Annotated in this window: 51 protein-coding genes and 1 riboswitch (1 of these 52 running past the window's edge); of the genes, 25 read left to right on the top strand and 26 right to left on the bottom strand. The window is 57.6% G+C overall.

The features are described from left to right. Positions 1-353, bottom strand: the 5' portion of a protein-coding gene (gene cpxR, locus MKZ79_RS20325; protein ID WP_336144437.1) for an envelope stress response regulator transcription factor CpxR. The gene continues 346 nt to the left of window position 1, outside the view; only the first 353 of its 699 coding nucleotides appear in the window; the start codon lies at positions 351-353; the stop codon falls past the left edge of the window. A gap of 152 nt (positions 354-505) precedes the next feature. Between cpxR and cpxP the strand changes: the two genes are divergently transcribed. From cpxP to MKZ79_RS20300, 5 genes are all read left to right on the top strand, one after another. After that, positions 506-1,015 (top strand): cell-envelope stress modulator CpxP, encoded by a 510-nt coding sequence (gene cpxP / locus MKZ79_RS20320; protein ID WP_336144436.1) that lies wholly within the window; start codon positions 506-508, stop codon positions 1,013-1,015. A 349-nt stretch (positions 1,016-1,364) separates the two neighbouring features. Then, positions 1,365-2,261: a CDF family cation-efflux transporter FieF gene (gene fieF / locus MKZ79_RS20315; RefSeq protein ID WP_336144435.1), complete on the top strand. Its 897-nt coding sequence runs from the start codon at positions 1,365-1,367 to the stop codon at positions 2,259-2,261. A gap of 202 nt (positions 2,262-2,463) precedes the next feature. Beyond that, positions 2,464-3,426 carry a 6-phosphofructokinase gene (pfkA, locus tag MKZ79_RS20310; protein WP_336144434.1) on the top strand — a complete coding sequence of 321 codons (963 nt, stop codon included), beginning with the start codon at positions 2,464-2,466 and terminating at the stop codon, positions 3,424-3,426. Between the two features lie 153 nt (positions 3,427-3,579). Beyond that, positions 3,580-4,572, top strand: coding sequence for a sulfate ABC transporter substrate-binding protein (locus MKZ79_RS20305; protein ID WP_336144433.1), 993 nt, complete (start codon positions 3,580-3,582; stop codon positions 4,570-4,572). 176 nt (positions 4,573-4,748) lie between these two features. Then, entirely contained in the window at positions 4,749-5,519 is a 771-nt protein-coding gene (locus MKZ79_RS20300; RefSeq protein WP_336144432.1) for a CDP-diacylglycerol diphosphatase, read from the top strand. On the opposite strand, the gene yhjD is transcribed toward MKZ79_RS20300, so the two are convergent. Together yhjD and MKZ79_RS20290 are read right to left on the bottom strand one after the other, a co-directional pair. Next, positions 5,508-6,509, bottom strand: a complete 1,002-nt coding sequence (yhjD, locus tag MKZ79_RS20295) for an inner membrane protein YhjD (protein ID WP_336144431.1) — start codon at positions 6,507-6,509, stop codon at positions 5,508-5,510. The genes MKZ79_RS20300 and yhjD overlap by 12 nt on opposite strands. Before the next feature lie 56 nt (positions 6,510-6,565). Beyond that, positions 6,566-7,465 (bottom strand): LysR family transcriptional regulator, encoded by a 900-nt coding sequence (locus tag MKZ79_RS20290; RefSeq protein ID WP_336144430.1) that lies wholly within the window; start codon positions 7,463-7,465, stop codon positions 6,566-6,568. Positions 7,466-7,579: 114 nt separating this feature from the next. On the opposite strand from MKZ79_RS20290, the gene MKZ79_RS20285 reads away from it, so the two are divergent. Then, complete coding sequence (locus tag MKZ79_RS20285; RefSeq protein WP_336144429.1) at positions 7,580-8,338, top strand: SDR family NAD(P)-dependent oxidoreductase; 759 nt, start codon at positions 7,580-7,582, stop codon at positions 8,336-8,338. A 42-nt stretch (positions 8,339-8,380) separates the two neighbouring features. Here the strand turns inward: MKZ79_RS20285 and MKZ79_RS20280 are convergent, their stop codons facing one another. Further along, on the bottom strand, positions 8,381-9,232 hold the full coding sequence (locus tag MKZ79_RS20280; RefSeq protein WP_336144428.1) for a PhzF family phenazine biosynthesis protein: 852 nt from the start codon (positions 9,230-9,232) through the stop codon (positions 8,381-8,383). Positions 9,233-9,383: 151 nt separating this feature from the next. Here MKZ79_RS20280 and MKZ79_RS20275 point away from each other — a divergent pair, with 151 nt between their 5' ends. After that, positions 9,384-10,007 carry a glutathione S-transferase family protein gene (locus tag MKZ79_RS20275; protein WP_336144427.1) on the top strand — a complete coding sequence of 208 codons (624 nt, stop codon included), beginning with the start codon at positions 9,384-9,386 and terminating at the stop codon, positions 10,005-10,007. A gap of 4 nt (positions 10,008-10,011) precedes the next feature. Here the strand turns inward: MKZ79_RS20275 and MKZ79_RS20270 are convergent, their stop codons facing one another. Next, complete coding sequence (locus tag MKZ79_RS20270) at positions 10,012-11,469, bottom strand: aminotransferase-like domain-containing protein (protein ID WP_336144426.1); 1,458 nt, start codon at positions 11,467-11,469, stop codon at positions 10,012-10,014. 137 nt (positions 11,470-11,606) lie between these two features. Between MKZ79_RS20270 and MKZ79_RS20265 the strand changes: the two genes are divergently transcribed. Then, on the top strand, positions 11,607-12,191 hold the full coding sequence (locus tag MKZ79_RS20265) for a LysE family translocator (protein ID WP_336144425.1): 585 nt from the start codon (positions 11,607-11,609) through the stop codon (positions 12,189-12,191). A gap of 31 nt (positions 12,192-12,222) precedes the next feature. Here MKZ79_RS20265 and MKZ79_RS20260 read toward each other — a convergent pair whose 3' ends face one another. The 4 genes from MKZ79_RS20260 to MKZ79_RS20245 form a co-directional block, all read right to left on the bottom strand. Beyond that, positions 12,223-14,622 carry a phosphoketolase family protein gene (locus tag MKZ79_RS20260; protein WP_336144424.1) on the bottom strand — a complete coding sequence of 800 codons (2,400 nt, stop codon included), beginning with the start codon at positions 14,620-14,622 and terminating at the stop codon, positions 12,223-12,225. A gap of 101 nt (positions 14,623-14,723) precedes the next feature. After that, positions 14,724-16,322, bottom strand: coding sequence for a malate dehydrogenase (quinone) (gene mqo, locus MKZ79_RS20255; RefSeq protein ID WP_442897179.1), 1,599 nt, complete (start codon positions 16,320-16,322; stop codon positions 14,724-14,726). A gap of 501 nt (positions 16,323-16,823) precedes the next feature. After that, entirely contained in the window at positions 16,824-17,591 is a 768-nt protein-coding gene (gene tpiA / locus MKZ79_RS20250; RefSeq protein WP_336144423.1) for a triose-phosphate isomerase, read from the bottom strand. Positions 17,592-17,710: 119 nt separating this feature from the next. Then, complete coding sequence (locus MKZ79_RS20245; protein ID WP_442897181.1) at positions 17,711-18,304, bottom strand: YiiQ family protein; 594 nt, start codon at positions 18,302-18,304, stop codon at positions 17,711-17,713. Between the two features lie 92 nt (positions 18,305-18,396). Between MKZ79_RS20245 and MKZ79_RS20240 the strand changes: the two genes are divergently transcribed. Continuing rightward, positions 18,397-18,840, top strand: coding sequence for a DUF805 domain-containing protein (locus MKZ79_RS20240; protein ID WP_336144421.1), 444 nt, complete (start codon positions 18,397-18,399; stop codon positions 18,838-18,840). On the opposite strand, the gene fpr is transcribed toward MKZ79_RS20240, so the two are convergent. Beyond that, positions 18,831-19,577, bottom strand: coding sequence for a ferredoxin--NADP(+) reductase (fpr, locus tag MKZ79_RS20235; protein ID WP_336144420.1), 747 nt, complete (start codon positions 19,575-19,577; stop codon positions 18,831-18,833). The genes MKZ79_RS20240 and fpr overlap by 10 nt on opposite strands. 279 nt (positions 19,578-19,856) lie before the next feature. On the opposite strand from fpr, the gene emrD reads away from it, so the two are divergent. After that, the gene (gene emrD, locus MKZ79_RS20230) at positions 19,857-21,035 is read left to right on the top strand and encodes a multidrug efflux MFS transporter EmrD (RefSeq protein ID WP_336144419.1); all 1,179 of its coding nucleotides are present in this window, start codon (positions 19,857-19,859) and stop codon (positions 21,033-21,035) included. Positions 21,036-21,044: 9 nt separating this feature from the next. Here emrD and glpX read toward each other — a convergent pair whose 3' ends face one another. The 3 genes from glpX to MKZ79_RS20215 form a co-directional block, all read right to left on the bottom strand. Continuing rightward, a complete protein-coding gene (gene glpX / locus MKZ79_RS20225; protein WP_336144501.1) occupies positions 21,045-22,055 on the bottom strand; it encodes a class II fructose-bisphosphatase in 1,011 nt (336 codons plus the stop codon). A gap of 130 nt (positions 22,056-22,185) precedes the next feature. Next, a complete protein-coding gene (gene glpK / locus MKZ79_RS20220; protein WP_336144418.1) occupies positions 22,186-23,697 on the bottom strand; it encodes a glycerol kinase GlpK in 1,512 nt (503 codons plus the stop codon). A gap of 31 nt (positions 23,698-23,728) precedes the next feature. Then, on the bottom strand, positions 23,729-24,571 hold the full coding sequence (locus MKZ79_RS20215; RefSeq protein WP_336144417.1) for an MIP/aquaporin family protein: 843 nt from the start codon (positions 24,569-24,571) through the stop codon (positions 23,729-23,731). A 446-nt stretch (positions 24,572-25,017) separates the two neighbouring features. Here MKZ79_RS20215 and zapB point away from each other — a divergent pair, with 446 nt between their 5' ends. Then, positions 25,018-25,257 carry a cell division protein ZapB gene (zapB, locus tag MKZ79_RS20210; protein WP_336144416.1) on the top strand — a complete coding sequence of 80 codons (240 nt, stop codon included), beginning with the start codon at positions 25,018-25,020 and terminating at the stop codon, positions 25,255-25,257. A 55-nt stretch (positions 25,258-25,312) separates the two neighbouring features. On the opposite strand, the gene rraA is transcribed toward zapB, so the two are convergent. The 7 genes from rraA to priA form a co-directional block, all read right to left on the bottom strand. Continuing rightward, complete coding sequence (gene rraA, locus MKZ79_RS20205; RefSeq protein WP_336144415.1) at positions 25,313-25,798, bottom strand: ribonuclease E activity regulator RraA; 486 nt, start codon at positions 25,796-25,798, stop codon at positions 25,313-25,315. Positions 25,799-25,903: 105 nt separating this feature from the next. After that, positions 25,904-26,833 (bottom strand): 1,4-dihydroxy-2-naphthoate polyprenyltransferase, encoded by a 930-nt coding sequence (locus MKZ79_RS20200; protein ID WP_336144414.1) that lies wholly within the window; start codon positions 26,831-26,833, stop codon positions 25,904-25,906. Positions 26,834-26,995: 162 nt separating this feature from the next. Next, the gene (gene hslU, locus MKZ79_RS20195; RefSeq protein ID WP_336144413.1) at positions 26,996-28,327 is read right to left on the bottom strand and encodes an HslU--HslV peptidase ATPase subunit; all 1,332 of its coding nucleotides are present in this window, start codon (positions 28,325-28,327) and stop codon (positions 26,996-26,998) included. 11 nt (positions 28,328-28,338) lie between these two features. After that, a complete protein-coding gene (gene hslV, locus MKZ79_RS20190) occupies positions 28,339-28,869 on the bottom strand; it encodes an ATP-dependent protease subunit HslV (protein ID WP_147200319.1) in 531 nt (176 codons plus the stop codon). Between the two features lie 90 nt (positions 28,870-28,959). Next, positions 28,960-29,880 (bottom strand): cell division protein FtsN, encoded by a 921-nt coding sequence (gene ftsN / locus MKZ79_RS20185; protein WP_336144412.1) that lies wholly within the window; start codon positions 29,878-29,880, stop codon positions 28,960-28,962. 161 nt (positions 29,881-30,041) lie between these two features. Continuing rightward, entirely contained in the window at positions 30,042-31,079 is a 1,038-nt protein-coding gene (gene cytR, locus MKZ79_RS20180) for a DNA-binding transcriptional regulator CytR (RefSeq protein WP_336144411.1), read from the bottom strand. 197 nt (positions 31,080-31,276) lie between these two features. After that, positions 31,277-33,475 carry a primosomal protein N' gene (gene priA, locus MKZ79_RS20175; RefSeq protein WP_336144410.1) on the bottom strand — a complete coding sequence of 733 codons (2,199 nt, stop codon included), beginning with the start codon at positions 33,473-33,475 and terminating at the stop codon, positions 31,277-31,279. A gap of 216 nt (positions 33,476-33,691) precedes the next feature. Between priA and rpmE the strand changes: the two genes are divergently transcribed. Further along, the gene (rpmE, locus tag MKZ79_RS20170; RefSeq protein ID WP_336144409.1) at positions 33,692-33,904 is read left to right on the top strand and encodes a 50S ribosomal protein L31; all 213 of its coding nucleotides are present in this window, start codon (positions 33,692-33,694) and stop codon (positions 33,902-33,904) included. A gap of 58 nt (positions 33,905-33,962) precedes the next feature. On the opposite strand, the gene metJ is transcribed toward rpmE, so the two are convergent. Further along, complete coding sequence (gene metJ, locus MKZ79_RS20165) at positions 33,963-34,280, bottom strand: met regulon transcriptional regulator MetJ (RefSeq protein WP_052901694.1); 318 nt, start codon at positions 34,278-34,280, stop codon at positions 33,963-33,965. 234 nt (positions 34,281-34,514) lie between these two features. Between metJ and metB the strand changes: the two genes are divergently transcribed. The 4 genes from metB (at position 34,515) to MKZ79_RS20145 (ending at position 40,008) form a co-directional block, all read left to right on the top strand. Continuing rightward, a complete protein-coding gene (gene metB, locus MKZ79_RS20160) occupies positions 34,515-35,675 on the top strand; it encodes a cystathionine gamma-synthase (protein ID WP_336144408.1) in 1,161 nt (386 codons plus the stop codon). A 2-nt stretch (positions 35,676-35,677) separates the two neighbouring features. Then, entirely contained in the window at positions 35,678-38,107 is a 2,430-nt protein-coding gene (locus MKZ79_RS20155; RefSeq protein WP_336144407.1) for a bifunctional aspartate kinase/homoserine dehydrogenase II, read from the top strand. A 262-nt stretch (positions 38,108-38,369) separates the two neighbouring features. Then, entirely contained in the window at positions 38,370-39,275 is a 906-nt protein-coding gene (metF, locus tag MKZ79_RS20150; protein ID WP_336144406.1) for a methylenetetrahydrofolate reductase, read from the top strand. A gap of 148 nt (positions 39,276-39,423) precedes the next feature. Then, positions 39,424-40,008, top strand: coding sequence for a hypothetical protein (locus MKZ79_RS20145; RefSeq protein WP_336144405.1), 585 nt, complete (start codon positions 39,424-39,426; stop codon positions 40,006-40,008). Positions 40,009-40,046: 38 nt separating this feature from the next. Here the strand turns inward: MKZ79_RS20145 and ppc are convergent, their stop codons facing one another. Further along, complete coding sequence (gene ppc / locus MKZ79_RS20140; RefSeq protein ID WP_336144404.1) at positions 40,047-42,698, bottom strand: phosphoenolpyruvate carboxylase; 2,652 nt, start codon at positions 42,696-42,698, stop codon at positions 40,047-40,049. Positions 42,699-42,935: 237 nt separating this feature from the next. Then, positions 42,936-44,087, bottom strand: coding sequence for an acetylornithine deacetylase (argE, locus tag MKZ79_RS20135; protein ID WP_336144403.1), 1,152 nt, complete (start codon positions 44,085-44,087; stop codon positions 42,936-42,938). Positions 44,088-44,258: 171 nt separating this feature from the next. Here argE and argC point away from each other — a divergent pair, with 171 nt between their 5' ends. From argC to argH, 4 genes are all read left to right on the top strand, one after another. After that, positions 44,259-45,263: an N-acetyl-gamma-glutamyl-phosphate reductase gene (argC, locus tag MKZ79_RS20130; protein ID WP_336144402.1), complete on the top strand. Its 1,005-nt coding sequence runs from the start codon at positions 44,259-44,261 to the stop codon at positions 45,261-45,263. A gap of 14 nt (positions 45,264-45,277) precedes the next feature. Next, positions 45,278-46,054, top strand: coding sequence for an acetylglutamate kinase (gene argB, locus MKZ79_RS20125; RefSeq protein ID WP_336144401.1), 777 nt, complete (start codon positions 45,278-45,280; stop codon positions 46,052-46,054). A 19-nt stretch (positions 46,055-46,073) separates the two neighbouring features. Further along, a complete protein-coding gene (locus MKZ79_RS20120; protein WP_336144400.1) occupies positions 46,074-47,294 on the top strand; it encodes an argininosuccinate synthase in 1,221 nt (406 codons plus the stop codon). A gap of 102 nt (positions 47,295-47,396) precedes the next feature. Continuing rightward, the gene (argH, locus tag MKZ79_RS20115) at positions 47,397-48,770 is read left to right on the top strand and encodes an argininosuccinate lyase (protein WP_336144399.1); all 1,374 of its coding nucleotides are present in this window, start codon (positions 47,397-47,399) and stop codon (positions 48,768-48,770) included. Between the two features lie 100 nt (positions 48,771-48,870). Here argH and MKZ79_RS20110 read toward each other — a convergent pair whose 3' ends face one another. Continuing rightward, the gene (locus tag MKZ79_RS20110; protein WP_336144398.1) at positions 48,871-49,602 is read right to left on the bottom strand and encodes a glutathione peroxidase; all 732 of its coding nucleotides are present in this window, start codon (positions 49,600-49,602) and stop codon (positions 48,871-48,873) included. 129 nt (positions 49,603-49,731) lie between these two features. On the opposite strand from MKZ79_RS20110, the gene oxyR reads away from it, so the two are divergent. Next, on the top strand, positions 49,732-50,649 hold the full coding sequence (gene oxyR, locus MKZ79_RS20105; protein WP_336144397.1) for a DNA-binding transcriptional regulator OxyR: 918 nt from the start codon (positions 49,732-49,734) through the stop codon (positions 50,647-50,649). Here oxyR and sthA read toward each other — a convergent pair. Continuing rightward, entirely contained in the window at positions 50,632-52,032 is a 1,401-nt protein-coding gene (sthA, locus tag MKZ79_RS20100; protein ID WP_336144396.1) for a Si-specific NAD(P)(+) transhydrogenase, read from the bottom strand. The genes oxyR and sthA overlap by 18 nt on opposite strands. A gap of 193 nt (positions 52,033-52,225) precedes the next feature. Here sthA and fabR point away from each other — a divergent pair, with 193 nt between their 5' ends. Further along, positions 52,226-52,867 (top strand): HTH-type transcriptional repressor FabR, encoded by a 642-nt coding sequence (gene fabR / locus MKZ79_RS20095; protein ID WP_336144395.1) that lies wholly within the window; start codon positions 52,226-52,228, stop codon positions 52,865-52,867. A 9-nt stretch (positions 52,868-52,876) separates the two neighbouring features. After that, positions 52,877-53,230, top strand: coding sequence for a YijD family membrane protein (locus MKZ79_RS20090; protein WP_336144394.1), 354 nt, complete (start codon positions 52,877-52,879; stop codon positions 53,228-53,230). 36 nt (positions 53,231-53,266) lie between these two features. Here MKZ79_RS20090 and trmA read toward each other — a convergent pair whose 3' ends face one another. Next, positions 53,267-54,367 carry a tRNA (uridine(54)-C5)-methyltransferase TrmA gene (gene trmA / locus MKZ79_RS20085; protein WP_336144393.1) on the bottom strand — a complete coding sequence of 367 codons (1,101 nt, stop codon included), beginning with the start codon at positions 54,365-54,367 and terminating at the stop codon, positions 53,267-53,269. Between the two features lie 114 nt (positions 54,368-54,481). Continuing rightward, a riboswitch (cobalamin riboswitch) is annotated at positions 54,482-54,657 on the top strand. A 66-nt stretch (positions 54,658-54,723) separates the two neighbouring features. Between trmA and btuB the strand changes: the two genes are divergently transcribed. Together btuB and murI are read left to right on the top strand one after the other, a co-directional pair. Beyond that, a complete protein-coding gene (gene btuB, locus MKZ79_RS20080) occupies positions 54,724-56,595 on the top strand; it encodes a TonB-dependent vitamin B12 receptor BtuB (RefSeq protein WP_336144392.1) in 1,872 nt (623 codons plus the stop codon). Then, on the top strand, positions 56,540-57,391 hold the full coding sequence (murI, locus tag MKZ79_RS20075) for a glutamate racemase (protein ID WP_336144391.1): 852 nt from the start codon (positions 56,540-56,542) through the stop codon (positions 57,389-57,391). Before btuB ends, murI begins: the two co-directional genes overlap by 56 nt. Positions 57,392-57,671: the final 280 nt, after the last annotated feature.

Below are 57,671 nucleotides of genomic sequence, written 5' to 3'. Positions count from 1 at the left end.
GAACGGCGCAAAATCGCGCGAATGCGCGCCACCAGCTCGCGATCGTTAAAAGGCTTGGGCAGATAGTCGTCCGCGCCCAGCTCCAGCCCAAGCACCCGATCCAGCTCGCTGCCGCGCGCCGTCAGCATAATCACCGGCGTCTGGTGCTGCTGCCGCAGCTCTTTCAGGGTATCAATGCCGTTCTTTTTAGGCATCATCACGTCAAGCAGTAAAAGATCGACCGAACTATCCAACAGAGCCAGCGCCTGTTCGCCGTCGCCGGCTACCAGAACGTCGAACCCTTCCATTTCAAGCAATTCTTTCAATAGCGAAGTTAATTCGCGATCGTCGTCAACCAACAGGATTTTATTCATTTTTTATTGCCCTCCACAGGCAAAATACCGTGAACGAATGCCCGCAATCCATGACTTTACGTAGTTTTACACCCCCTGACGCATGTTTGCAGCTGCCCCCGTAGACTGATTTTCGTTGAATCGAAATATGGAAACCAACCTGGGAGTGAACGATGCGCAAAGTTACCGCCGTCGTTGTGGTTCCGGCGCTGATACTCAGCTTCTCCGCCGCGTGGGCTACAGACGTGACGACGACTGACGAGATGCATCGGGGCAGCGTAGTGCCAGGCAGTATGGCGCAAATTCCGCAAAGCCACATGTTCGATGGCATCGATCTGAGTGAACAGCAGCGCCAGCAGATGCGGGATCTGATGCAGCAGGCCCGACATGAGCGTTCTCCCATAAGTATTAACGATTTAGAACAGCTGCACGCAATGATTATTGCAGATAAATTCGACGAGGCGGGTTACAAAGCGCGCGTTGATAAAATCGCCCAGGCGGAAGTGGCGCGGCAGGTCGAGATGGCGCGAGTGCGTAATCAGATGTATCACCTGCTAACGCCGGCCCAGCAGGCTGTTCTGAACCAGAAACATCAGCAGCGCATAAACGAAATGCGCCGGCTGACTGAAGTGCAGCACGTTACACCGCTGCAGGCTGTAAGTAGTACAGGCAGTAACCAGTAGCAGATTATCCCTGTTTTCCTTGCCATAGACACCATCCCTGTCTTCCCCCACATGATGTGGGGGTTTTTTTTATCTAATTATTCCCGCCTGAAGGCCAGACGCATAGTGAAGGCCATAGAATGCGCTCGCTCTTGAGGAGTGAAGGTCCGGCTTATCCCCTATAACAAACCGGAGCCTGCGGACTTTTTTGCTGCGGCCAATGTGCAAAGAGTGGATGCAGTAACTCCTTTTATTTCATTTTGTTACTCAAGGATGCCGCACCTCTTTTCTCTTCTCCCTGTCATGACGGCAAGGCTTTTTTTTCCTGAAATCCGGTATACTCAGGCTACTGTCCCGAACGGAGTATGATATGGCACAGCACTATGCGCGTCTGGTTAACTCTGCCGCGCTGGCGGCGACGACCCTGGCTTCTCTGCTGCTGCTGGTGAAAATTTTCGCCTGGTGGTACACCGGTTCGGTCAGCCTGCTGGCGGCGCTGGTGGATTCTCTGGTGGATATCGCCGCTTCTCTGACTAACCTCTTTGTGGTGCGCTACTCCCTGCAGCCCGCCGACGAGGAGCATACCTTCGGGCACGGCAAAGCCGAATCGCTGGCGGCGCTGGCACAAAGTATGTTTATCTCCGGCTCCGCTCTGTTCCTCTTTCTGACAGGTTTAAAGCATCTTTCGTCGCCCGCTGAAATGCACGCGCCTCTGGTAGGTATCATCGTCACGCTTATCGCGCTTTTTTCGACGCTGGTTCTGGTCGCTTTTCAGCGCTGGGTGGTGCGTAAAACGCATAGCCTCGCTATTCGCGCCGATATGCTTCACTATCAATCCGACGTTGTGATGAACGGCGCCATCCTGGCGGCGCTGGCGCTAAGCTGGTATGGCTTCCAGCGCGCCGATGCGCTCTTTGCGCTGGGCATCGGCGTCTGGATCCTCTATAACGCGCTGCGTATGGGCTATGAAGCGGTGCAGCTGCTGCTCGACAGGGCGCTGCCGGAGTCGGAAAAGGCGGAGATTGCCGCGATTGTTACCAGCTGGCCGGGCGTTGAAGGCGTACACGATATTCGCACGCGCCTTTCCGGGCCGACGCGTTTTATCCAGCTACATCTGGAACTTCAGGACAGGCTGACGCTGTTTCAGGCGCACCTGATTGCGGAAGAAGTGGAAAGAGCGTTGCTGAAAGCTTTTCCGGGTTCTGATATTACTATTCATCAGGATCCCTGTTCCGTTGTCCCGGAGAAAGGGCTCAACGGCCTGTAAGCTACGCAGGTTAAAAGGTTTGGCCGAAAAATTGCCTGAAAAGTTATTTTGCGTTGAAAAATAGCGGAATGATTTCTGACCTGAATCAATTCAGCTAGAAGGCTTTGATATACTATTGCCACTATTAGTCGATCGCTCGCGTACGCCGATCCCCCACGGCGTTCAGAATTTAAAATTTGCATTAACAAGTTCAGAGGTTGTCATGATCAAAAAAATCGGTGTACTGACAAGCGGCGGTGACGCGCCTGGCATGAATGCAGCTATTCGGGGTGTCGTTCGTGCGGCGCTGAGTGAAAATCTGGAAGTTTTTGGCGTTTATGACGGGTATCTGGGTCTGTACGAAGATCGTATGGTCAATCTGGATCGCTACAGCGTTTCCGACATGATCAACCGCGGCGGCACCTTCCTGGGATCGGCGCGCTTCCCTGAGTTTCGCGAAGAAGCGACGCGTGCCGTCGCTATCGAAAATATGAAAAAGCGCGGTATCGATGCGCTGGTGGTTATCGGCGGCGACGGCTCCTATATGGGCGCCAAAAAGCTGACGGAGATGGGTTTCCCCTGCATCGGCCTGCCAGGCACCATTGACAACGACGTGGCCGGTACGGATTACACCATCGGTTATTTCACCGCGCTTGAAACCGTAGTAGAGGCGATTGACCGCCTGCGTGACACATCCTCTTCCCACCAGCGCATCTCCATCGTTGAAGTGATGGGCCGCTACTGCGGCGATCTGACGCTGGCGGCGGCTATTGCCGGCGGCTGTGAGTTTATCGTGCTGCCGGAAATTCCTTTTACCCGCGAAGAGCTGGTACAGGAGATCAAAGCGGGCATCGCCAAAGGCAAGAAGCATGCGATTGTGGCCATCACCGAGCATATCTGCGACATCGACGAGCTGGCGAAATATATCGAATCCGAAACCAAACGCGAAACCCGCGCCACGGTGTTGGGCCATATCCAGCGCGGTGGCGCGCCGGTAGCCTATGACCGCATTCTGGCTTCGCGCATGGGCGCCTACTCTATTGAACTGCTGCTGCAGGGCTACGGCGGCCGCTGCGTTGGCATTCAGAACGAGAAGATGGTACATCACGATATCATCGACGCTATCGAAAACATGAAGCGTCCGTTCAAAGGCGACTGGCTGGATACCGCCAAACGTCTCTACTAAACGCATAGTCTGTTTGGGGCGCTGACTAACGGCGCCCTTTTTATCGACAGCGATATTCCATTAGGTTATTACAGCTATCTTTTAATTCTTTAAGTCAGCGATCACTTTGTGTCACGCTCTCTGCCAGCAAAAAAACCTTTGGGAGCGCGCATAATGAAAAAGTGGAGTGTCGGACTCACCCTGTTGCTGGCTTCAACCAGCGTTCTGGCGAAAGATATCCAGCTGTTGAACGTCTCTTACGATCCAACCCGTGAGCTTTACGAGCAGTACAACAAAGCTTTCAGCGCGCACTATAAGCAGGAAACCGGCGATAACGTGGTGATCCGCCAGTCGCACGGCGGCTCCGGCAAGCAGGCTACTTCCGTGATTAACGGCATTCGCGCCGATGTGGTGACGCTGGCGCTCGCGTCCGACGTCGACGCCATTGCCGATCGCGGCCGCATTGATAAAAACTGGATCAAACGCCTGCCGGAAAACGCCGCGCCTTACACTTCCACCATCGTTTTCCTGGTTCGCAAAGGCAACCCTAAGCAAATTCATGACTGGCAGGATCTGACCAAACCTGGCGTTTCCGTGATCACGCCAAACCCGAAAACCTCCGGCGGCGCTCGCTGGAACTATCTGGCGGCCTGGGGTTGGGCGCTGGATAAAAACAACGGCGATGCGGCAAAGGCGCAGGATTACATCAAGGCGCTGTTTAAAAACGTCGAGGTACAGGATTCCGGCGCGCGCGGCGCGACCAACACTTTCGTGGAGCGCGGCATTGGCGACGTGCTGATCGCCTGGGAAAATGAAGCTTATCTGGCGGTCAACAAACTGGGCAAGGATCAGTTTGAAATCGTAACGCCGAGCGAGTCGATTCTGGCCGAGCCTACGGTATCCGTAGTGGACAAAGTGGTGGATGAGCGCGATACCCGCAAGGTCGCCGAAGCCTATCTGAAATATCTCTACTCGCCGGAAGGCCAGGAGATCGCCGCGCAGAATTACTATCGTCCGCGCGATGCTGCCGTAGCGAAAAAATACGCCAGCACCTTTGCGCCGGTGAAACTCTTTACCATCGACGACGCTAAGTTCGGCGGCTGGAGCAAAGCGCAGAAAACTCACTTTGCGGACGGCGGCACCTACGACAAAGCAATGCAGCGTTAATTTCTGATAAATCCGCTTTCAGGCCAGTCATCCGACTGGCTTTTTAGTTTACTCCCCGCTTTTTCTACCGACCGCAAGAAGGTTACAATAAATGGTCACGCAGGTTGATTATTTAGCATGACCTTTTGCAACGCTTCGTTTACATTATGCGCAGTTGAAAGCGTAGAGGTTGGGTTATGCAGGCAGGAAAGCGGGTTCTGATTGCGGGGATCGTGACGTCCGTAGTCGCCGCCGCGGGTTGTCAGGCGTTCAGTTTTAATCGCAATGCCGATGCGTTATGGAACATTGTCAGCCAGCAATGCGTACCCAATCAGCAGCAAAACAGCGATCCGGCGCCCTGCCGGCTGGTGGATTTGCGCAATGGCTACGTGGTGATGAAAGATCGGGAAGGCCCTTTACAGTTCCTGCTGCTGCCCGTTAAAAAGATTTCCGGCATTGAAAGCGCCGTACTGCTGAATCCCTTTTCTGCCAACTATTTTGCCGAAGCCTGGCACGCTCGCCACTATATGGAAGAGCGCCGTGGTTCGCCGGTGGATGACAGCGCGATAGCCTTAAGCGTCAATTCACAGCGCGGCAGAACGCAAAATCAGCTGCATATCCATATCTCCTGCCTGCGTCCGGATATCCGTCGGCGGCTGGACAGTCTGGACGCTACGCTAAGCGAGAAGTGGCAGACCACGCAGCTTGGCGAGCATGAGTATCAGATCAGAATTCTTACCCGCGAAGAGCTGAAAAAAACCAGTCCATTTGTTCGTATCGCCAACGAACTGCCTGGCGCGCGCGAGGAGATGGGAAAATATGGCATCGCGTTAGCGGCGATGCCGGGTGGACGGCGAGCGTTGATGGTAATCAAGCGCAACCTGCTGCTGCTGAATCGCGGCTCGGCGGAGGAGTTGCAGGATCACAGCTGCGCTATTCTGCAGCCGTCGACCTTATCAGGCACGTGAGTTGAGCTGTTCCGGCTCTTCATCGTCCGCATATTCCGCCGTGGCTATCCAGGCGGCGCAGAACAGCGTCAGACGCGCGAAGAAGTAGAAAAAGGCCATCAGGCCCAGCACGGAACCAAACGCCGCGCCGGAAGGCGACGAGGCCAGCTTCGGCAGCGTCATGGTCATAATCGCTTTAATCACCTCAAAACCAATCGCGGCCAGCAGCGTGCCGCGAAACAGCGCTTTTTTACGCGGCTTATGGCGCGGCAGGCGCCAGAAAATCCACAGAAACAGCAGATAGTTAGCCAGAATAGAGATCGACAGCGCGATAGTGGTCATCGCCGGACGCAGCCATTCGATGCCGTCCAGACCTAACGCCCGCACGATCGCTTCCTGCGCCGCGCCCGCGACCGACGTCAGCGTAATAGTGATAAACAGCGCCAGTACCAGGCCGATAAGCGAGATAAAGTCGCGGGTATATTTAAAATAGATCTTCTCTTTATCCTGCTCGTTGCGTTCCCAGACGTCGCGAGACTGCGCGCGCACCGCTTCGCGCAGGTTGCCCATCCAGCTGATACCGGAATAGAGCGCCACCAGCAGACCGGTGATCCCTACGGTAGTACGCTGCTGAACCGCCGTTTTCACGGTGTTTTTCAGCGTGTTCGCCAGCGTGGGATCGCTGATACTGTTGACCATTTTATCTATTAAGTCGGTCAGCAGATCCTGGTTGGAGGCGAGCACAAAACCGACACCGGCGAAAGAAACCATCAGTATCGGGATCAGCGACAGAAAGGAGAAGTAGGTGATTGCCGCGCCGAACTGGCTGCCCATACGATCGGTAAAGCGTTCCCCGGCGCGAATAAAATGCGCTACCGCCGGGATCGCCTGGAACCAGCTGACCAGCCGGGAGACGCGCGTGATCGACTTATCGACGGTTTTGTTGCCGGTTTTAATATTAATCAGCGGTTTGTCTTCCGCTTTCTGCTTTGCTGGTTGGTTTTCCTTCATGAATTCTTCTCTGTATCCTTCAAGTGCATGGCGTAAAACAGATTATAGCCGGGCGATCAGGCAACGTAATGTTTCATTGCCTGCGTCAGCCACTCCATAAAGACCTGTACCCGACGCGTCAGGTTGCGGCGATGAGGGTAGATCAGCGAAACGGGCATCGGCTGCGCGCGAAAATGCGGCAGGATTTCAACCAGCCTTTTCTCCTTCAGCGCCTGTCTCACGCCGCGCTCCGGCACCTGAATGATGCCCAGGCCGGCCAGGCAGGCCGCGCGATAGGTTTCGGTACTGTTGACGGTAACGGTGCCGCCGGTCTGGATATAACGGCAGGTTTTGCCGTCGAAAAACTCAAAGCCCGTGGGCTGAACGCCGATCTGCTGACTGTAGTGCACCATCGCGTGCGAGGCGAGATCCTCAGGCGAGTTTGGCGTGCCGAAACGCGTCAGATAATCGGGGCTGGCGCAGTTGATCAGCGTTAGCTTGCCCAGCGGCCGCGCTATCAGGCCGGAGTTTTCCAGCGTGCCGACGCGCACGACGCAGTCAAAGCCTTCGCGTACCACGTCCACGCGCCTGTCGCTGCTGCTCAGCTCCAGTTCGATACCCGGATAGTGCTGCAGAAAGTCGGGCAGTCTCGGCAGGATATAGTCGCACGCCATGCTGACCGGCATATCCACCCTTAGCTTGCCGCTCAGCGTGGCGGGATCGTGCTGAAACAGCGAATCCATTTCGTCCAGCGTCGCCAGCACGTCGCGACAGCGTTCATAGTAGATCATGCCATCCTGCGTTAGCTGTACGCGCCGCGTCGTTCGGTGCAGCAGCCGTACGCCCATTGCGTTCTCTAGCGCCTGCAGCTGGCGCGACAGGCTGCCTTTAGGCAATCCCATGCTCTCCGCGGCGCGAGTAAAACTCTGTAGTTCGGCTACTCTGACAAAGACCTGCATTGCCTGAATTTTATCCATTTATGCGCCCATTGTTGTTCAAAGTGAAACAGTGATGCGTTGCTGAGTACATTTATAGATCGCTTTGCAGGCAATATCCTGTTTTTTATCCACAGCGAAACCTGGAGAGTGAGAATGAGCCATAAAATTGCAGTCATCACCGGCGGAAGCCGCGGTTTAGGCAGAAACGGCGCCCTGAAGCTGGCGGAAAAGGGCGTTGATATCATTTTTACGTGGCACAGCAAAGAGCAGGAAGCGCAGGCAGTGGTTAAGGAGATCGAGGCGCTTGGGGCGCGCGGTGTAGCGCTGCAGCTGGATGTTGGCGACAGTCAGGCTTTTCCCGGCTTTGTCCTTGAACTGCAAAAGCAACTGAAATCGCACTGGCAGCGCGACAGCTTTGATTATTTATTGAACAATGCCGGTACCGCGCTGCATGAGCCTTTTGCCTCGACTACAGAAGCGCAGCTGGACGCATTAATTAACGTGCATTTTAAAGGGCCGTTTTTCCTGACCCAGCAGCTGTTGCCGCTGATTGCCAATGGCGGACGTATTCTGAACGTCTCCAGCGGTCTGACGCGCTTTAGCCAGCCGGGCTCCGGCGCCTATGCGGCAGTGAAGGGCGCGATGGAAGTGCTGACGCGCTATCAGGCAAAAGAGCTGGCGGCACGGGATATTCGCGTCAATATCCTGGCGCCCGGCGCTATCGCCACCGACTTTAGCGACGGCAGAGTGCGCGACAATCCGCAGATCAACGAATTTATCTCTTCGGTAACCGCGCTGGGTCGCGTGGGCCAGTCGGAAGATATCGGTAAGGTGATCGCTATGCTGTTTAGTGAAGAGAGCGCCTGGATTACCGGACAGCGCATTGAGGCTTCCGGCGGCATGTTTCTTTAAGGGAATCCGGGCCGGGAAGCGATCCGCCTCCCGGTTACGGCATCAGATATGGATGGTGCCGTCGATAACCGTTACCGTCTGGCCGCCGATCCAGGCCGTGCCGGCCGCCCAGCTGACGCTGAGTCGTCCCGCGCGCTGCAAAGCCGTGCCCTGACGAACGCGATAGTCCAGCTCCACGCCGCGCGCCTGAAAATAGCGGGCAAGGCAGGCGTTGGCGCTGCCGGTAACGGGATCTTCGCACAGCGAGCCATGTTCCAGCAGCAGCCCGCGCACCTCGTACTGCTCTTCCGCATTCTGTAAAGGGCCGAAAGGCATCACGCCGGTGACGCGGGCTTTTTTCAGCAGTCGTTCAAATTCGGTCACGTTGGGTTTAATCGCCAGCACCGCTTCAGCGGAAACCATCGGCACCAGCAGGAAGCGGATGCCCATATCCGCAATCATTACCGGCAGACGTGTTTCAATCGCCTCGCTGTTCAACGCGCTGCCGAGCGGCGCATCGTTGAACTCCGTCAGCGTCGCTTCGGGCGCGGCGAACGCCAGCGCGCCGTCGTCGGCAATTTTGATCGTCACCAGGCCCAGCTCGCACTGCTGCACAATCTGGCCAGGATTTTTCAGGCTGATACCCGCTTCCAGCAGCGCATGCGCAGTGCCCAGCGTCGGATGGCCGGCAAACGGCAGCTCGCCGTCAGGGGTAAAGATCCTGACCCGATAGTCGGCGGCCGCATCGGTGGCGGGCAGCACAAAAGTGGTTTCCGATAAATGCGTCCAGCGCGCCGCGGCCTGCATCTGCTCCGTGCTGAGTCCTTCAGCCGCCATAATCACCGCCAGCGGATTACCGTTCAGGGGCGAAGAGGTAAAAACATCAACCTGTTTAAAAGCGCGTGCCTGCGTCATCGTCATCACCTTTTCATTAGAATTATTTGAGAGTATCAGGAATTTTCACGATCCGGGTGGCGAAGAGGTGCTATTTTCAGGATTGGTCGTGCCGTTATCAGCTTAGTCTGGAACGGGTAGCCTAAACCTGAACAAAAAAGTGACGGAAATTATGCTGAAAATACTGGGACGGGCATCCTCTATCAACGTCCGCAAAGTCCTGTGGGCCTGTGAAGAACTGGGCGCGCCTTTTGAACAGGAAGCCTGGGGCGAAGGCACCAAATCGCCGCAGGTCGCCGAATTCAAGGCGCTGAATCCAAACGCGCTGATGCCGGTTATTCAGGACGATGATTTTGTGCTGTGGGAATCTAACGCCATTATTCGCTATCTGGCGAATGCTTACGATGGCGACTGGCTCTATCCGCAGCGGGCGCAGGCGCGCGGACTGGTCGATCAGTGGATCGACTGGCAGGCCACCGAGCTGAATACCTCCTGGCGCTACGCGTTTATGTCGCTGGTGCGCCACTCGCCCGCCCACCAGGATCCGCGCCTGCTGGCTGCCGCCTGTAAAGGCTGGAACTACACTATGGCCATCCTTAATCATCAGCTGGAAAAAACCGACGCCTTTGTAGCGGGCAAAGATTTTTCGCTGGCCGATATTCCGATTGGCCTGTCGGTAAACCGCTGGTATGAAACGCCGATGGACCATCCGGAGCTGCCGGGCGTGCGCGCCTACTACGAACGGCTGACGAAGCGTAAGGCCTATGCGCGCTGGGGCCGCAACGGCATGCCGTAGCCGGTCAGGCCATACCCGGCGGAATACCGCTCATCTCGCAGGCCAGTTCGCCGGTTCGTTTCAGCGCGTGAATATAGCGCTCGTCAAAGTGGTAACAGCAGGTCAGGCGTATCGCGCTGTTGCAGCGATCGCTCAGCGTGTAGAGCGCGCCCGGCGTCAGGCAGATTTTCTCCTGCAGCAGACGATGGAACAGGTCGATAGAGTCGATCCGGCCCGGCAGCTCGACCCAAAAAATAAAGCCGCCGCTGGGCAGCGTCGCTCTTGTTCCCTGCGGAAAATGCCGGGCGATCAGGCCGCGCGCCTCATCCACCAGCGCGGCATAGCGGCGGCGCATGGTGCGCAAATGACGATCGTAGCCGCCGGATTCCAGAAAAAGCCCGAGCGTTTCGCTCAACAGCTTCGACTCCGTCAGAGAGGAAACGGACTTGAGACGCGCCAGCGCCTGTGAAAAGCGGCCTGCGGCTATCCAACCCACGTGAAAATCGGGCGCCACCGTTTTAGTAAAGCTGGCGCAGTGCAGCACCCAGCCGTCCGTGTCGAACGCTTTAACCGCTGGCGATGGCGGCCAGCAGAACTGCAGCTCGCCATACAGGCCATCCTCCAGCATCGGAACCTGGTAGTGATTCACCAGCTTCGCCAGCCGTTTTTTATCCTCCAGCCGCATGGTGCAGCCCAGCGGATTCTGTATCGTCGGCATCGCCACCAGCGCCTGAATGCGCTTTTCACGCAGTACCAGCTCCAGCGCGTCCAGCGACAGACCGTGCTGCGGATCGGTGGGCAGCTCCAGCACCTTTAGCCCCAGACTGGCGAGCAGCGGAAAGAGATAGAAATAGGTGGGCGTCTCTAACCCGACGCAGTCGCCAGGTTTGGTAACGGCGCGCAGGGCCAGCTGCAGCGCCTCCATACAGCCGTGAGTCAGCGTGATATCTTCGGCGGTCAGCATCATGCCCAGATCCGCGACGCGTCGGGCAATTTCACGACGCAGACGCTGGCTGCCAGGCGGCAGAGCGTAGCGGCCGATAAGATCGGGATCGCGACGCAGCAGCGAGGCCATGATACGGCTGATTTTCGCCGTCGGAAAAAAGTCGCTGTTCTGCGGACAGGCCAGCGAGAGATTGACATAGTCCGGATGATTCTGCGCCGCGAAAACGGTATCGATCAGATCCAGTTTTTCGCTGCTGGGCGAGCTTACCTGCGTAGGATGACTATTGCGCGCCTTAACGGAAGGCAACACGCCGCGCACATAGTAGCCGGACTGCGGCCGCGCCTCGATCAGGCCGCGATCCTCCAGCAGCCGATAGGCCGTCAGCACGGTGTTGATGCTGACCTGATGGCCGGCGGCGCAGCGGCGCACGGCTGGCAGGCGACTGCCCGGCAGCCAGGTGCCGTTATGGATCGCTTCCGCCAGCGTTTCGGCCAGCTGATGATAAAGCGTCTGCTCTTGCGGATCGATAAGGGACACAGTCGCGCCTCCGGCTGATGGTTACAGTGCTGCCACAACGGCAATTGTGCTCATAACAATAGGTTATTTGTGAATCTGTTACCATCTTCAGGTACGGCTTACTCTGTTCTCCTCACTTATTTCGCAGGAGAGCGGCCATGCTCGATCCCTCTTTTTTCAGCTATGTTACCGTGATGTCGATTACGCCTGGCCCGAATAACCTGATGCTGGCGACTTCCGGCGTTAATTTCGGGATGCGCCGTACCGTGCCTATGATGCTCGGCATTACTTTAGGCTGTGCTTTGCAGATCGCCATCGCCGCGCTGCTGCTGGACAGCCTGCTGTTGTGGATGGGCGCCATACGCCTGCCTTTGACGCTGCTGGGCTGCGCTTATCTGCTGTGGCTCTCCTGGAAAATTTTTCGCGCGGGCGCGCCGGAGCTGCGGGAGAAAGCCAAACCGGTGTCGCTGCTGGGCGGCGCGCTGTTTCAGGTGGTTAATCCCAAAGCCTGGCTGATGGCGACCAACGTGGCGCTGATTTACTCTGCCAGCAGCGGCATAGTGCCGATGATGACCGGCTTCGTCGTGCTGAACCTGCCCTGTATTCTGATCTGGGCGGTGATGGGCGACAGGCTGGGGAAACATTTGCAGGTGGCGTGGAAGTTAAAGGCGTTTAACAGCGTGATGGCGCTGTCGCTGGTGGCGACAATCGGCTGGATGCTGGTCGAGCTGCTGAAGCCCTGAAAAAAGGGCGGCCTTTACGCCGCCCGCCTTGTTAATCGCCGACTTCGCCGCCGCCTTCCTGCGACGGCCATTTCCAGTCACGTACTTCAGGAATATCTTCGCCGTGTTCACGGACGTAAGCATGGTGAGCGGCCAGCTTCTCCTGCAGCGCATCCAGCACGTCCGCGGCTTTCTCCTGCAGGCCAGGCACGCGCAGAATAGCTTCCTGCGCCAGATGGTAGCGATCCAGCTCGTTCAGCACCGTCATATCGAAAGGCGTGGTGGTGGTGCCTTCTTCATTAAAGCCACGAACGTGGAAGTTCGGATGGTTATGGCGCTGATAGGTCAGACGATGGATCAGCGCGGGATAACCGTGGAAGGCGAACACGACCGGTTTATCGCGGGTAAAGATCGCGTCAAAATCTGGCTCTTCCAGTCCGTGTGGATGCTGTTCACGCGTCTGCAGGGCCATTAAATCCACCACGTTGACGACGCGAACCGCCAGATCGGGCAGATACTGCCGCAGCAGATCCACCGCCGCCAGCGCTTCCATCGTCGGCACGTCGCCCGCGCAGGCCATCACTACGTCAGGCTCTCTGCCAGGCTTTTCGTTACCGGCCCACGGCCAAATCCCCATGCCTTTTTCACAGTGCGCTACCGCCTCGTCCATGGTCAGCCACTGCGGTTCCGGCTGTTTGCCCGCGATGATGACATTGATGCGGTCCCAGGTTTTCAGACAGTGGTCGCCAACCCACAGCAGGGTGTTAGCGTCCGGCGGCAGGTAAACGCGGACAATATCGGCTTTCTTGTTGACAACATGATCGATAAAGCCGGGATCCTGATGGCTGTAGCCGTTGTGATCCTGACGCCAGACGTGTGAGGAGAGCAGATAGTTCAGCGAGGCGATCGGCTCGCGCCACGGCAGCTTGCGGGAAACCTTCAGCCATTTAGCGTGCTGGTTGAACATGGAATCGATGATGTGGATAAAGGCTTCATAGCAATTAAACAGGCCGTGGCGACCGGTCAGCAGATAGCCTTCCAGCCAGCCCTGACACTGATGTTCGCTGAGGATTTCCATCACGCGACCATCCGGCGCCAGCTGCACGTCGTAATCGCGGATCTCCTCCATCCAGGTGCGGTTGGTGACGTCAAAAACTTTGCTCAGGCGGTTAGACGCGGTTTCGTCCGGGCCGAACAGGCGGAAGTTATCGGGATTATCGCGGAAGATCGCGCTCAGATAGCTAGCCAGCACCGCCGTGGACTGCTCCTGTGTTTCACCTGGCTTGTCGACTTTGATAGCGAACTCACGAATATCGGGCGTTTTCAGCTCCTTGCGCAGCCGGCCGCCGTTAGCGTAAGGCGTCGCGCCCATGCGCTTTTCGCCCTGCGGCGCCAGCGCCTGCAGTTCCGGCTTAAGCTTGCCCTGCTCATCAAAGAGATCGTCAGGCCGATAGCTCTGCAGCCACTGCTGTAGCAGCTGGCGATGTTCTTCGTTCTCCCGACATTCCGCGACCGGTACCTGGTGCGCGCGCCAGAAGCCTTCTACCTTTTTGCCGTCCACCGTTTTCGGGCCGGTCCAGCCTTTCGGGCTGCGCAGGATAATCATCGGCCAGGCGGGAACGCTGTCAGCGGTTTTCCCCTGGCGCGCCTGCTGCTGTAAATCCCGAATACGATTGAAGGCGGCGTCCAGCGTATCGGCCATCAGGCGATGCATCTTTTGCGGATCGTCGCCGCTGACGAACAGCGGTTCATAGCCGTAACCGGCGAAGAGCTGGCGCAGATCTTCGTCGCTGCTGCGGCCAAGCAGAGTCGGGTTCGCAATTTTATAGCCGTTTAAATGCAGAATTGGCAGCACGGCGCCGTCGCGCGCGGCGTTTAAGAATTTGGTGCCGTGCCAGCTGGCGGCCAGCGGGCCGGTTTCCGCCTCGCCGTCGCCGATCACGCAGGGCACGATAAGATCCGGATGATCGAAGGCGGCGCCAAAGGCATGTACCAGCGAATAGCCCAGCTCGCCGCCTTCATGGATGGAGCCGGGCGTTTCCGGCGCGGCGTGGCTGGGAATGCCGCCAGGGAACGAGAACTGGCGGAAAAGCCGCTGCATTCCCTGCGCGTCGGCGCTCACTTTAGGATAAATCTCGCTATAGGTGCCTTCCAGCCAGGTGTTGGCCACCATGCCTGGCCCGCCGTGACCGGGCCCGCAGATATAGAGCAGATCGAGGTCGCGCTGGCGGATAATGCGGTTCAAATGCGCATAGATAAAGTTCAGGCCCGGCGTGGTGCCCCAGTGTCCCAGCAGGCGAGGCTTAATATGCTCGGGCCGCAGCGGCTCGCGCAGCAGAGGATTGTCCATCAGGTAAATTTGCCCGACCGAAAGGTAATTGGCGGCGCGCCAGTAGCGGTCAAGCAGCGCTAATTCACTGTCGGTGGCGGCGTGCGGGGAAGAGGTGTCCATCTGCTGCTCCTGTTAAATGGGTCAGCTAAAAGCATAGACGGCTGAAGCAGTTGTGCAGGCAGGGAAAGAAAAGGCGGAGCATCTCCGCCTTTAAAACAGAACTATTTGCCGATAACGGCAGCGCCGGCCACTGCGGCTTCATCATTAGCGGCGGTAAACGGCGAGTAGTCGAGCTGCAGAATGCGGCTGGTTTCCGCCAGCTGCTGCTCGGTAGCCGCCACGTTGCCGTTGAGCTTCTGACCCCAGGAAGGAATCATCGCTTTCAGCTTCGCCTGCCACTCTTTGGACGCCATTTTTTCCGTGAACACTTTGCTCATCAGGTCGATCATAATAGGCGCCGCCGTGGAAGCGCCCGGCGAGGCGCCCAGCAGTGCGGAGATGGTGCCGTCCTGCGAAGTTACCACTTCGGTGCCGAGCTTCAGCACGCCGCCTTTCTGCGCATCCTTTTTGATAATCTGCACGCGCTGGCCCGCTTTGACCCGGCGCCAGTCCTCTTTCCTCGCCTCCGGGAAATACTCCTGCAGCGCCCTGCAGCGATCGTCATCGGTCAGCATCACCTGACCAATCAGGTATTTCACCAGATCGAAGTTATCCAGCCCGACATGCATCATTGGCTTGAGGTTTGACGAGGTCATGGAGCCAAACATATCCCACAGCGAGCCTTGCTTCAGGAATTTGGTCGAGAAAGTGGCGAACGGCCCGAACAGCAGCACCTGCTTGCCGTCCAGCATGCGCGTGTCCAGATGCGGCACGGACATCGGTGGCGCGCCGACCGAAGCCTTGCCGTACACCTTAGCGAGATGGCGCTTCACCACTTCAGGATTTTCGCTGACAAGGAATTCGCCACCGACCGGGAAGCCCGCGTAGTCTCTGGCTTCCGGAATGCCTGTCTGCTGCAGCAGCGTCAGCGCCGCGCCGCCCGCGCCGATAAAGATATATTTAGCGCGAATGGTTTTCTGTCGGCCGCTGTTTTTCAGGTCGGCTACGGTTACATTCCAGCTGCCGTCGGCGTTGCGTTTAAAGCCGCGCACTTCCTGGCCGGTTTCCAGCGAAAAATGGCGGTTTTTCTGCATGGAGGCCACCATCTGGCGTGTAATTTCGCCGAAGTTCACATCGGTGCCCGTGGTGATACGCGTGGCGGCCACCTGCTGGCTCACATCGCGGCCTTCCATCAGCAGCGGCGCCCATTCCCTGATCTGGTCAGGATCTTCGGAATACTCCATGCCGCGGAACAGCGAGCTTTTCTGCAGCGCCGCAAAGCGCTTTTGCAGGAAGGTAACGTTATCCTCGCCCCAGACGAAGCTCATATGCGGCACGGTGTTAATAAAGCTGCGCGGATTGCGCAATACGCCTTTCTGCACCAGATGGGCCCAGAACTGGCGGGAGATCTGGAATGCCTCGTTGATCTCCACCGCTTTTTTAATCTCTACCGAGCCGTCCTCTTTCTGCGGCGTATAGTTCATTTCCGCCAGCGCGGCGTGTCCGGTGCCCGCATTGTTCCAGCCGTTAGAGCTCTCTTCGGCCACGGTGTCGAGGCGCTCGATCATGCTGATGCGCCATTCCGGCTCCAGCGCCTGCAAATAAGTGCCGAGCGTGGCGCTCATTGCGCCGCCGCCGATCAGTAACACATCTTTCTCTTCATCTGCCGTGGCGGCTTTCGCAGAGCCCATAGCGGCCAGAAGTCCTGCTAATTTTGGCATGAGACGACTTCTCCGTATGTTGATGAATCAACATGGTGAGCAGGTGAAACGACAGCGGTTTCTTTGAACCATCATGGTCGCTCCAGGGAAACAGGCGTTTCCATCACTAAAACGGATGAATAACGCGCATAAGGCGTCTCAGAAATATACCATTGTTACGCGCCAATTAAAAAATTGTTTAAAGATTAAAAATAAGAATGCTGTGCGTGCCGCGATTAGCGAAGGTGATAACGAAGCGGTTAATTCTTGGGCTATATGATCATTAGTTTAAGTATATCAGCGTGTTGAAGAAAAGAAGGTCAGGTTAAAAAAGCGGCGAAGAGCGGAAAAAAGCGTCACCAGATGGCGTTTAAAGCAGCAAAATAAAAATTTTCTTCAGCGCAGAAAAAGGCATCATTTGTTAATGTTTTGTTGCTTTTTTGTTGGGTAAGGCGCGGAGTGGGAAAAGTAACGGAAATTGCAGGCGGAAAAAACCTGCTCCGTTGCCGGAGCAGGCTAAGATCAGGCGTTTTTCGCCGCGGCGGCAGCCTTGACGATAACGGCGAAAGCGTCCGCTTTCAGCGACGCGCCGCCGACCAGCGCGCCATCGATATCCGGCTGTGCAAACAGCTCGGCGGCGTTTTTGTCGTTGACGGAACCGCCGTACTGAATGATGACCTGTTCTGCAACAGCGGCATCTTTTTTGGCGATATGGTCGCGGATAAATTTGTGCACGGCCTGAGCCTGAGCTGGCGTGGCGGATTTGCCGGTACCGATGGCCCAGACAGGTTCGTAGGCGATAACCACGCCGTTAAACGCTTCCGCACCCTGAGTTTCCAGCACGGCGTCGATCTGACGCGCGCAGACTTCTTCCGTTTTGCCCGCTTCGTTTTCCGCTTCGGTTTCGCCGATGCACAGAACCGGGATCAGGCCAGCCGTTTTCAGCACGGCGAATTTTTTGGCGATCAGCTCGTCGCTTTCTTTATGGTAAGTACGGCGTTCGGAGTGGCCGATAATGATGTATTTCGCGCCGACATCTTTCAGCATCTCGGCGGAAACTTCGCCGGTGAAAGCGCCGGACAGGTTAACGTCGACGTTCTGCGCGCCAAGCGCGATATGGCTGCCTGAGCTGGCGTGTTTAGCCAGATCCAGATAAATCGTTGGAGGGGCAATGGCTACGCCGCAGCCATCGACAGCGCTCAGCTCTTTACGCAGACCGGCAATCAGCTCATTGACCATGTGTTTGCTGCCGTTCAGTTTCCAGTTACCCATTACTAACGGATGTCGCATTCTATCCTCCACGCTTAGCGCGATACGGTTTAATTACTCTGCCTCAGCAGCGTTGTCTGCCGGACAGTATAGAGATCAAAGCCCTTCGGAGCTTTGTTTTTCGTCATCTTTAGCGCGGGTCAGTTGGCGTTCAGCGCCAGCTTGACCGGCTCAATAGCGAAGGTCAGGCCCTTTTCGCCATTATCGGCCACCACGTAGCGCAGCGCGCCTTCCGCCTGGGCATAGTAGCGCGAGCCTTTGCCCTTGCTCAGCAACTCTTCCAGCCGTTTTTGGCTCTGCTCCTGCGTCAGCGTCGGTTCAAAAAAACGCGTCAGCGCGATCATATAGGCCACCGCTTTCTCTCTGGCCGTTTTTTCGTCCGGGCCAGGCACCGGCAGCCAGGTGATCTGTAAGGTTTTGATCTTCCCCGTTCCCTGTTCCAGCGCGGTGGAAGAGTAGAGATTTTCATTGATCTTACTGGCGGCGCGAGTCAAATTACTTTTATCGCCGCGGCTGTCTGTCGCCCGATATTCAGCAATCTGTAACTTTGGATTGATAGCATTATACTTTTCACGAAACTGGCCGATAGTCATATCAAAGGTCGGCGCGCCCGCCAGCAGATAGGGCGCCGCAGGCATATGTTCCGCACGGGCCTGGGGATCGGCGTCGGCCCGGACGGGCGCGACGGCCAGCCAGACCAGTGCTGTTACACCCATGAGTAACGCTTTATTCATCATCTGTCGCTCTAACCTGTGCAATTAATTCAGAATTAAAACGGACAATGACCGGCAAAGTCAAAACCTGACGCTGTTCTGAGGAAGAAAAAATGACCTTACAAGCGTGGTGTTTCTCCTGGCGCGGCAGGTTGGGGCGGCGCGATCTGTGGATCTGGCTGACGCTCTGGCTCCTGCTCTTGACCGTCCTGTTTGCCCTGGCCGCGCGCGGCTGGCTCAGCACGCAAACGGCGGCGTTTTGCGTCGTCTGCCTGCTGTGGCCTTCCAGCGCCGTGGTGGTCAAGCGGCTGCATGACCGCAACAAATCGGCCGCATGGGCTTTACTGCTGCTGGTGGCATGGATGCTGCTGGCGGGCGACTGGGCTTCGCTGCCCGCCAGCTGGCAGTGGGCGCTGGGACGTTTCATTCCCACGCTGATTCTGGTGACCATGAGCCTGGAGCTGGGCGTCTTCAGCGGCAGCAAAGGCGAAAACCGCTTCGGCAAAGCCACGCTGCAGGTCAATTATTTCGGTCGCAGAACGCCCGATTACCAGTAATGCTCGCTGGTCATATGGCCCGGTTTACGTTTGAGATGCTTGCGCATATCGCGCGTCTCTTTCAGCAGCTGCTGCGTGTCCCTGACCATTTGCGGATTGCCGCACAGCATAATATGGCTCTCTTGTGCCGTCATCGGCAGGCCGACGGCGGCTTCCAGTTCGCCGCTGGCGATCAGCGCCGGCACGCGGCCGGTTAATGAACCTGCGGCCTCTTCACGGCTGACCACTGTCTGAATGCGCAGCTGGCCGTTATAGCGCTGTTCCAGCGTTCGCATCAGCGGCAGATAGCTCAGATCCCGCGCATAGCGCGCGGCGTGTACCAGCACGATATTTTCGAAACGCGCCAGTCCTTCGCCTTGCTGTAAAACAGAAAGATAGGGGCCGATCGCCGTGCCGGTCGCCAGCATCCACAGGGTTTTGCACTCGGGAACTTCATCAATAACGAAAAAACCGGCCGACTCTTTGGTGATCATCAGCGTCTGGCCGGGCTGCAGCGCGTGAAGACGCGGGCTGAGCTTGCCTTCCGGCACCGTGACCAGATAGAACTCCAGATTTTTATCGCTGGGCGCGTTCACAAAAGAGTAGGCGCGCTGGACGCGTTCGCCGTCAACTTCCAGCGCCAGCTTGGCAAACTGCCCGGCGGTAAAGGGATCGATGGGCGCGGTGACGATAAGGCTGAACAGGCTATCCGTCCAGTTATGCACCTGCTGTACCTCGGCGTTGACCCATTCGGCCATAGCGCGCTCCTTAGTCAAAACGGGTGGAATAGCTATCTTCGCTACGCGGCGGCGTTTTTACCAGCCTGCGTCCTCTACAAAGCTCATATCGACAAATTCTGCGCCAGTCGTACAGTTTCTTTTACGTTGCTGAACGCTTTTACTGACACTTAATTAAAGACCATTTTCACGCGCACTCTCGCTTTGTCACGGGTTCCTGATATTTTCCTCGTCATTAAAATCCCTTCCTGGCGAATCGTCCTTTTTTACGGCGATTTGGCCGTTAACCGTGCTGATGAAATGAAAAAAATTGCAAACGGGCATCTTCTGGTGATGCTGATCGCGCTGGTGGCCGTCGGCCAGATGGCGCAAACCATTTATGTCCCCGCGATGGCGACCATCGCACAGGATTTCGGCGTGCGCGACGGCGTGGTGCAGCGCGTAATGGCGGCTTACCTGATGACCTATGGCGGTTCGCAGCTGCTGTATGGGCCGCTATCAGACAATATTGGCCGCCGCCCGGTTATCCTGGGCGGACTGACTATTTTTATGCTTGGCTCGCTGGTAGCGCTTTGCGCGCCTGATTTCAATCTGCTGGTGCTGGGTAGCGCCATTCAGGGATTGGGAACTGGCGTAGCGGGCGTAATGGCGCGTACGATGCCGCGCGATCTCTATGCGGGCGGCGCGCTGCGTCACGCTAACAGCCTGCTGAATATGGGCATTCTGGTCAGCCCGCTGGCAGCGCCGGTTATTGGCGCGCTGCTGACGCATCTGTTCGGCTGGCACGCCTGCTTTATTTTCCTGCTTTTGCTCTGTCTGAGCGTGGGCGTGACGATGCTGCGCTGGCTGCCGGAAACGCGTCCTGCGCCGCTGGAAAAGCGTGCGCTCTTTTCGCGCTACCGACCGCTGCTGGCGGACGCCACTTTTATTCGCTATCTGATTATGCTGATGGGCGCGTTGGGCGGTATCGCGGTATTCGAAGCCAGCTGCGGTGTACTGATGGGCGGCGTGTTGGGGCTGAGCAGCCTGACGGTCAGCCTGCTGTTTATCCTGCCGATTCCGGCGGCCTTTTTCGGCGCCTGGTTTGCGGGTCGCGACAACAAACCTTTCCCGCAGCTGATGTGGTGGTCGGTCAACAGCTGCCTGCTGGCGGGCGCGCTGATGTGGCTGCCGGCCTGGTTCGGCGTTATGAACATCTGGACGCTGGTTGCGCCCGCCGCGCTGTTCTTCTTCGGCGCGGGGATGCTGTTCCCGCTGGCGACCACCGGCGCGATGGAGCCCTGGCCCTATATGGCCGGTACGGCAGGCGCGCTGCTGGGCGGCCTGCAGAACCTGGGCTCGGGTCTGGCGGCCTGGCTCTCCGCGCTGCTGCCGCAGAGCGGCCAGTTTAGCCTGGGGATGCTGATGTTCGCGATGGCGCTGCTGATTCTGCTCTGCTGGCTGCCGCTGTCGAAACGGCCCGAACTGCAGGCCGTATAGGCGGCGCGCCTACAGAATATAGGGGTGCAGACTCTCGTCCTTGCGATCCAGGTAGTGGATGGACTGAATACGGCGGATGGTGCGCGATTTGCCGCGCACCAGCAGCGTTTCGGTAGTGGCGACGTTGCCCTGGCGCGTGATGCCTTTCAGCAGATCGCCGCTGGTGATGCCGGTGGCGGAAAATATCACGTTATCGTTATGCGCCATCTCGGCAAGCTGTAAAACTTTTCCGGCCTCGATGCCCATTGCCGCGCAGCGCTTCAGCTCTTCTTCGCCCAGCGCGCGGTTCTCTGGCGTATCGCCTTTCACCGCGTGGCGCGGCAGCAGCCTTCCCTGCATATCGCCATCCAGCGCGCGGATTACCGCGGCGGAAACCACGCCTTCCGGCGCGCCGCCAATGCCATACAGCACGTCTACTTCGCTGTCAGGCATACAGGTCAGGATGGAGGCGGCGACGTCGCCGTCGGGAAAGGCGAAAATTCGCACGCCCAGGCGCTGCATCTCCGCAATCACGCTGTCATGACGCGGTTTGGCGAGAATAGTAACGGTCAGTTCCGACAGCGGCTTTTGCAGCGCCCGCGCGATATTCTGCAGATTTTCTGCCAGCGGCAGTGCCAAGTCGATAGCGCCTTTCGCACCGGGGCCGACCGCCAGTTTCTCCATATACATATCGGGCGCGTTGAGAAAGGTGCCTTTATCGCCGACCGCCAGCACCGCCAGCGCGTTAGCCTGGCCCATCGCGGTCATACGCGTGCCTTCAATAGGATCGACGGCAATATCCACCGCGTCGCCCTGGCCGCTGCCTACCTTTTCGCCGATATAGAGCATCGGCGCTTCATCGATCTCGCCCTCGCCGATAACGATTTGCCCGTCGATATCCACTTTGTTCAGCATAATCCGCATGGCGTATACCGCCGCGCCGTCGGCCGCGTTCTTGTCGCCGCGTCCCAGCCATTTGTAGCCAGCCAGCGCCGCTGCTTCCGTTACGCGTGAAAATTCAATAGCGAGTTCTCGTTTCATCATAGGCCTCGGGAAAGTAATGAGGCAGGAAGTCTGGCATAGCGGAAAGGGAAAACGCCAGCATTCTTATCGCGGTCGTTAAGCCTGGCAAAAGCAGCCCGCCATCATGGCGATGGCGGGCGAGGGGGAATTACTCTTCGTGATCTTCCCACGCCTGAGCGCGGGCGACGGCTTTCTTCCAGCCGGCATAACGATAGTTACGCTCGGTGGTTTCGATGCTTGGACGGAATTCGCGTTCGATAACCGCTTTGGAGCGAACCTCATCCAGATCTTTCCAGAAGCCTACTGCCAGACCGGCCAGGTAAGCCGAGCCAAGCGCGGTGACTTCCAGCACTTCCGGGCGTTCTACGCGAGTGCCCAGGATATCGGACTGGAACTGCATCAGGAAGTTGTTGGCTACCGCGCCGCCATCCACGCGCAGCGACTGCAGGCGCGTATTGGCGTCGTTCTGCATCGCTTCCAGCACGTCGCGCGTCTGGAAGGCGATGGACTCCAGCGTGGCGCGGATAATGTGGTTGGCGTTCGCACCGCGCGTCAGGCCGAAAATCGCGCCGCGCGCATACGGGTCCCAGTATGGCGCGCCCAGGCCGGTAAAGGCCGGTACCATATAGACGCCGTTGCTGTCCTTCACTTTGGTCGCGAAATATTCAGAGTCGGTCGCGTCGCCAATCAGTTTCATCTCGTCGCGCAGCCACTGAATAGAGGCGCCGCCGATAAACACCGCGCCTTCCAGCGCATAGTTCACTTCGCCGCGCGGGCCGCAGGCGATAGTGGTCAGCAGGCCGTTGGTCGAGGTGACCGCTTCCGTACCGGTGTTCATCAGCATAAAGCAGCCGGTGCCATAGGTGTTTTTCGCCATGCCGGGCTGCACGCACAGCTGGCCATACAGCGCCGCCTGCTGGTCGCCCGCGATGCCGGCGATAGGAATACGCGTGCCGCCTTTACCGCCGATATTGGTCTGGCCGTAAACTTCGGAAGAGGATTTCACTTCCGGCAGCATTTCACGCGGGATATCCAGGATATCCAGCATACGCTGATCCCACTCCAGCTTGTGGATGTTGAACATCATGGTGCGCGAGGCGTTGGTGTAGTCGGTGATATGCACCCGACCCTGAGTCATTTTCCACACCAGCCATGAATCGACGTTGCCGAACAGCAGCTCGCCGCGTTTCGCGCGTTCGCGCGCGCCTTCCACGTGATCCAGAATCCACTTCACCTTAGTGCCGGAGAAGTAAGGGTTAATCACCAGGCCGGTCGTGTGCTGGATATACTCTTCCAGGCCTTCCTTTTTCAGTTTGGCGCAGTAGTCGGCGGTACGCGGGTCCTGCCAGACGATAGCGTTGTAGATCGGCTTGCCGGTCTCTTTATCCCAGACGATAGCGGTTTCGCGCTGGTTGGTGATGCCGATAGCGGCGATCTCGTCCGAACGGATATCGGCGTGGGCCAGCACTTCCACCAGCGTGGAGCTTTGCGACGCCCAGATATCCATTGGGTCGTGCTCTACCCAGCCTGGCTTAGGATAGATTTGCTGAAATTCGCGCTGGGAAACCGCAACAATGTTGGAGTCGTGATCCAGCACCACGGCGCGGGAGCTGGTAGTCCCCTGATCCAGCGCGACGATATATTTTTTATCTGTAGTCATAAATCCTTCCTGATGTGTAAAGGGTTAGCACTTACGCTTTACGCTGTTCAGCACGCGCTATCGTCTTCTCTGTCTTCTTTACCGTGACAGCGCCTGGCAGGTTGCGGGCGATCAGAGAGCGGTAGCCGAGTGCGCCCACGCTGGCGCCAACGATCGGGCCAAAAATTGGCACGAGGAAATAAGGAATGTCGCGGCCGCCGGTAAAGGCGACGTTACCCCATCCGGCCAGCCATGCGAAGAGCTTAGGGCCGAAATCGCGAGCCGGGTTCAGGGCGAAGCCGGTCAGCGGCCCCATCGCACCGCCGATCACCGCGATCAGCAGGCCGATCAGCAGCGGCGCCATCGGGCCACGCGGCAGGCCGTTGCCATCGTCGGTCAGCGCCATAATCAGGCCCATCATCACGGCGGTAATCACCGCTTCAACCAGGAAAGCCTGGCCGACGCTGATATGCGCGTTAGGGTAGGTTGAGAAGATGCCTGCCAGATCCAGACTCTCTACGCTGCCGCGCACCATATGATGCGCCTGTTCATAATCCAGGAACAGGTTGTAGTAAAGCGCGTAGACCAGCGCAGCGGAACAGAAGGCGCCGGCGATCTGCGCCAGGATATAAGGGATAACTTTACGGCCTTCGAAGTTGCCGAACAGGCAGAGCGCCAGCGTGACGGCCGGGTTCAGATGCGCGCCGGAGATCGCCGCGCTCAGGTAGACCGCCATCGCAACGGCAATCCCCCAGATAATGCTGATTTCCCACAGGCCCAGTACCGCACCGGCCAGCTTCGCCGCGGCAACGCAGCCGGCGCCGAAGAAAATAATTGTGCCTACGCCGAGAAATTCAGCGATGCACTGTCCTTTGAGAGTAGTTGTCTGGCTCATAATGATGTTTCCTGAAGGCGAGGTTAAATGACGTGCGACGTTTTTGTTCTCATTCCCTGAGTCGCCCCAATCTTGTGTGGGGTTGTTGTGAATTTATCGTTAACGAGCATAAACGAGAAATAGCGAAATCAAAAGTTGTGTGCTGCTTCAAAAAAATGAGCGTTTTCGCGTCTTTCTGCGCCATTTTCCCGGCAGATGACACTTTCGTTTCTGTTGCTATGTTTCAATTTATTAACAGTAGCGGTAAAGGAATGCGGATAAATGTTAAAGATACCAGGTCTTCACTGAAAAACGCGGCTCTCGCGCCTGTAGCGGGTTCGTTGCTGGACTTGACGCGCCGCTCTACTTACAATCGGGGCATCGTTGTGATCCGCAGCGGGTCGGTAAAAGCCGGTAAAGCTGCGTCAGCAACATCAACGCCTTGCGATTAGGAGAGGTCATTCACGATGTCATTTGAAGTGTTCGAAAAACTGGAAGCAAAAGTTCAGCAGGCGATTGATACTATCACTCTGCTGCAGATGGAAATCGAAGAGCTGAAAGAGCAGAACAACAACCTGAACCAGCAGGTTCAGCAGGCCGCGGGCAGCAGTGAAGCTCTGGTGCGTGAAAACCAGCACCTGAAAGAGGAGCAGCATGTCTGGCAGGAACGCCTGCGTGCGCTGTTGGGAAAAATGGAAGAAGTCTGAGTCAGGTTTGACGACAGGCAGGAAGAGAACGGGTGCCCTTCAGCACCCGTTTTTGCTATTCGATATCCAGCGGATCTTCGGCAAGGATAATGCCGGTATTGTCGGCGTAAAGGTGGTCGCCTGAGAAGAAGGTCACGCCGCCAAAGTTAACGCGTACGTCGCTCTCGCCAATGCCTTCTCCGGCTGCGCCTGCCGGGATAGCCGCAATCGCCTGGATGCCGATATCCAGATCTTCCAGCTCGTCGACCTGACGCACGGAACCGTACACCACGATACCTTCCCACTCGTTTTGCAGCGCCAGACGCGCCAGCGCCGCGTCGACCAGCGCGCGCCGCACGGAACCGCCGCCGTCTACCAGCAGCACCCGACCACGCCCGTTCTCTTCCAGCAGATCGTACAGAAGCCCGTTATCTTCAAAACATTTCACCGTGGTGATTTGCCCGCCAAACGAGGTGCGGCCACCAAAGTTTGAAAAAAGCGGTTCGACCACGTTCACATCTTCATGGTAGATGTCGCACAGTTCAGAAGTATCGTATTTCATAAGGGTTCATCTGTTTGCCACAGGGACATTAAGTATATCGCTTTCTGTCGACTGTTGGCAAAATCATCAGTTGCTAAAAGTTGCGATGGGTCAAGCACATCGCGTTTAGCTCATCGCCAGACCCAGCGCAAAAAGCAGATTAACCAGCAGCGCCGCTTTTACCGTTTTTTCCAGTACGGGACGCATTGCTGCGGCATTGGTATGTTTGATAACGAAGCGCGCCTGCCCGAATAACAGCGGCGCGCTAAGTAAAAACAGCCAGCCCGGCGCGTCGAGCCCGGTCAGTTTGGCGTACAGGGCAAAGCAGAACAGCGAAGCGGAGAGCAGCATGGCGTGATAGTAACGCGCGCTACAGGCGCCAAGCCTTACGGCCACGGTAAATTTGCCGTTCCGCCTGTCGCTGTCGATATCGCGCATATTGTTGACGTTCAGCACCGCCACCGCCAGCAGCCCGCAGCCGGTGGCCGGCAGAAAAGAGAGCCACTGCAGGCTGTGCGTCTGCAGGTAAAAACTGCCCACCACGCCCAGCCAGCCAAAAAAGATCAGCACGGCGAGATCGCCCAGGCCGAGATAGCCATAGGGTTTTTTCCCTACCGTGTAGGCGATAGCGGCGACCACGGCCACCGCGCCCAGCGCCAGAAAGCCCAGCATATCGACAAGGCTGTCGCAGGCGCTCACAACCAGCGTGACGCCCGCTATCAGCGTGAGGACGGTAGTTAACGCCAGCGCGAAGCGCATCTGCTTCAGGCCGATCAATCCTTTCTGCATACCGCGCAGCGGGCCCAGGCGTTCAGGCGTATCGCTGCCTTTTACCGCATCGCCATAATCGTTGGCCAGATTAGAGAGAATTTGCAGCAGCGCCGTGGTCAGGAGCGTCAGCAGCGCCACCGTCGGATTGAAGCTGCTCTGTTGCCACGCCAGCGCCGAGCCGGTTATTACCGAGGCGCAGGCCAGCGGCAGCGTGCGCAGGCGAAAGCTTTCCAGCCATGCGCGCAAGGAGGAGAGAGCCGGAGCGGTAGAAATATTGTCGGTCATCACACAGTGGCCTTTGCTGGGTAAGAAGTGCCGGAAAGCGGCCAGTTTAGCGGCTGTGGGAGCGTCAGGAATTAATCCATATCAGGGATCGGGCGGGAAGACGGTAGAAAAAGAAAAACCCCGCGCGTAAGCGACGGGGTTGAGATAACGGTGACGAAGCGCTTACAGAATAAAGCGGCTGAGATCTTCGTCCGCTACCAGCTCGTCCAGATGCTTGCTGACGTATTCCGCGTCGATGGTAATCGACTCGCCGTTGCGATCGCTGGCGTCATAGGAGATCTCTTCCATCAGACGCTCCAGCACGGTATGCAAACGGCGCGCACCGATATTCTCGGCGGTTTCGTTCACCTGCCATGCGGCGGCCGCGATACGGCTGATGCCGTCGTCCGTAAAGTGAATATCCACGCCTTCGGTCTTCATCAGCGCTTTGTACTGGACGGTGACGGAAGCGCTTGGCTCAGTGAGGATGCGTTCAAAATCGTGCGTGGTCAGCGCCTGCAGCTCAACGCGGATCGGCAGACGACCCTGCAGTTCCGGGATCAGATCGGAAGGGCTGGCGACCTGGAACGCGCCGGAGGCGATAAACAGGATATGGTCGGTTTTAACCATGCCGTGCTTGGTGGAGACGGTGCAGCCTTCCACCAGCGGCAGCAGGTCGCGCTGTACGCCTTCGCGCGAGACATCCGGGCCGGAGCTTTCGCCGCGCTTACACACCTTGTCGATTTCGTCGATAAACACGATGCCGTGCTGCTCGACCGCCTCAATGGCTTCCTGCTTCAGCTCTTCCGGGTTCACCAGCTTAGCGGCTTCTTCTTCCACCAGCAGCTTCATCGCCTCTTTGATGGGAAGCTTGCGCGGCTTCTGCTTCTGGCCGCCGATGTTCTGGAACATCGACTGCAGCTGGCTGGTCATCTCTTCCATGCCTGGCGGCGCCATAATTTCAACGCCCATCGGCGCGGCGGCCAGATTGATTTCAATCTCTTTGTCGTCCAGCTGACCTTCACGCAGTTTCTTGCGGAAAGCCTGGCGGGCGGCCGACGGCTCGGCAGGCGCTTCCGCCTGACCCCAGTTGTTTTTCGCTGGCGGGATCAGCACGTCGAGAATGCGCTCTTCAGCCATCTCTTCGGCACGGTAGCGATTTTTGTCAATCGCCTGCGAGCGTACCATCTTGAGCGCGGAGTCGGTCAGATCGCGGATAATCGAATCCACTTCCTTGCCTACATAGCCGACTTCGGTGAATTTAGTCGCTTCGACCTTGATAAACGGCGCGTTGGCCAGCTTGGCCAGGCGACGGGCGATTTCGGTTTTACCGACGCCGGTCGGGCCGATCATCAGAATATTTTTAGGCGTTACCTCGTGGCGCAGCTCTTCATCGAGCTGCATACGGCGCCAGCGGTTACGCAGCGCGATGGCCACGGCGCGCTTGGCGCCGTCCTGGCCGATGATAAATCTGTTCAGTTCGCTGACGATTTCGCGCGGAGTCATTTCAGACATAATCAGGGTCCTTACGCTTTAGACGGTAATTCTTCGATAGTAAGATTGTGGTTGGTATAGATGCAGATATCGCCTGCAATACCCAGCGCTTTTTCCACGATGTCGCGCGCGCCAATTTCGGTGTTTTCCAGCAGTGCGCGAGCGGCCGCCTGTGCGTAAGGGCCGCCGGAGCCAATAGCGATCAAATCGTTTTCCGGCTGGATAACGTCGCCGTTACCGGTAATGATCAGCGAGGCGTTTTCATCGGCTACCGCAAGCAGTGCTTCCAGCTTGCGCAGCATCCGGTCGGTACGCCAGTCTTTAGCCAGTTCGACCGCCGCCTTCACCAGGTGGCCCTGATGCATCTCCAGTTTGCGCTCGAACAGCTCGAACAGCGTAAAGGCATCTGCGGTGCCACCGGCAAAACCAGCGATGACCTTGTCATTATAGAGACGACGCACTTTTTTGACGTTGCCTTTCATTACGGTATTGCCGAGCGTAGCCTGGCCATCACCGCCAATTACTACCTGGCCGTTGCGTCGTACACTTACAATTGTTGTCACGGGCAGACCCCTTGTTGCAGTCGAAAGATCTCCCCGCAGGCTCGCTGCGGGGCAATGATGCAAACAGATATGGGGGGAATCCGGAAGTTTTCAACCCCCGAGAGAGACAGGAATACAATTTGAGTGGCCGCTGCCGCGCAGACGCTTCAGCGTGCTGTCGGCGGCGCTACGGCTGTTGTAAGGGCCGACGATAACGCGGTTCCAGCCGCCGCCGCTGGTGATCTTGCTCTCGAAGCCTTCAAACGCCAGCGAGGCGCGTACCGATTCCGCCTGATCGCTGCCTTTGAACGAGCCGCATTGCACCATCCAGCGCTGCGTCTTCTCTTTTTCCACTTCCTTCGGCTTTTCGGTTTTCGGCTGCTGGCTGTGCTGCGGCAGCATATGCTGCTGCTGCTGCGTCGGCTGCTGAGTGGTCTGTACCGGCTGCGACTGACGCGGCGTTGGGGCCGTTTGCGGCTGCGACTGGCGCGGCGGCGATTGATACTGGCTCTGAGGCTGGCGCGACTGCTGTTGCAGCTGTGTTTGCTGCTGCTGGCGCTGCAGCGTTTGCTGGCGCTGCGCAGGCGTCTGCTCGTTCCACGGCACTTCGTTCAGCTGGGTAGGCTGCTGGCGCATATCGGCCTGCATCTGCTCCAGTAGCTGACGCTGCTCGTCGGTTAGCTGGGTAGGCGAATGCACTTCGCCGCCTGCTGAAGGCTCCACCGGCGTAGGCACGGTGATTTGGCGGTTTTCCAGCTCTTTGATATAGCGCCAGCGCTCTTCAGGCTTGGGCGGCAGGCCGTTGCCGGTCGCTTTGTGATCCGGAATAACGGGCGTTTCTTCTTCTTTTTTATGATGAGCGATAAACCACAACCCGCCGACAAAGGTCACCAGTACCGCAACGGCCAGGCCTACCATGATCTTCGATACACCCGAACCGCCGCTGCGCTTTTTGCTGCCGCCGCGGCCGTTGCTCTTTTTGCGACGCGTCCCTGTCGAACGCCCGCGGCCTACGTAATCTTTTTGTGCCACTATCGTTCCGCTAATAATCAATGAAGAGTAAGGTCGGGCCAGCGCGCTGGCCTGCAGCCCGCCATGTTACTCAAGGGCCGGAAGTTTGACCAGCGGCGATGCAGGTAAGAATCTGCTGAAACTCCCTTTTTATTGCGCTGAAAAAGGTTTTTCGCCGCCGGTCACGCTTTTTCCTGCAGCGCGGGCGCAGTGCTGCCGCGAATTTTGATTTCGAAATCCAGCAGCCTGGAGCCGCTGTTCACCAGCTTGCCCTGCAGCTGCTCCAGCAGCAGGTTCATCGCTTCGCGACCGATATTGAATCTTGGCTGGGCGATGGTGGTCAGTTGAGGATCGCTGTAGCGCGACAGCTCGATATCGTCGAAGCCGATCAGCGACAGATCTCTGGGCACGCTCATGCCCATGATTTTTGCCTGCGCCATCGCGCCCAGCGCCATAATATCGCTGTGACAAAAAAGGGCGTCCGGCGGCTGCGGCAGCCGCATCAGCTGCTTCAGCGCGCGACTGCCGGCGTCGAAAGTAAAATCGCCGCGCACGATGTAGCGCGGATCCAGGGCGATACCGTTGCGCTGCAGCGCCTGAATATAGCCCTGCAGGCGATACTGGCACAGCGGCATCTCCTGCGGCCCGGCAATGCAGGCGATGCGCTCGTGACCCAGCTTCAGCAGATGGTTAACCGCTTCGAAAGCCGCCGTCAGGTTATCGATATGCACGGTCGGCAGCTCCAGCTCGGGCGCGAATTCGTTCGCCATCACCATCGGCGGCAGGCTGCGCTGCTCTTCCAGGCCCGCTTCAAAAGGCACCTGCGAGCCCAGCAGCACCATACCGTCGATTTGGCGGGTCAGCACCAGATTCAGAAAAGCGTTCTCCTGACGGTTTTGATGGGCGCAGTCGCCAATCAGCACCAGATAGCCCTGTTCCGCCGCGACAGACTCCACGCCGCGAATGATTTCGCTGAAGAAGGGATCGCAGATATCCGGCACTATCACCAGAATGGTGCGAGAGTCGCTGCGGCGCGGATTACGCACCATCGCGTGCGGCGAATAGCCAACGGCGATCACCGCCGCTTCAACCTTTTGACGCGTGGCGGCAGAGACTTTTTCCGGGCTCATCAGGGCGCGCGAAACGGTCGCCGTCGATACGCCCGCTTTTTCCGCCACGTCTTTCATCGTGGCGCCCATAGTCTCAAGCTTCTGCTCCAACGCTGTTCTCCTCGTCCCGGCGTAATCACTGATCGGCACCGGCCGGAAATAAAGGGACGGCTGTCAGCGTTGCGGCCGACCGTCACCGTGAAATTCATTAATGCTAATCAATAGCGTTAGATAATTTGCATAAAAATTGTGACTTGTGCGACTTTTTTCGAGTCGGCTCGCAAGCCGAAAGCAAAGTCGCCAGATTTTCAGCTTTCGGTGGGATCCACATCCAGCGTCCATTTCACCTTGCGCGCCTGCGGCAGCGTGCCCATCAGCGGCAGCGTGGCTTTGATCAGCCGCTGCAGCAGCGCGCGGGAAGGATGCTGCAGCAGCAGCTGCCAGCGATAGCGACCGCCTCGCTTCGGCTGCAGCGCCGGAACCGGGCCCATCACCCAGAACGCCTCGTCTTTCAGCGGACTGGCCTCCAGCAGATTGCGCAGCTGCTGTAAAAAGAGCGCGGACTGCTGGTTGTCGTGATCTTCGGAGCGGAACAGCGCGTGACTGGTAAACGGCGGCAGAAACACGGTTTTACGCTCGTTTAGCGCCTGCTGCGCAAAGGCGTCATAACCCTGGTGCAGCAGCGTTTGCAGCAGCGGATGTTCAGGATGGTGCGTTTGCAGCATGACTTCGCCCTGTTTGCCGGCACGACCGGCGCGGCCGGCGACCTGGGTGTAAAGCTGGGCGAAGCGCTCGGCGGAGCGGAAGTCGGCGGAAAAGAGCGCGCCGTCGACGTCCAGCAGCGAAACCAGCGTGACATCGGGGAAATGATGGCCTTTAGCCAGCATCTGCGTCCCGACCAGAATCCTGGCGCCGCCGCGATGCACGTCCGCCAGATGCTGTTCAAGCGCGCCTTTGCGGCTGGTGGTGTCGCGATCGATTCTGGAAAGCGGCACGTTTGGAAACAGCTCGCTCAGGTTCTGTTCCAGCTGCTCGGTGCCCAGGCCGACCGGCACCAGATGCGTCGAGCCGCACTGCGGACACTGATGCGGAATAGGGCGCTGGCTGTCACAGTGATGGCAGCGCAGCTGGCGAGAGTGCTGATGCAGCGTGTAGTAGCGGTCGCAGCGCTGGCATTCGGCGATCCAGCCGCATTCATGACAGAGCAGCGCTGGTGAAAAGCCGCGACGGTTTAAAAACAGCAGCACCTGGTTATCCGCTTTCAGGTGGTCGCCGATCTTTTTAATCAGCATCGGCGACAGGCCGCCCTGCAGCTTCACGCCTTTCAGATCGATCAGCTGCTGCGTCGCCTGACGCGCGTTGCCCGCGCGCTTGCTGAGATTCAGCTGGCGATATTTGCCCATCTGCACGTTGTGCAACGTCTCCAGTGCTGGCGTGGCGGTGCCCATAACAATCGGGATATCTTCCTGACGCGCGCGGAAAACCGCCAGATCGCGCGCCTGATAACGCCAGCCTTCCTGCTGTTTATAGGAGCTGTCGTGCTCTTCATCGATGATGATGACGCCCAGCTGGGCGAACGGCGTGAACAGCGCGGAGCGAGTGCCGATAACGATGGCCGTTTCGCCGTGGCGCGCGCGCAGCCAGACTGCCAGCCGCTCGCTGTCGTTAAGCGCGGAATGCAGCACGTCGACCGGCGCATTGAACCGCTCGCGGAAGCGGGCGATGGTTTGCGGCGTCAGGCCGATTTCCGGCACCAGCACCAGCGCCTGCTTGCCGCTGGCGAGCACGTTCTCCAGCACGCTCAGGTAGACCTCGGTTTTGCCGGAACCGGTGATACCGGCCAGCAGCCAGGCGGCGAAGCGATCGTCTTCCGCCCGAATGGCGCCGACTGCCGTCGCCTGCTCGGTATTCAGCCGCAGCCGCTCGCCTTTGACCTCGTAATTCGTCCGCCAGTCCTGCAGCGCGCGCTGCTGGGTTTGCAGATCGCACAAACCTTTGGCCCGCAGCGCCTGTAGCGTCGCGTCGGTAATATCGTGCTGGCCGATTTCGTGGCGATAAAGGTTACGCTGGCGCAGCGCCGCCAGCGCCTGCTGCTGTTTGGGCGCTCGCTTCAGGCTTTCCGGCGCGGTTTCGCGGCCGCTTTCGGTAATAAACCATTGCCAGAGCGGCGCTTCCCGCGCGGGCTTACCCTGACGCAGTAAAACGGGCATGGCGTGAAACAGCACTTCGCCCAGCGGATAGTGATAGTAGTCGGCGGCCCACAGCAAAATGCGCCACAGCGACGGCGGATAAAGGGACTCGTCGTCCAGCACCTCATGCACGGCTTTCAGCTGATCGAGAGGAAAATCGCTGCTATCGGCAATACCTACCACTACGCCGACCGCCTTGCGCTTGCCGAACGGCACGATAACGCGCGCGCCAGTCGCTGCCGCGGGCAGATGCGCGGGCAGCAGATAATCAAAATTGCGGGCAAGCGGAACGGGCAGAGCGACCTGAACGACGGGCATGAATTCATCCGGATGAAATTGTGAGCGGGATAGTGTACACTGTGTCTTCCTGAATGTGCGGATTCGATTGCGGTGTGCGGTTATTTTCTGTATAGTTCGCCGCCGTTGATACGGCATTTTGGTATCAAATCACCTGAACTATTAATCTTCGTGTGGTGCCGGCGCAGGCAAGTTCCTGGCGCGGGAGAGCGACACGGCCTTAACTGAGGTTTTCCCATGAAAAAAGGTATTCACCCGAATTACGTTGAAGTTACTGCTAAATGTTCTTGCGGTAACGAAATTAAAACCCGCTCAACCGTGGGTCACGACCTGAACCTGGACGTGTGCGGCAAATGCCACCCGTTCTACACCGGCAAGCAGCGTGACGTGGCGACCGGTGGTCGTGTTGACCGCTTCAACAAGCGTTTCAGCATCCCAGGCAGCAAATAAGCAGCCTGTTGGACGCAACAAAAAACCCGGCTTCGGCCGGGTTTTTTTATGTCTGCGCTTAATATTCCCAGGTATCGGGATCGACACCCATTTCCCGCATAATCGCTTTGGCTTCCTCCGGGATCTCGTCGTTGCGCTCTTTACGCAGATCGACGTCGTCCGGCAGAGGCTGGCCGGTAAAGGCGTGCAAAAACGCTTCACACAGCAGCTCGCTGTTGGTGGCGTGACGCAGGTTATTGACCTGACGGCGGGTACGCTCGTCGGTCAGGATTTTCAGAACTTTTAACGGAATGGATACCGTGATTTTTTTGACCTGCTCGCTCTTTTTACCATGCTCAGCGTAAGGACTGATATATTCGCCGTTCCATTCAGCCATGGGGTACCTTAATCATCATAAATAGTTAACTGTGCCGAAATTCGGCTAATTATGCCCGAAAAGGGAGTGCATCACCGCCACTTTTTGTGGGGTGGAAAAAGGTAATATTACCGGTTCCGGGCGCATTGCTCAATCTATACGCAAAGACATTTAGAAGTCCAGATGTATTGACGTCTATCGTTACCCTGTTATGCTGATGGCTATCCTTTTTTCTCCTGCAGGAATTTATGCACCATGACGCGCAAACAGGCAACCATCGCAGTACGTAGCGGCTTGAACGATGATGAACAGTATGGCTGTGTTGTCCCGCCGATTCACCTCTCCAGCACCTATAACTTCACCGATTTTAACGAGCCGCGCGCCCATGACTATTCTCGTCGCGGCAATCCGACTCGTGATGTGGTGCAGCGCGCGCTGGCCGAGCTGGAAGGCGGCGCCGGCGCGGTAATGACCAACACCGGTATGTCGGCTATTCACCTGGTTTGCACCGTTTTTCTTAAGCCGGGCGATCTGCTGGTGGCGCCGCACGACTGCTATGGCGGCAGCTATCGCCTGTTCGACAGCTTAAGCAAGCGCGGCGCTTACCGCGTGAAGTTTGTCGATCAGGGTGACGAAGCAGCGCTGCACGCGGCGCTGGCGGAAAAACCGAAGCTGGTGCTGGTGGAAAGCCCAAGCAATCCGCTGCTGCGCGTGGTGGATATCGAGGCTATCTGTAAGGCGGCGAAAGCGGTGGGCGCGGTGAGCGTGGTTGATAACACCTTCCTTAGCCCGGCGTTGCAGAATCCGCTGGCGCTGGGCGCCGATCTGGTGATTCATTCCTGCACGAAATATTTGAACGGCCACTCCGATGTGGTGGCTGGCGCGGTCATCGCCAAAGATCCTGAGCTGGTGAAAGAGCTGGCCTGGTGGGCTAACAATATCGGCGTGACCGGCGCGGCCTTCGACAGCTATCTGCTGCTGCGCGGTCTGCGCACGCTGGCGCCGCGTATGGCCGCCGCACAGCGCAACGCGCAGGCTTTGGTAGACTATCTGAAGCAGCAGCCGCTGGTGAAAAAGCTCTATCATCCTTCGCTGCCGGAAAACGCGGGCCACCAGATCGCCGCGCGCCAGCAAAAAGGCTTCGGCGCGATGCTCAGCTTTGAGCTGGATGGCGACGAACAGACGCTGCGTCGTTTCCTGAAGGCGCTGGAGCTTTTCACCCTGGCCGAATCGCTGGGCGGCGTGGAAAGTCTGATTTCCCATACGGCTACCATGACCCATGCGGGCATGTCGGCGGAAGCGCGCGCCGCGGCGGGCATTTCGGAAACGCTGCTGCGCGTCTCCGTAGGGATTGAAGATCACGAAGATTTAATCGCCGATCTGGATAATGCGTTCCGGATAGCGGCTAAGAGGTAAGCATGAGTCATTCAGCGGTGGCAGCAGGCGCGCGTCAGCTGCATAAATTCGGCGGCAGCAGCCTTGCCGACGCCAAATGTTATCTGCGGGTAGCAAGCATCATGGCGGAATACAGCCGTGCTGGCGACGTGATGGTGGTTTCCGCAGCGGGCAGCACCACCAACCAGCTGATTAGCTGGCTGAAGCTGAGCCAGAGCGACCGCCTGTCGGCGCATCAGGTGCAGCAGGCGCTGCGTCGTTACCAGAGCGATTTAATCAGCAGTCTGCTGCCGCCACAGATCGCCGACGGGTTGATTAGCGAGTTTATCCGCGATCTGGAAAAGCTGGCCGCTCTGCTGGACGGTAAAATAACCGACGCGGCCTACGCGGAAGTGGTCGGACACGGTGAAATCTGGTCGGCGCGGCTGATGGCGGCCGTGCTGCGGCAGCAGGATATGGCGGCGAGCTGGCTGGATGCGCGAGACTTTCTGCGCGCCGAGCGCGCCGCGCAGCCGCAGGTCGACGAAGGAAAATCCTGGCCGCTGCTGCAACAGCTGATTGCCCAACATCCGGGCGAACGCCTGGTCGTCACCGGTTTTATCAGCCGCAACGACGCGGGCGAAACCGTGCTGCTGGGCCGCAACGGCAGCGACTATTCTGCCACGCAGATTGGTGCGCTGGCCGGCGCGGCGCGCGTCACTATCTGGAGCGACGTGGCCGGTGTCTACAGCGCCGATCCGCGTAAGGTGAAAGACGCCTGCCTGCTGCCTTTGCTGCGTCTGGACGAAGCCAGCGAGCTGGCGCGTCTGGCCGCGCCGGTACTGCATACCCGCACGCTGCAGCCCGTTTCCGGCAGCGACATCGATCTGCAGCTGCGCTGTAGCTACCAGCCGGAGCAAGGCTCGACGCGCATTGAGCGCGTGCTGGCATCCGGTACGGGCGCGCGTATCGTTACCAGCCACGACGACGTCTGTCTGATTGAGTTTCAGGTGCCGACGCAGCACGACTTCGCCACGACGCATAAAGAGATCGATCGGCTGTTGCAGCGCGAGCAGCTTCGTCCGCTGGCGACCGGCGCGCATCCGGATCGTCACCTTTTACAGCTTTGCTATACCTCGGAAGTGGTGAACAGCGCGCTGTCGCTGCTACAGGACGCGGGCATTCCGGGCCGCCTGCAGCTGCGCGAAGGCATGGCGCTGGTGGCGATGGTTGGCGCGGGCGTCTGCCGCAATCCGCTGCACAGCCATCGTTTCTGGCAGCAGCTGAAGGATCAGCCGGTCGAGTTTATCTGGCAGTCGGAAGAGGGCATCAGCCTGGTAGCCGTGCTGCGCGTTGGGCCGACTGAGCATCTGATCCGCGGCCTGCATCAGTCGCTGTTCCGCGCGGAAAAGCAGATTGGCCTGATGCTGTTCGGTAAAGGCAATATCGGTTCGCGCTGGCTGGAGCTGTTCGCCCGCGAGCAGGAGACGCTGTCGGCGCGTACCGGCTTTGAATATCTGCTGGCTGGCGTGGTGGACAGTCGCCGCAGTCTGCTGAGCTATGAAGGCCTGGACGCCAGCCGCGCGCTCGCTTTCTTTGAGGATGAAGCGGTGACGCTGGATGAGGAGTCGCTGTTTCTGTGGATGCGCGCGCATCCGTTTGACGATCTGGTGGTGTTGGACGTGACGGCCAGCGAACAGCTGGCGGAGCAGTACCTGGATTTCGCCAGCCACGGCTTCCACGTCATCGGCGCGAATAAGGTGGCCGGCGCCTCCAGCAGCGACCGCTATCGCCAAATCCGCGACGCCTTCGCGAAAACGGGGCGTCACTGGCTTTACAACGCTACCGTCGGCGCCGGTCTGCCGGTCAACCATACGGTGCGTGACCTGCGCGAAAGCGGCGACAGTATTATTGCTATCAGCGGCATCTTCTCCGGCACGCTCTCCTGGCTGTTTTTGCAGTATGACGGCACGGTACCGTTCACCGAGCTGGTGGATCAGGCCTGGCAGCAGGGTTTGACCGAACCAGATCCGCGCGTCGATCTTTCCGGCCAGGATGTGATGCGCAAGCTGGTGATTCTGGCGCGCGAGGCGGGCTACGATATCGAACCGGATCAGGTTCGCGTCGAGTCGCTGGTGCCAAAAAGCTGCGAAGGCGAATCGGTCGATCACTTCTTTGAAAACGGCGAGGCGCTGAACGAGCAGATGCAGCAGCGCTTCGAGGCGGCGCAGGAAATGGGGCTGGTGCTGCGCTACGTGGCGCGCTTCGACGCCAACGGCAAGGCGCGCGTCGGCGTGGAAGCGGTCAGGAACGATCATCCGCTGGCCTCGCTGCTGCCTTGCGATAACGTGTTCGCCATCGAAAGCCGTTGGTATCGCGATAACCCGCTGGTTATCCGCGGGCCTGGCGCGGGACGCGACGTTACCGCCGGCGCGATTCAGTCCGATATCAACCGGCTGGCTCAGCTGCTGTAGCTGATCTGAGCCAAAGCGCGACACGGGTTTCGTTCGCGCTTTGGCTCAACCCTTCTTTTCGGGCCATCTTTTGCCGCCCATTGATTTTTATCACTTCTTTTTTCTGTATGAATTTTCCTCAATGTCGTTGAGAAATTATCACGCCTCTGCACCATTTATCTGTTGACGAAAAACGCTGAATCCGTCACTTTGAATGTCTGGACGTCTAAACGTATAGAAGTTCATTGAAGGCCGTTTAATTCAGCGATCGATGAGGTAAGCCATGAGTTTTTTCCACGCCAACCAGCGCGAAGCGCTGAACCAGAGTCTGGCCGAACTGAATGGACAAATTAACGTCTCGTTCGAGTTTTTTCCGCCGCGCACCAGCGAGATGGAACAGACGCTGTGGAACTCAATCGATCGTCTCAGCAGCCTGAAGCCAAAATTCGTTTCGGTTACCTACGGCGCCAACTCCGGCGAACGCGACCGCACCCACAGCATTATTAAAGGCATCAAGGACCGCACCGGACTGGAAGCCGCGCCGCATTTGACCTGCGTGGACGCGACCCGTAGCGAACTGCGCGCCATCGCGCAGGATTACTGGAACAACGGTATCCGCCATATTGTGGCGCTGCGCGGCGATCTGCCGCCGGACAGCGGCAGACCAGAGATGTATGCAGCGGATCTGGTGGCGCTGCTGAAAGAAGTCGGCGATTTTGATATCTCTGTAGCGGCCTATCCGGAAGTGCATCCCGAAGCGAAAAGCGCGCAGGCGGATTTAATCAATCTGAAACGCAAGGTCGACGCGGGCGCGAACCGCGCCATTACGCAATTTTTCTTCGACGTGGAAAGCTACCTGCGTTTCCGCGACCGCTGCGTCATCGCCGGGATAGATGTGGAAATCGTGCCCGGCATCCTGCCGGTTTCCAACTTTAAGCAACTACAGCGCTTTGCGGCGATGACCAACGTGCGCGTGCCGGGCTGGATGACCAGCATGTTTCAGGGCCTGGACGACGATCCGGAAACCCGCAAAATGGTCGGCGCCAACGTGGCGATGGATATGGTAAAAATCCTCAGCCGCGAGGGCGTAAAGGATTTCCACTTCTATACGCTGAACCGCGCGGAGATGAGCTACGCCATCTGCCATACGCTGGGCGTGCGCCCGGCGGTTGCGGTGAATGCGGCCTGAAAGCGTTGGTCGTTTACGGCGGCGTTCAGGCAAGACCTTCAGCTTGCTGCGGTGAATCAGACGTGGCAAATTAAGGAACAGGCCGTTTCGTTTACGCGAGACGGCATTTTTTTATGATAAACAATTTCCAGGGCAGGAAATTCCCGGCATGGCTTTAGAGAGTGTTATTAAAGAAATTAAAAGAATTGGCTTCAAAGATGGTTTAGTAGCGATATTTTTAATCGTTGCAACGTTTGCAGTGATGACTTTTTGGTCAGAACTTTCGCGAGATATTTACCTTGCTGATGCCATGGATTCCTTTCGGATGGGAGCTATCGTCGGTCTGAGCAGCGCCGCGATTATTACCCTATTAGCCGTTCTTTTTTTTCCTCACCGCCTGACGCTGCGACAGTTGCCTAAACTTTTTGGCAGTACCGCTTTTCTTATCGGCATTTTATCAATCCAGCTGCCTTCCGCGCTGGTACGTTATCTTCCTCACGAACGTATTCAGTACCTTACCGAGTACGATATCTCCTTCCCCGGCCCCAGTCGCGGAAAGTCGGGTCATTGTGAAATGGGACTATGGCTTAAGGATCGCCATCTTAACCGCTGGATTCAGTTTTGCAGCAGCCGTGCCTGGCTAAAAGCGAATTGTGAAAGAGGAAAGGATCGCATTGAAGTGGTTGAAGACGTCAACAGGTATGGCGTGAAAATCGTTAACTACTGGTGCGCCTGGTCGCCGATTAAAAAATAGCGGCGTTTCTGCCTGGCCGACAGAAACGCCTGGTAAAGTTAGCCCGTATTACGCATCCCTGCCGCCACGCCGGCGATGGTCACCATCAGCGCCTGCTCGACGCGCGGATCCGGCTCTTCGCCGTTGGCTTCCTGTAAGCGCGAGCGATGCAGCAGCTCCGCCTGCAGCACGTTTAACGGATCGGTATAGACGTTACGCAGCGCGATCGATTCCGCTATCCACGGCTGATCGGCCATCAGGTGAGCGTCGTTGGCGATGGTCAACACGGCTTTAATGTCGGAATCCAGCTGGTCGCGCAGCTGTTTGCCCAGCGGCCATAGCGAGCGCTCCACCAGCCGCTGATCGTAATACTCCGCCAGCCACAGGTCGGCCTTGGCAAACACCATCTCCAGCATACCCAGGCGAGTCGAGAAGAACGGCCAGTTGCGGCACATCGCCTCCAGCTGATCCTGATGGCCTGCCTGCATCGCTTTCTGCAGCGCCGCGCCTGCGCCCAGCCAGGCCGGCAGCATTAAGCGGTTTTGCGTCCAGGCGAAGATCCAGGGAATAGCGCGCAGCGATTCGACGCCGCCGCTGGCGCGACGCTTGGCCGGACGCGAACCCAGCGGCAGCTTGCCTAGCTCCTGTTCCGGCGTGGCCGAGCGGAAATAGGGCACGAAATCGGCGTTTTCGCGCACGTAGCCGCGATACATCGCACAGGAATCAGCAGAAAGCTGATCCATGATGCCGCACCAGGCGGCTTCCGGCTCCGGCGGCGGCAGCAGGTTGGCTTCCAGAATAGCGCTGGTGTAGAGCGTCAGGCTGCTGATGGTCACTTCCGGCAGGCCATATTTAAAGCGGATCATCTCGCCCTGTTCGGTGACGCGCAGGCCGCCTTTCAGGCTGCCCGGCGGCTGCGATAGCAGCGCCGCGTGAGCGGGCGCGCCGCCACGGCCGATGGTGCCGCCGCGTCCGTGGAACAGCGTCAGCGCGATGCCCGCTTTCTCACAGGTTTTGATCAGCGAGTCCTGCGCCTGGTACTGCGCCCAGCTGGCGGCCATGACGCCCGCGTCTTTCGCCGAGTCGGAGTAGCCAATCATCACCATCTGCTTGCCCTGGATAAAGCCGCGATACCAGCCAATATCCAGCAGCTGGCGCATGACGTCATTGGCGTTGTTCAGGTCGTCGAGCGTTTCAAACAGTGGCGCTACCGGCATGGCGAAAGGGATGCCCGCTTCTTTCAGCAGCAGATGTACCGCCAGCACGTCGGAAGGGGTTTTCGCCATCGAGATAACGTAAGCGGCGATGGAACCCTGCGGCGCTTCCGCCGCCACGCGGCAGGTATCCAGCACCTCTTGCGTTTCAGCGCCTGGCTGCCACTGGCGCGGCAGCAGCGGGCGCTTGGAGGTCAGCTCGCTGATCAGGAACGCCTGCTTGTCAGCTTCCGACCAGCTGGCGTAATCGCCCAGGCCGAGGTAGCGGGTAATCTCCGCGATGGCGTCGGTATGGCGCGTGCTCTCCTGACGCAGATCGATACGCACCAGCGGCACGCCAAAGCACTTCACGCGGCGCAGCGTGTCCAGCAGCTGACCGTTGGCGATAATGCCCATGCCGCAGGCCTGCAGCGACTGATAGCAGGCGTAGAGCGGCTCCCACAGCTGATCGTTGGAAATCAGCAGGTTGGCCGGGCGCGATGGACGCTCGCCTTTCAGGCGACGCTCCAGATAAGCCTGGGTGGCCAGCAGCTGCGCCCGCAGGTTTTTCATAATTTCACGGTACGGTTCCAGCGCTTCCGGATTGCCGCAAAGCTCGCGCACTTCCGGCGTACACTCCGACATCGACAGCTCGGAAACCAGCACGGCGATATCGCGCAGGAAAAGATCGGTCGCTTTCCAGCGGCTTAGCTGCAGCACATGACGCGTGATTTTCGCCGTGACGTTCGGGTTGCCGTCGCGGTCGCCGCCCATCCATGAGGTGAATTTGACCGGCACGAAATCCACCGGCAGCTTCACGCCGAACGACGCTTCCACCTGCTCGTACAGCTCACGCAGAAAGGCCGGAACGCCTTCCCACAGGCTGTTCTCCACCACGGCGAAACCCCATTTGGCTTCGTCGACCGGCGTTGGGCGATATTTGCGGATTTCGTCGGTGTGCCAGGCCTGCGCCACCAGCTGGCGCAAACGGCGCATAATCTGCGATCGGTCGTAGTCGGAAAGATCGTTGTGATCGAGCTGCTTCAGGCAGTTGTTCACTTCGATCAGTTTGTGGATCAGGGTACGGCGGGTGATTTCCGTTGGGTGCGCGGTCAATACCAGCTCCAGGGAGAGCGATTCGATCGCCTCGCGGATTTTGGCTTCGGTCAGGTTGGGCTGCTGCTTCAGGCGTTCGAAGGTTTTCGTCAGCAGTTCCTGATGGTTGGCGCCTTCGCCTTTGGGTGAAATCGTATGGTACTGCTCGGCGACGTTGGTCAGATTAAGAAACTGGCTGAAGGCGCGCGCCACCGGCAGCAGCTCGTCGTTGGAGAGATTTTGCAGCGTGGAGAGCAGCTCTTGACGGTGAACGTCATTTCCCGCGCGGGATGACTTGGAAAGCTTACGGATGGTTTCCACCCGATCCAGGATGTTTTCGCCAAGCGCATCCTTAATCGTATCCCCGAGTAGTTTGCCGAGCATACTGACATTACTTCGCATTGCGGAATATTGTTCGTTCATATGACCCCTGACCGTTATTTTTATCACTCTCTACCGTCGCCGGTATAACATTGCCTTTTATCTAGCCACGTTCCCTGCCATCCGTCAATTGACTTAAACGCGCGCGAATCTGTTGCTAACTAGCGGGAATTTATGAAATTTAACAGAGCTACAGCGAGATAAGTTATTCTTATCGGGAAATGGGTGATAAAGCCGGGGCAAAAGGCTGTTTAAGCCGCCAAATACCCCGATTTTCACTTAGTGGTAGCAAAAATGCTGCACGACCTGGGTAATCAGTTCGCGAGTAGGTTTAATAAATGCGGTGTCGATATATTCATCCGGCTGGTGCGCCTGGTTAATTGAGCCTGGCCCTAACACCAGCGTCGGACACAGCTGCTGGATAAACGGCGCCTCGGTGCAGTAATTCACAATGCTGGTTTCCGTACCCAGCAGCTTCTCCACCACTTTTACCAGGCGATGATCGGCCGGACATTCGTAGCCCGGAATGGGCGGATGCAGCTGGCTGACATTGACGCGGCCTGGCCAGCGCTCGCTGACCGGCGCCAGCGCCTCGTTGATCAACCCTTCCAGCTCGTTCAGCGTCAGGCCGGGCAGCGGCCGTAAATCCATATGCAGTTCACAGCAGGCGCAGATGCGGTTCGCCGCGTCGCCGCCGCTGATATGGCCGAAGTTCATTGTGGGATAAGGAATGGCGAAACCGTCGTGATGATAGCGTTCCTTCAGCGTGTTGCGCAGGCCCATCAGCTGAGTGATCGACTCATGCATCAGTTCGATGGCGTTGACGCCGCGCGAAGGATCGCTGGAGTGGCCCGACTGACCTTCGATACGGATCGCGTTCGACATATGGCCTTTGTGCGCGCGCACCGGCTGCAGCGAAGTCGGTTCACCGATGATGGCGCAGTCGGGCCGTACGGTGGCGTTTTCAGAGAAATATTTTGCGCCCGCCATGGTGGTTTCCTCATCGGCGGTCGCCAGCACGTAGAGCGGTTTGCTCAGCTTCGTCACGTCCACATCGCGCAGCGCGTCCAGAATAAAAGCGAAGAAACCTTTCATATCAGCCGTGCCCAGGCCATAGAGCTTGTTGTCGTGCTCGGTCAGGGTAAAAGGATCGCGCGTCCAGCGGCCGTCGTCGAACGGCACGGTATCGCTATGGCCGGCCAGCAGCAGGCCGCCCGCGCCGCTGCCGCTGCGCGCCAGCATATTGAATTTGTGCCGCGTGCCGGGAACCGGCTGCACTTCCACCGCAAAGCCCAGGTCGCGAAACCAGCCTGCCAGCAAACTGATTAAAGCTTCATTACTCTGATCCATCGCGCTGTCGGTGGCGCTGATGGACGGCGTGGCGATCAACTCACGGTAAAGCTCGATAAAAGGCGGTAATTTTGTCTTCACTGTTGACAGTCCTTGCGTTAGGATAGTATCAATATTCATGCACTAATAGTGAATAAAAATACATTAATGGCGTGGGGAAGGAAACCAAATTTCCTGCTTGTCCGGCGCCAGCCGCGTGGGGAAACGGCCCGGAGCCGTTACCCGAAACCAGAGACCGTTATAAGGTGTCCGATGTTAAATACGCTGATTGTTGGTGCCAGTGGCTACGCTGGCGTAGAGCTTGCGACTTACCTGAATCGTCACCCTCAGGTGAACATAACCGCTTTGGCGGTATCAGCGCAAAGCCCTGACGCAGGAAAATTGCTTTCCGATCTGCATCCGCAGCTGAAAGGAATCCTGGATATGCCGCTGCAGCCGCTGACGAGCGCGGCGGAGTTTGCGGATAAAGTCGACGTGGTATTTCTGGCGACGGCGCACGAAGTGAGCCACGATCTGGCGCCGGAGTTTCTGGCGGCGGGCTGCGTGGTGTTCGATCTCTCGGCGGCGTTCCGCGTCAATGAAGAGAGCTTCTTCACCGACTACTACGGTTTCCCGCATCAGCATAAAGAGTGGCTGGCGAAAGCGGTCTACGGCCTGGCCGAATGGCAGCAGAGCAAGCTGAAGGAAGCGCAGCTGATTGCGGTGCCGGGCTGCTATCCAACCGCTGCGCAGCTGGCGCTGAAGCCGCTGATTGAGGCGAATCTGCTGAACGACGCGCAGTGGCCGGTAATCAACGCCACCAGCGGCGTCAGCGGCGCGGGACGCAAAGCTTCCGTGACCACCAGCTTCTGCGAGGTCAGCCTGCAGCCTTACGGCATTTTCACCCATCGTCATCAGCCGGAAATCGCCGCGCATCTTGGCGTGCCGGTGATTTTCACTCCGCATCTGGGCAACTTCCCGCGCGGCATTCTGGCAACCACCACCTGTCGGCTGAAGGCGGGCGTAACGCGTGATGATGTGGCCGAAGCTTTTCACAACGCCTATCACGATAAGCCGCTGGTGCGCGTCTATGATAAAGGCGTGCCGTCGATCAAAGGCGTGGTTGGCCTGCCGTTCTGCGACATTGGCTTCGCCGTGCAGGGCGAGCACGCGATTATCGTGTCGGCGGAAGATAACCTGCTGAAAGGCGCATCGTCGCAGGCGGTGCAGTGTATGAATATTCGTTTCGGTTTCCCGGAAACGCAGTCGCTTATTTAATCAGTGAGAAAGCCATGACCAACCCTCTAATTATCAAACTCGGCGGCGTACTGCTGGACAGCGAAGAGGCGCTGGCGCGTCTGTTCGACGCGCTGGTAGCGTACCGTGAAAGCCATCAGCGTCCACTGCTGATTGTCCACGGCGGCGGCTGCCTGGTGGACGAACTGATGAAGAAGCTGGCGCTGCCGGTGAAAAAGAAAAACGGCCTGCGCGTTACGCCAGCCGATCAGATTGACATTATTACCGGCGCGCTGGCGGGCACCGCCAATAAAACGCTGCTGGCCTGGTCGAAAAAGCACGGCATCGATGCGGTAGGACTTTGCCTGGGCGACGGCGGCAGCGTCGACGTGGCGGCTTTCGACGAAGAGCTGGGCCACGTTGGCCAGGCAACGCCGGGCAATCCAAAACTGATTAACACGCTGCTGGCTTCAGGCTATTTGCCGGTGGTTAGCTCTATCGGCATCACCGACGACGGCAAGCTGATGAACGTCAACGCCGATCAGGCCGCCACTGCGCTGGCCTCGACGCTGGGCGCTGACCTGGTGCTGCTCTCCGACGTCAGCGGCATTCTGGACGGCAAAGGGCAGCGCATTGAAGAGATGACCGCCGCGCTGGCGGAACAGCTGATCGCTCAGGGCATTATCACCGACGGCATGATTGTGAAAGTGAACGCCGCGCTGGACGCCGCACGCACGCTGGGTCGCCCGGTCGATATCGCCAGCTGGCGCCATGCCGAGCAGCTGCCAACCCTATTTAACGGCGTGTCCATCGGCACCCGAATTCTCGCTTAACAGGTTCAAGGAAAAGACAATGCAAGATAAAAGCATCAAAAAAATCGTTCTGGCTTACTCCGGCGGTCTGGATACTTCCGCGATTATTCCGTGGCTGAAAGAGAACTACGGCGGCTGTGAAGTGGTCGCTTTCGTGGCCGATATTGGCCAGGAGCGTGGCGATCTGGAAGGCGTTGAGCAGAAAGCGCTGCAGTCCGGCGCTTCCGAATGCCACGTGGTCGACCTGCGTGAAGAGTTTATCAGCGACTACGTTTATCCGGTGCTGCAAACGGGCGCGCTGTATGAAGGCACCTATCTGCTGGGCACCTCAATGGCTCGTCCGATTATCGCTAAGGCGCAGGTTGAGCTGGCGCTGAAAGTAGGCGCGGACGCGCTGTGCCACGGCGCAACCGGCAAGGGCAACGATCAGGTGCGTTTTGAAACCACCTATACCGCGCTGGCGCCGCAGCTGAAAGTGGTTGCGCCGTGGCGTGAGTGGAACCTGCGTTCCCGTGAAGCGCTGCTGGACTACCTGAAAGAGCGCAATATTCCGACCACCGCGTCGCTGGAAAAAATCTACAGCCGTGATGAAAACGCGTGGCACATCTCTACCGAAGGCGGCGTGCTGGAAAGCCCGTGGAACGCGCCGAACAAAGATTGCTGGGTCTGGACGGTGGATCCGCTGGAAGCGCCGGATCAGCCTGAGCAGGTGACGGTGAAAGTGGAAAAAGGCCGCGTGGTTGCCGTCAACGGCGAAGCGCTAAGCCCGTACGGCTGCCTGGAAAAACTCAATGCTATCGGCGCGAAACATGGCGTGGGCCGTATCGATATCGTGGAAAACCGTCTGGTCGGCATCAAATCCCGCGGCTGCTACGAAACCCCTGGCGGCACCATTATGGTCAACGCGCTGCGCGCGGTTGAACAGCTGGTGCTGGACCGCGACAGCTTTAAATGGCGCGAGCAGCTGGGCCATGAAATGTCCTATGTGGTTTACGACGGCCGCTGGTTCGCGCCGCTGCGTAAATCTATCCAGGCCGCTGCCGAATCGCTGGCGGAAGAGGTTAACGGCGAAGTGGTGCTGCAGCTCTACAAAGGCCAGGTGACCGCGATTCAGAAGAAATCGGCCAACAGCCTCTACTCCGAAGAGTTCGCTACCTTCGGCGAAGACGAAGTTTACGACCACAGCCATGCGGGCGGCTTTATCCGTCTGTTCTCGCTTTCTTCACGCATCCGCGCGCTGAACGAGAAAAAACAGAAGTAATAACACCAGGGCGTCACGGACGACGCCCCTAAACAGGCTAAAAGGATTTCTCAGGCGGCGTTTCTCCGCCTCAATACTCAACGAATTTAATGGAGCACTGACATGGCACTTTGGGGTGGACGGTTTACTCAGGCAGCAGATCAACGTTTCAAACAGTTTAATGACTCGCTGCGCTTCGACTATCGTCTGGCAGAGCAGGACATCGTCGGGTCCGTAGCCTGGTCCAAAGCGCTGGTCACGGTCAATGTTCTGACGGCGGAAGAGCAGCAGCAGCTTGAAGGCGCGCTGAACGTGCTGCTGGAAGAAGTCCGCGCCAATCCGGAGCAGATTCTGGAAAGCGACGCGGAAGATATTCATAGCTATATCGAAGGCCGCCTGATTGAAAAAGTCGGCGCGCTGGGCAAAAAACTGCATACCGGCCGCAGCCGTAACGATCAGGTTGCTACCGATCTTAAACTCTGGTGCAAAGCGCAGGTCAGCGAACTGCTGATCGCCACGCGTCAGTTACAGCAGGCGCTGGTGGCTACAGCCGAGGCGAACCAGGATGCGGTTATGCCCGGCTATACGCATCTGCAACGCGCGCAGCCGGTGACGTTCGCGCACTGGTGCCTGGCCTATGTCGAAATGCTGGCGCGTGATGAAAGCCGTCTGCAGGATACGCTGAAGCGTCTGGACGTCAGCCCACTGGGCTGCGGCGCGCTGGCCGGCACGGCTTATGAGATCGATCGCGAGCAGCTGGCCGGCTGGTTGGGCTTCGCTTCCGCTACCCGCAACAGTCTGGATACCGTTTCCGACCGCGATCACGTGCTGGAGCTGCTTTCCGACGCCTCTATCGGCATGGTGCATCTTTCCCGCTTCGCCGAAGACCTGATCTTCTTCAACACCGGCGAATCCGGTTTTGTCGAGCTCTCTGATAAGGTGACTTCCGGCTCGTCGCTGATGCCGCAGAAGAAAAACCCGGACGCGCTGGAGCTGATCCGCGGTAAATGTGGTCGCGTGCAGGGCGCGCTGACCGGCATGATGATGACGCTGAAAGGCCTGCCGCTGGCCTATAACAAAGATATGCAGGAAGACAAAGAAGGGCTGTTCGACGCACTGGATACCTGGTCCGACTGTCTGCATATGGCCGCACTGGTGCTGGACGGCATTCAGGTGAAGCGTCCGCGCTGTCAGGAAGCGGCGGAGCAGGGCTACGCCAACGCCACCGAGCTGGCGGACTATCTGGTCGCCAAAGGCGTGCCGTTCCGTGAAGCGCATCATATCGTTGGCGAAGTCGTCGTGGCCGCTATTGGCAAAGGCGTGGCGCTGGAAGCGCTGAAGCTGGAAGAGCTGCAGCAATACAGCCAGGTGATTGGCGAAGACGTCTGGCCAATCCTGTCGCTGCAGTCCTGCCTGGACAAGCGTAACGCCAAAGGCGGCGTGTCGCCTCATCAGGTGTCGCTCGCTATTACCGATGCGAAAAAGCGGCTGGCATAAACGAAAAAAGGCGGGCATCAGGCCCGCCAAATCAGTTTCGACTTATATTATTAATTTTAGGCACATAAGAAGGCGGGCGCAGGCTCGCCTTCTCAATTCGTTATGCTAAAAAGAACTGCTCCAGGTCGTCGCTGCCGCCGATATGGCGTCCGCCGATAAAGACCTGAGGCACGGTCGCGCGGCCGGTTACGGCACGCAGGCTCACGGAAGTCGCATCCTGTCCCAGCACGATCTCTTCATACTGAATACCGCGATCCAGCAGCATCTGCTTGGCTTTGGCGCAGAACGGGCAGCCCGGTTTGGTAAACAGCGATACCGATTCCTGCACCTTAAATTCCGGCGCCAGGTAGCGCAGCATGGTGTCAGCGTCGGAGACTTCGAACGGGTCGCCCGGCTTGTTCGGCTCAACAAACATCTTCTCTACCACGCCGTTGCGTACCAGCATGGAGTAACGCCATGAACGAGGCCCGAAGCCCAGATCCGCTTTCTCTACCAGCATTTCCATGCCGCGGGTAAAGTCGCCGTTGCCGTCCGGAATAAAAGTGATGTTTTTGGCGTGCTGATCGGCTTTCCACGCATTCATTACGAAGGTGTCGTTAACCGATACGCACAGAATATTGTCCACGCCATGTTTTTTGAAAACGTCTGCCAGCTCGTTGTAGCGCGGCAGATGGCTGGAAGAGCAGGTTGGCGTAAACGCGCCTGGCAAAGAGAACACGATAACAGTTTTGTCTTTAAACAGCTCATCAGTTGTGACGTCTACCCAGCTGTCGCCCTGACGCGTGTGGAAAGTGACCTGTGGGACTGACTTACCTTCCTGACTTGCAAACATAAACTACCTCTTGATTAGGGTGACTCATCTCTCGAACGGGAGACATTATTATCATTCGTGCTTGATAGGGATAATCGTTGATTGCTATTCTATCTATCGCCACGAACTATCGTGGTTCGGAGGAAAAGCATGAATATTCGCGATCTTGAGTATCTGGTAGCCCTGGCGGAACACCGCCATTTTCGGCGTGCGGCAGATGCCTGCCACGTCAGCCAACCCACGCTCAGCGGACAGATCCGCAAGCTGGAAGATGAACTGGGCGTCATGCTGCTGGAAAGAACCAGCCGCAAGGTGCTGTTTACTCAGGCCGGCCTGCTGCTGGTGGACCAGGCGCGCACCGTACTGCGCGAGGTCAAAGTCCTGAAAGAGATGGCCAGCCAGCAGGGTGAGGCGATGTCCGGGCCGCTGCATATCGGGCTGATCCCGACGGTTGGCCCCTATCTGCTGCCGCAGATTATCCCGACGCTGCATCAAACCTTTCCCAAGCTGGAGATGTATCTGCACGAGGCGCAGACGCAGCAGCTGCTGGCGCAGCTGGACAGCGGCAAGCTCGACTGCGCTATCCTGGCCCTGGTGAAAGAGTCGGAAGCCTTTATCGAAGTCCCGCTGTTCGACGAGCCGATGAAGCTGGCGATCTATCAGGATCACCCGTGGAAAGATCGCGATCGCGTGCCGATGTCCGATCTTTCAGGCGAGAAACTGCTGATGCTGGAAGATGGTCACTGCCTGCGCGATCAGGCGATGGGTTTCTGTTTTCAGGCGGGCGCCGACGAGGATACGCACTTCCGCGCCACCAGTCTTGAGACGCTGCGCAATATGGTGGCGGCCGGCAGCGGCATTACGCTGCTACCAGCGCTGGCGGTACCGAAAGAGCGCGTACGCGACGGCGTTTGCTATCTGCCTTGCTACAAGCCGGAGCCGCAGCGCACCATCGCGCTGGTTTACCGGCCTGGCTCGCCGCTGCGCGGCCGCTATGAGCAGCTGGCAGAGGCGATCCGCACCCATATGCAGGGCTACATGAACAGCGCGTTAAAACAGGCGGTTTAAGCCGTTCAGCGCGGCCACGCGATAGGCTTCGGCCATGGTCGGATAGTTAAAGGTGGTATTCACGAAGTACTCGATCGTGTTGCCGCCGTTTTTCTGTTCCATGATGGCCTGGCCGATATGAATAATTTCGGCGGCGCGCTCGCCAAAGCAGTGGATCCCCAGAATCTCTTTGGTGTCGCGATGGAAAAGGATCTTCAGGCTGCCGACATTCATCCCCACAATCTGCGCACGCGCCAGATGTTTAAACTGCGCGCGGCCCACTTCATACGGCACTTTCATCGCCGTCAGCTGCTGTTCCGTTTTGCCAACCGAGCTGATTTCCGGAATGGTGTAGATACCGGTTGGGATATCCTCGATCAGATGCGCGTTCGCTTCGCCTTTCATCAACGCCTGAGCGGCGATACGGCCCTGATCGTAAGCGGCGGAAGCCAGGCTTGGATAGCCGATCACATCGCCAACGGCATAAATATGCGGCTGAGCGGTCTGATACATGCTGTTGACCTTCAGCAGGCCGCGACCGTCCGCTTCCAGACCGACGTTTTCCAGGCCTAACGCATCGGTGTTGCCGGTACGGCCGTTGGCGTACAGCAGACAGTCGGCTTTCACCTTCTTGCCGGACTTCAGGTGCATAATCACGCCGTCGCTCACGCCTTCAATCTTCTCGAACTCTTCGTTGTGGCGAATCACTACGCCGCTGTTCCAGAAGTGATAGGAGAGCGAGTCGGAAATCTCCTGATCGAGAAACGCCAGCAGATGATCGCGCGTGTTGATTAAATCGACTTTGACGTTCAGTCCGCGGAAGATCGACGCATATTCGCAGCCGATAACCCCGGCGCCGTAAATAATAACGTGGCCCGGCTCATGGTGCAGATTCAGGATGGAATCGCTGTCGTAAATGCGCGGATGGGTAAAGTCCACATCGGCGGGATGATAAGGGCGCGAGCCGCAGGCGATAACAAACTTCTCTGCGGTTAAACGTTCGACGCTGCCGTCGTGGCTTTCGATCTCGATAGTGTTGGCGTCGACAAAGCGCGCGTCGCCCTGAAACAGTTCACAGCGATTGCGCTCGTAAAACCCCTGGCGCATCCGCGTCTGCTGGCTGATGACGTTTTCCGTATGGTTAAGGATGTCGGCAAATGAAGATCGCAGAAGACGGGTATGGTCGCTATAGAGCGGATTCTGGTTGAATTCGATAATACGGCTGACGGCGTGGCGTAGCGCTTTCGAAGGGATAGTTCCCCAATGTGTACAACCGCCGCCGATATTGTGATAGCGCTCGATCACCGCGATGCGCGCGCCCTGTTTGACCAGGCCCATCGCTGCGCCTTCGCCGCCAGGACCGGAGCCAATCACTATGGCGTCGTAATCATAAGACTGTTGCATACCGATACGTCCTATATTCTTATACAAATTTTCAACGTTATTCTAACATCTCGTAAGCGGGTTCCCAATTTTAACCGAACGATTTGCCATTTATTGACAAAGCGACAGGTTAACAGGCGTACACAAAGTTGCTGCCGCTGTACGCTGAAAATTTGGTATAGTGCAAATCTGGCAGGCAAAACAGGCACAAACAATGGGCGTCAGAGCGCAGCAAAAAGAACGAACGCGACGTTCGCTGATTGAGGCGGCGTTTAGTCAACTCAGCGCCGAACGGAGTTTTGCCAGCCTGAGCCTGCGGGAAGTCGCCAGGGAAGCGGGCATCGCGCCAACCTCCTTCTATCGCCATTTCCGTGACGTAGACGAGCTCGGGCTAACCATGGTGGACGAAAGCGGCCTGATGCTGCGTCAGCTAATGCGCCAGGCGCGTCAGCGCATCGCTAAAGGCGGCAGCGTGATCCGCACTTCGGTGTCCACCTTTATGGAATTCATCGGCAATAATCCCAATGCTTTTCGCTTGCTTCTGCGCGAGCGTTCCGGCACCTCCGCCGCGTTTCGCGCTGCGGTAGCCCGGGAAATCCAACATTTTATCGCCGAACTGGCGGACTATCTTGAGATTGAGAACCGTATGCCGCGCAGCTTTACCGAAGCGCAGGCGGAGGCGATGGTGATTATTGTTTTTAACGCCGGTGCTGAGGCGCTGGATATCGACGCGCTACAGCGGCGCCAGCTGGAAGAGCGGCTGGTGCTGCAGTTACGGATGATCTCCAAAGGCGCTTACTACTGGTATCGACGTGAACAGGAGAGGCTGGCGGTGACGCTGGACTCCCATGATTAGGAGAGTGAGATGAGTTTAGCGACTGGCCGGGACAAGGGCACGCTGCTACTGGCCTTTCTGACCGGATTATCCATTAACGGCTCGTTGTCGGTGCTGTTCAGCTCGATCGTGCCTTTTTCCGTTTTCCCGCTTATCGCGCTGGGCCTTTCCGCCTGGTGCCTGCATCAACGCTACCTTAACCGTGCGATGCCAGACGGCATGCCTTCTGTCGCCGCCGCGTTTTTCCTGCTCGGCATTCTGGTCTATAGCGCTATTGTGCGCGCGGAATATCCCGATCTCGGCTCGAACTTCGTGCAGACTATCCTGATGGTGGCGCTGGTGTTCTGGATCGGCCTGAAGCTGCGCGCGCGAAAAGATAGCTAGGAAGAAGAGCGATGGTTTGCCATCGCTCTTCTTATATTAGCGCCGCGTCAGCAGTACGCCGCACTCCATATGATGGGTATAGGGGAACTGGTCGAACAGCGCCAGCCGCTCGACATCATGCGTGGCGGAAAGCGTTGCCAGGTTGTCGCACAGCGTTTCTGGATTGCAGGAGATATAAAGGATGCGCGGATAAGCCTGCACCATTTTCACCGTTTCGCTATCCAGCCCGCTGCGCGGCGGATCGACAAAAATCGTCTCGCACTCATAGCTGCTCAGATCGATGCCTTCCAGCCGGTTGAACTGGCGCGTGCCGTTCATCGCCTGCGTAAACTCTTCCGCCGCCATGCGGATAATCTGCACGTTATCAATATTGTTAACGGCGATATTGTACTGAGCGGAAGCGACCGATGGCTTGGCGATCTCTGTCGCCAGCACGCGCCGGAAGTTGCGCGCTAAGGCCAAAGAGAAATTGCCGTTGCCGCAGTAGAGCTCCAGCAGATCGCCGCTGGCGTTTTGCGTCACGTCCAGCGCCCACTCCAGCATTTTAATATTCATCGCCGCGTTCGGCTGGGTAAAGCTGTTCTCTACCTGACGGTAAATAATCTCTTTGCCCGCTACAGTTAAGCGCTCGTCGACATAATCACGATCCAGACAGATTTTGGTTTTGGTGGCGCGGCCGATTAAATGCAGATCGAAGCCTTCCGCGCGCAATTCGTCACGCAGTGCTGTCGCAGCCTGCTGCCACTCTTCCGTCAGCGCGCGATGATAAAGCAGGGAAACGACGATCTGGTTGCTCAGGGTAGAGAGATAGTCGATCTGGAACAGCTTATGACGTAGCGCCGGCTTGTCGCGCACGGCGTCCATTAGTCGCGGCATCAGCCGGTTAATCAGCTCGCTGGCGGCCGGAAAGCTGTCGACGCGGATGCGCTGGCGGGTCTGCTGGTCGAAGATAATATGATAAAGGTCGTCGCCGTCATGCCAGATCCGGAACTCAGCGCGCATACGGTAGTGGCTGACTGGCGAACGAAAGACTTCGACGTCCTTAGCGGTAAAAGGCACCATCAGCGTTTGCAGACGGGCTACTTTCTCTTCCAGTTGGGCATCGTAGTGTTCGATCGGCAGCTGTTCGGGCGTCATAACGTTTCCTGGGTTAAGGGGCTTTAAAGCTCTGCGATTGTAGGCATCCGCCGCGTAATGTCCAGCGCCCGCGTCTTTTAGCCTCGCAGACGTCTGGATTCCTCCGGTCGTTGAACATAAAATGCGATGCCGGTCTTTCAATAAGTTAAAAGGGAATCCAGTGCAAAGCTGGAGCTGACGCGCAGCGGTGTGGAATGTCGTCGTGGGTGGCAGACACTGTCTTTAGATGGGAAGTCTGCGCCGTTTTCATGATTCCGAGTCCGAAGACCTGCCGGTGATTACGTCGCAACTCTTACGAGCGCGCTCTTTCTCGTATGCCTGCGGCATCTGACTGATTTACCGGATGCTTTGACACCATGATAACTAAACCGAAGCTGTTGGCTTATAGCGCCACGGCACTTTCCCTCTGGGCGCAATATGGCTTTGCGCAGGAAGCCGAAACAACGCTGGTCACAACCGCAAACCGTTTTGCACAACCTGTTTCCTCTGTGCTGGCACCTACTACCGTGGTAACGCGTGAAGAGATCGACCGCTGGCAGGCGAAAAGCGTCGCTGACGTGATGCGTCGTCTGCCGGGCGTGGATATCGCGCAAAACGGCGGCCTGGGACAGCAAACCTCGCTGTTTATTCGCGGCACCAACTCCAGCCACGTGCTGGTGCTGGTGGATGGTATTCGCCTGAACCAGGCTGGGATCGGCGGTTCATCCGATCTCAGCCAGATCCCTGTTTCTCTGGTGCAGCGCATTGAATATGTGCGCGGCGCGCGCTCCGCCGTCTACGGTTCCGACGCGATCGGCGGCGTGGTCAACATTATCACCGGGCGTGAAAGACCGGGCACTACCTTAACTGCCGGTGTCGGCTCAAACGGCTATCAGGCTTATGACGGCTCAACGCAGCAGATGCTGGGCGACAATACGCGCGTAACGCTGGCGGGCAACTACACCTACACCAAAGGGTATGATGTAGTGGCCAACTATCCGGATGCGTTGGGCAACGAGCGCCAGAAAGACCGCGATGGCTTTATGAGCAAAACGCTCTATGGCTCGATAGAACAGCAAATCAATGATGAATTCAGCGGCTTCCTGCGCGGCTACGGCTATGACAACCGCACGGCCTATGATGGCTACTCAACCTACGTTAAGCCAGACACCTATGTAGATACGCGTCAGCTTTACAGCCAGACGTGGGATGGCGGATTGCGTTTCAACAACGGCATCTACTCTTCCCAGCTTGTCGCCAGCTACAGCCATTCAAAGGATTACAACTATAGCCCCGATCTCGGACGCTATGACAGCTCCGCTACTCTGGACGATTCGCAGCAGTACAATCTGCAATGGGGCAACAATATTGCGCTGGGCAACGGTAGCGTCAGCGGCGGCGTCGACTGGCAGAAGCAGTCTATCGAACCGGGAACAGCTTATATCGCTGAAAGCCGCGAAGTGAGAAACACCGGCATCTACGCAACCGCCCAGCAGGCCTTCGGTTCGCTAACGCTGGAAGGCGCCGTGCGCGGCGACGATCATTCCGAGTTCGGCTGGCATGAAACCTGGCAAACCAGCGGCGCCTGGGAATTCGCGCCGGGCTATCGCTTTATCGCCAGCTATGGCACTGCCTTTAAAGCGCCGACGCTGGGCCAGCTCTATGGTTCCTTTGGCGGCAACCGCGATCTCGATCCCGAGCAGAGTAAGCAGTGGGAAGGCGGCTTCGAAGGCCTTACTGGCCCGGTAACCTGGCACCTTTCTGGCTACCGTAACGATATCGATCATCTGATCGACTATAACAACGCGACCAGCAGTTATTACAACGTCAGCAAAGCGTCGATTAAAGGTGTAGAGGCGTCGGCCTCGTTTGATACCGGCCCGGTCAGCCATACGCTTTCTTACGACTATACAGACGCGCGTAACGGCGAAACCAACGAGATCCTGCTGCGTCGCGCTAAACAGCAGGTGAAATATCAGCTGGATTACGCGCTTTACGGCTTTGACTGGTCTGTAAGCTATTACTATCTGGGACAGCGCTACGATAAAGAGTATTCGCAGAACGCCAGCGGCAACCTTGTGAAGCTTGGCGGCGTGAGTTTATGGGATCTCGCGGTTTCGTATCCGGTCACATCCCGGATAACCGTTCGTGGTAGAATAGCCAACCTGTTTGATAAAGATTACGAGACAGTTTATGGCTATCAAACTCCAGGAAGGGAGTATTACCTCAGCGGCAGCTACACCTTCTAATCCGCGTCCCACCGTGCTGGTGTTTGATTCCGGCGTCGGTGGGCTTTCCGTTTATGATGAGATCCGGCAGCTGCTGCCGGATTTGCACTATATCTACGCCTTCGATAACGCCGCCTTTCCTTATGGTGAGAAAACTGAAGAGTTTATCGTCGGGCGCGTGCTTGAGATCGTTACCGCCGTTGCGCGCGCTTATCCGCTGGCGCTGGTGGTCATCGCCTGTAACTCTGCCAGCACCGTCACGCTTCCTTCTTTGCGCGAGCATTTCGATTTTCCCGTTGTAGGCGTCGTTCCCGCTATTAAACCCGCCGCACGTTTAACCCGTAATGGCGTCGTCGGCCTGTTAGCTACGCGGGGAACGGTAAAACGTCCTTATACCCATGAGCTGGTAAAGCGGTTCGCCGGCGAATGCAAAACGGAAATGCTGGGCTCGGCCGAGCTGGTGGAGCTGGCGGAGGCCAAGCTGCAGGGTAAAGAAGTACCGCTGGAAGAAGTGAAACGCATCCTGCAGCCCTGGCTACGTATGAAGGAACCGCCGGATACTGTCGTGCTGGGCTGCACGCACTTTCCATTATTAGCCGGAGAGCTGCAGCAGGTATTGCCTGAAGGGACGCGCTTGATCGATTCCGGCGCGGCTATCGCCCGTCGTACCGCCTGGCTGCTGGAAAATGAATCGCCAAAGATTCACTCTGAAGAAAGTAATCTGGCTTTTTGCCTGGCAATGACGGAGCAGGCCGTACAATTATTGCCCGTATTGCGCCGCTATGGCTTCGAAAAGCTGGAAAAACTGGCGCTTTAAGGTACTTTTGCGTAAAAAACCAGCGGTCGAAAAGTTTTTTGAAAATAGGGGTTGTCAGCCGCCGAGAACTCCCTATAATGCGCCTCCACTGACACGGAACAACGGCTTACGAGTCGCCGGGTTAGAAAGAGAAAAGTGAGAAATTCCTTGACTCTTCAGCGGGAAAGCGTAATATCTGCAGCCCGCGCCACACGAGATATGTGGCACCGCTCTTTAACAATTTATCAGACAATCTGTGTGGGCACTCGCAGGATTGATATCAAGCGTCTCCGGACGCAAA

The organism is Erwinia sp. CGal63 (assembly GCF_037026505.1).
Classification (GTDB): Bacteria; Pseudomonadota; Gammaproteobacteria; order Enterobacterales; family Enterobacteriaceae; genus Erwinia.
Note: the sequence above shows the minus strand (reverse complement) of the source record. Positions and strands in the feature narration are given on the sequence as shown.

Coding starts and splice junctions, on each gene's coding strand:
- metB (WP_336144408.1), top strand. CDS start 34,515: ATGACGCGCAAACAGGCAACCATCGCAGTACGTAGCGGCTTGAACGAT.
- MKZ79_RS20285 (WP_336144429.1), top strand. CDS start 7,580: ATGAGCCATAAAATTGCAGTCATCACCGGCGGAAGCCGCGGTTTAGGC.
- tpiA (WP_336144423.1), bottom strand. CDS start 17,591: ATGCGACATCCGTTAGTAATGGGTAACTGGAAACTGAACGGCAGCAAA.
- btuB (WP_336144392.1), top strand. CDS start 54,724: ATGATAACTAAACCGAAGCTGTTGGCTTATAGCGCCACGGCACTTTCC.
- MKZ79_RS20245 (WP_442897181.1), bottom strand. CDS start 18,304: ATGAATAAAGCGTTACTCATGGGTGTAACAGCACTGGTCTGGCTGGCC.
- oxyR (WP_336144397.1), top strand. CDS start 49,732: ATGAATATTCGCGATCTTGAGTATCTGGTAGCCCTGGCGGAACACCGC.
- murI (WP_336144391.1), top strand. CDS start 56,540: ATGGCTATCAAACTCCAGGAAGGGAGTATTACCTCAGCGGCAGCTACA.
- MKZ79_RS20200 (WP_336144414.1), bottom strand. CDS start 26,833: ATGACCGACAATATTTCTACCGCTCCGGCTCTCTCCTCCTTGCGCGCA.
- fabR (WP_336144395.1), top strand. CDS start 52,226: ATGGGCGTCAGAGCGCAGCAAAAAGAACGAACGCGACGTTCGCTGATT.
- glpX (WP_336144501.1), bottom strand. CDS start 22,055: ATGAAACGAGAACTCGCTATTGAATTTTCACGCGTAACGGAAGCAGCG.
- rraA (WP_336144415.1), bottom strand. CDS start 25,798: ATGAAATACGATACTTCTGAACTGTGCGACATCTACCATGAAGATGTG.
- MKZ79_RS20260 (WP_336144424.1), bottom strand. CDS start 14,622: ATGGACACCTCTTCCCCGCACGCCGCCACCGACAGTGAATTAGCGCTG.
- metJ (WP_052901694.1), bottom strand. CDS start 34,280: ATGGCTGAATGGAACGGCGAATATATCAGTCCTTACGCTGAGCATGGT.
- MKZ79_RS20155 (WP_336144407.1), top strand. CDS start 35,678: ATGAGTCATTCAGCGGTGGCAGCAGGCGCGCGTCAGCTGCATAAATTC.
- MKZ79_RS20305 (WP_336144433.1), top strand. CDS start 3,580: ATGAAAAAGTGGAGTGTCGGACTCACCCTGTTGCTGGCTTCAACCAGC.
- hslU (WP_336144413.1), bottom strand. CDS start 28,327: ATGTCTGAAATGACTCCGCGCGAAATCGTCAGCGAACTGAACAGATTT.
- MKZ79_RS20280 (WP_336144428.1), bottom strand. CDS start 9,232: ATGACGCAGGCACGCGCTTTTAAACAGGTTGATGTTTTTACCTCTTCG.
- MKZ79_RS20215 (WP_336144417.1), bottom strand. CDS start 24,571: ATGAGCCAGACAACTACTCTCAAAGGACAGTGCATCGCTGAATTTCTC.
- MKZ79_RS20275 (WP_336144427.1), top strand. CDS start 9,384: ATGCTGAAAATACTGGGACGGGCATCCTCTATCAACGTCCGCAAAGTC.
- argB (WP_336144401.1), top strand. CDS start 45,278: ATGACCAACCCTCTAATTATCAAACTCGGCGGCGTACTGCTGGACAGC.
- argC (WP_336144402.1), top strand. CDS start 44,259: ATGTTAAATACGCTGATTGTTGGTGCCAGTGGCTACGCTGGCGTAGAG.
- argH (WP_336144399.1), top strand. CDS start 47,397: ATGGCACTTTGGGGTGGACGGTTTACTCAGGCAGCAGATCAACGTTTC.
- mqo (WP_442897179.1), bottom strand. CDS start 16,322: ATGCCAAAATTAGCAGGACTTCTGGCCGCTATGGGCTCTGCGAAAGCC.
- MKZ79_RS20240 (WP_336144421.1), top strand. CDS start 18,397: ATGACCTTACAAGCGTGGTGTTTCTCCTGGCGCGGCAGGTTGGGGCGG.
- sthA (WP_336144396.1), bottom strand. CDS start 52,032: ATGCAACAGTCTTATGATTACGACGCCATAGTGATTGGCTCCGGTCCT.
- cpxP (WP_336144436.1), top strand. CDS start 506: ATGCGCAAAGTTACCGCCGTCGTTGTGGTTCCGGCGCTGATACTCAGC.
- trmA (WP_336144393.1), bottom strand. CDS start 54,367: ATGACGCCCGAACAGCTGCCGATCGAACACTACGATGCCCAACTGGAA.
- glpK (WP_336144418.1), bottom strand. CDS start 23,697: ATGACTACAGATAAAAAATATATCGTCGCGCTGGATCAGGGGACTACC.
- pfkA (WP_336144434.1), top strand. CDS start 2,464: ATGATCAAAAAAATCGGTGTACTGACAAGCGGCGGTGACGCGCCTGGC.
- MKZ79_RS20300 (WP_336144432.1), top strand. CDS start 4,749: ATGCAGGCAGGAAAGCGGGTTCTGATTGCGGGGATCGTGACGTCCGTA.
- rpmE (WP_336144409.1), top strand. CDS start 33,692: ATGAAAAAAGGTATTCACCCGAATTACGTTGAAGTTACTGCTAAATGT.
- fieF (WP_336144435.1), top strand. CDS start 1,365: ATGGCACAGCACTATGCGCGTCTGGTTAACTCTGCCGCGCTGGCGGCG.
- emrD (WP_336144419.1), top strand. CDS start 19,857: ATGAAAAAAATTGCAAACGGGCATCTTCTGGTGATGCTGATCGCGCTG.
- metF (WP_336144406.1), top strand. CDS start 38,370: ATGAGTTTTTTCCACGCCAACCAGCGCGAAGCGCTGAACCAGAGTCTG.
- ppc (WP_336144404.1), bottom strand. CDS start 42,698: ATGAACGAACAATATTCCGCAATGCGAAGTAATGTCAGTATGCTCGGC.
- MKZ79_RS20090 (WP_336144394.1), top strand. CDS start 52,877: ATGAGTTTAGCGACTGGCCGGGACAAGGGCACGCTGCTACTGGCCTTT.
- MKZ79_RS20120 (WP_336144400.1), top strand. CDS start 46,074: ATGCAAGATAAAAGCATCAAAAAAATCGTTCTGGCTTACTCCGGCGGT.
- yhjD (WP_336144431.1), bottom strand. CDS start 6,509: ATGAAGGAAAACCAACCAGCAAAGCAGAAAGCGGAAGACAAACCGCTG.
- fpr (WP_336144420.1), bottom strand. CDS start 19,577: ATGGCCGAATGGGTCAACGCCGAGGTACAGCAGGTGCATAACTGGACG.
- MKZ79_RS20265 (WP_336144425.1), top strand. CDS start 11,607: ATGCTCGATCCCTCTTTTTTCAGCTATGTTACCGTGATGTCGATTACG.
- zapB (WP_336144416.1), top strand. CDS start 25,018: ATGTCATTTGAAGTGTTCGAAAAACTGGAAGCAAAAGTTCAGCAGGCG.
- MKZ79_RS20145 (WP_336144405.1), top strand. CDS start 39,424: ATGGCTTTAGAGAGTGTTATTAAAGAAATTAAAAGAATTGGCTTCAAA.
- priA (WP_336144410.1), bottom strand. CDS start 33,475: ATGCCCGTCGTTCAGGTCGCTCTGCCCGTTCCGCTTGCCCGCAATTTT.
- MKZ79_RS20110 (WP_336144398.1), bottom strand. CDS start 49,602: ATGTTTGCAAGTCAGGAAGGTAAGTCAGTCCCACAGGTCACTTTCCAC.
- MKZ79_RS20290 (WP_336144430.1), bottom strand. CDS start 7,465: ATGGATAAAATTCAGGCAATGCAGGTCTTTGTCAGAGTAGCCGAACTA.